General features: G+C 62.4%; 58 protein-coding genes (2 of these 58 cut by a window edge). 14 read left to right on the plus strand and 44 right to left on the minus strand.

From position 1 onward, the window contains the following. The 8 genes from AT959_RS16425 to AT959_RS16460 all read right to left on the minus strand — a co-directional run. On the minus strand, positions 1-36 hold the beginning of the coding sequence (locus AT959_RS16425; RefSeq protein WP_066885345.1) for a hypothetical protein. Its footprint begins 180 nt before the window's first position; the window shows 36 of its 216 coding nt (coding positions 1-36); the start codon lies at positions 34-36; its stop codon lies off the left edge, out of view. After that, complete coding sequence (gene fdh3B, locus AT959_RS16430) at positions 33-668, minus strand: formate dehydrogenase FDH3 subunit beta (RefSeq protein WP_066885348.1); 636 nt, start codon at positions 666-668, stop codon at positions 33-35. Before fdh3B ends, AT959_RS16425 begins: the two co-directional genes overlap by 4 nt. Positions 669-796: 128 nt before the next feature. Then, the gene (locus AT959_RS16435) at positions 797-3,721 is read right to left on the minus strand and encodes a formate dehydrogenase subunit alpha (protein ID WP_066885350.1); all 2,925 of its coding nucleotides are present in this window, start codon (positions 3,719-3,721) and stop codon (positions 797-799) included. Positions 3,722-3,734: 13 nt separating this feature from the next. Continuing rightward, positions 3,735-3,941, minus strand: coding sequence for a hypothetical protein (locus AT959_RS16440; RefSeq protein ID WP_066885353.1), 207 nt, complete (start codon positions 3,939-3,941; stop codon positions 3,735-3,737). A gap of 25 nt (positions 3,942-3,966) precedes the next feature. Beyond that, a complete protein-coding gene (locus AT959_RS16445; protein ID WP_066885356.1) occupies positions 3,967-4,590 on the minus strand; it encodes a TorD/DmsD family molecular chaperone in 624 nt (207 codons plus the stop codon). Beyond that, positions 4,587-6,233, minus strand: a complete 1,647-nt coding sequence (locus AT959_RS16450; protein WP_066885359.1) for a 4Fe-4S binding protein — start codon at positions 6,231-6,233, stop codon at positions 4,587-4,589. Before AT959_RS16450 ends, AT959_RS16445 begins: the two co-directional genes overlap by 4 nt. Before the next feature lie 178 nt (positions 6,234-6,411). After that, a complete protein-coding gene (locus tag AT959_RS16455) occupies positions 6,412-6,837 on the minus strand; it encodes a DUF3306 domain-containing protein (RefSeq protein ID WP_066885362.1) in 426 nt (141 codons plus the stop codon). Beyond that, positions 6,834-7,301, minus strand: coding sequence for a DUF3305 domain-containing protein (locus AT959_RS16460; protein ID WP_066886435.1), 468 nt, complete (start codon positions 7,299-7,301; stop codon positions 6,834-6,836). Before AT959_RS16460 ends, AT959_RS16455 begins: the two co-directional genes overlap by 4 nt. Before the next feature lie 65 nt (positions 7,302-7,366). Here AT959_RS16460 and AT959_RS16465 point away from each other — a divergent pair, with 65 nt between their 5' ends. Next, positions 7,367-8,170: a formate dehydrogenase accessory sulfurtransferase FdhD gene (locus AT959_RS16465; protein ID WP_066885365.1), complete on the plus strand. Its 804-nt coding sequence runs from the start codon at positions 7,367-7,369 to the stop codon at positions 8,168-8,170. Further along, complete coding sequence (mobA, locus tag AT959_RS16470) at positions 8,167-8,769, plus strand: molybdenum cofactor guanylyltransferase MobA (protein WP_066885367.1); 603 nt, start codon at positions 8,167-8,169, stop codon at positions 8,767-8,769. The genes AT959_RS16465 and mobA overlap by 4 nt, the downstream gene beginning before the upstream one ends. Here mobA and mobB read toward each other — a convergent pair. Beyond that, a complete protein-coding gene (mobB, locus tag AT959_RS16475) occupies positions 8,708-9,241 on the minus strand; it encodes a molybdopterin-guanine dinucleotide biosynthesis protein B (RefSeq protein ID WP_066885370.1) in 534 nt (177 codons plus the stop codon). The genes mobA and mobB overlap by 62 nt on opposite strands. Before the next feature lie 169 nt (positions 9,242-9,410). On the opposite strand from mobB, the gene AT959_RS16480 reads away from it, so the two are divergent. After that, complete coding sequence (locus AT959_RS16480) at positions 9,411-9,593, plus strand: hypothetical protein (protein WP_066885372.1); 183 nt, start codon at positions 9,411-9,413, stop codon at positions 9,591-9,593. On the opposite strand, the gene AT959_RS16485 is transcribed toward AT959_RS16480, so the two are convergent. The 5 genes from AT959_RS16485 to AT959_RS16505 form a co-directional block, all read right to left on the minus strand. After that, the gene (locus AT959_RS16485; RefSeq protein ID WP_157651344.1) at positions 9,590-9,895 is read right to left on the minus strand and encodes a hypothetical protein; all 306 of its coding nucleotides are present in this window, start codon (positions 9,893-9,895) and stop codon (positions 9,590-9,592) included. The genes AT959_RS16480 and AT959_RS16485 overlap by 4 nt on opposite strands. Then, entirely contained in the window at positions 9,888-10,139 is a 252-nt protein-coding gene (gene thiS / locus AT959_RS16490) for a sulfur carrier protein ThiS (RefSeq protein WP_066885378.1), read from the minus strand. Before thiS ends, AT959_RS16485 begins: the two co-directional genes overlap by 8 nt. 4 nt (positions 10,140-10,143) lie before the next feature. Beyond that, complete coding sequence (locus AT959_RS16495; protein ID WP_066885381.1) at positions 10,144-11,391, minus strand: NAD(P)/FAD-dependent oxidoreductase; 1,248 nt, start codon at positions 11,389-11,391, stop codon at positions 10,144-10,146. Between the two features lie 68 nt (positions 11,392-11,459). Then, positions 11,460-13,307 (minus strand): aldehyde ferredoxin oxidoreductase family protein, encoded by a 1,848-nt coding sequence (locus AT959_RS16500; protein WP_066885384.1) that lies wholly within the window; start codon positions 13,305-13,307, stop codon positions 11,460-11,462. 12 nt (positions 13,308-13,319) lie between these two features. Then, the gene (locus AT959_RS16505) at positions 13,320-13,796 is read right to left on the minus strand and encodes a 4Fe-4S dicluster domain-containing protein (RefSeq protein WP_066885387.1); all 477 of its coding nucleotides are present in this window, start codon (positions 13,794-13,796) and stop codon (positions 13,320-13,322) included. 315 nt (positions 13,797-14,111) lie between these two features. Between AT959_RS16505 and AT959_RS16510 the strand changes: the two genes are divergently transcribed. Next, the gene (locus tag AT959_RS16510; RefSeq protein WP_066885390.1) at positions 14,112-14,561 is read left to right on the plus strand and encodes a c-type cytochrome; all 450 of its coding nucleotides are present in this window, start codon (positions 14,112-14,114) and stop codon (positions 14,559-14,561) included. A gap of 137 nt (positions 14,562-14,698) precedes the next feature. Here AT959_RS16510 and AT959_RS16515 read toward each other — a convergent pair whose 3' ends face one another. The 6 genes from AT959_RS16515 to AT959_RS16540 form a co-directional block, all read right to left on the minus strand. Continuing rightward, positions 14,699-14,992, minus strand: a complete 294-nt coding sequence (locus tag AT959_RS16515; RefSeq protein ID WP_066885393.1) for a hypothetical protein — start codon at positions 14,990-14,992, stop codon at positions 14,699-14,701. Positions 14,993-15,126: 134 nt separating this feature from the next. Beyond that, positions 15,127-17,118 (minus strand): UvrD-helicase domain-containing protein, encoded by a 1,992-nt coding sequence (locus AT959_RS16520; protein ID WP_066885397.1) that lies wholly within the window; start codon positions 17,116-17,118, stop codon positions 15,127-15,129. 148 nt (positions 17,119-17,266) lie between these two features. Next, on the minus strand, positions 17,267-17,584 hold the full coding sequence (locus AT959_RS16525; RefSeq protein ID WP_066885400.1) for a hypothetical protein: 318 nt from the start codon (positions 17,582-17,584) through the stop codon (positions 17,267-17,269). Between the two features lie 48 nt (positions 17,585-17,632). After that, positions 17,633-18,319 carry a DUF4197 domain-containing protein gene (locus AT959_RS16530; RefSeq protein WP_066885403.1) on the minus strand — a complete coding sequence of 229 codons (687 nt, stop codon included), beginning with the start codon at positions 18,317-18,319 and terminating at the stop codon, positions 17,633-17,635. 16 nt (positions 18,320-18,335) lie between these two features. After that, positions 18,336-19,472, minus strand: coding sequence for a PilT/PilU family type 4a pilus ATPase (locus AT959_RS16535; RefSeq protein ID WP_066885406.1), 1,137 nt, complete (start codon positions 19,470-19,472; stop codon positions 18,336-18,338). A gap of 31 nt (positions 19,473-19,503) precedes the next feature. Continuing rightward, the gene (locus AT959_RS16540; protein ID WP_066885409.1) at positions 19,504-20,547 is read right to left on the minus strand and encodes a type IV pilus twitching motility protein PilT; all 1,044 of its coding nucleotides are present in this window, start codon (positions 20,545-20,547) and stop codon (positions 19,504-19,506) included. A gap of 66 nt (positions 20,548-20,613) precedes the next feature. Between AT959_RS16540 and AT959_RS16545 the strand changes: the two genes are divergently transcribed. From AT959_RS16545 to AT959_RS16560, 4 genes are read left to right on the plus strand one after another with little or no spacing between them, the layout of a single operon-like run. Next, the gene (locus AT959_RS16545; protein WP_066885412.1) at positions 20,614-21,303 is read left to right on the plus strand and encodes a YggS family pyridoxal phosphate-dependent enzyme; all 690 of its coding nucleotides are present in this window, start codon (positions 20,614-20,616) and stop codon (positions 21,301-21,303) included. Then, positions 21,300-22,112 (plus strand): pyrroline-5-carboxylate reductase, encoded by an 813-nt coding sequence (gene proC, locus AT959_RS16550; RefSeq protein WP_066885415.1) that lies wholly within the window; start codon positions 21,300-21,302, stop codon positions 22,110-22,112. The genes AT959_RS16545 and proC overlap by 4 nt, the downstream gene beginning before the upstream one ends. Continuing rightward, entirely contained in the window at positions 22,112-22,645 is a 534-nt protein-coding gene (locus tag AT959_RS16555) for a YggT family protein (RefSeq protein ID WP_066885418.1), read from the plus strand. Before proC ends, AT959_RS16555 begins: the two co-directional genes overlap by 1 nt. After that, complete coding sequence (locus AT959_RS16560) at positions 22,642-22,935, plus strand: DUF167 domain-containing protein (protein ID WP_066885421.1); 294 nt, start codon at positions 22,642-22,644, stop codon at positions 22,933-22,935. The genes AT959_RS16555 and AT959_RS16560 overlap by 4 nt, the downstream gene beginning before the upstream one ends. 42 nt (positions 22,936-22,977) lie before the next feature. On the opposite strand, the gene AT959_RS16565 is transcribed toward AT959_RS16560, so the two are convergent. The 6 genes from AT959_RS16565 to AT959_RS16590 form a co-directional block, all read right to left on the minus strand. Continuing rightward, the gene (locus tag AT959_RS16565) at positions 22,978-23,265 is read right to left on the minus strand and encodes a ComEA family DNA-binding protein (RefSeq protein ID WP_066885424.1); all 288 of its coding nucleotides are present in this window, start codon (positions 23,263-23,265) and stop codon (positions 22,978-22,980) included. Positions 23,266-23,387: 122 nt separating this feature from the next. Next, positions 23,388-24,638, minus strand: a complete 1,251-nt coding sequence (locus AT959_RS16570; protein ID WP_066885427.1) for a dihydroorotase — start codon at positions 24,636-24,638, stop codon at positions 23,388-23,390. 3 nt (positions 24,639-24,641) lie between these two features. Next, positions 24,642-25,601, minus strand: a complete 960-nt coding sequence (locus AT959_RS16575; protein WP_066885430.1) for an aspartate carbamoyltransferase catalytic subunit — start codon at positions 25,599-25,601, stop codon at positions 24,642-24,644. After that, complete coding sequence (pyrR, locus tag AT959_RS16580) at positions 25,594-26,103, minus strand: bifunctional pyr operon transcriptional regulator/uracil phosphoribosyltransferase PyrR (protein WP_066885434.1); 510 nt, start codon at positions 26,101-26,103, stop codon at positions 25,594-25,596. Before pyrR ends, AT959_RS16575 begins: the two co-directional genes overlap by 8 nt. Continuing rightward, positions 26,087-26,521, minus strand: coding sequence for a Holliday junction resolvase RuvX (gene ruvX / locus AT959_RS16585; protein WP_066885437.1), 435 nt, complete (start codon positions 26,519-26,521; stop codon positions 26,087-26,089). The genes pyrR and ruvX overlap by 17 nt, the downstream gene beginning before the upstream one ends. After that, positions 26,514-27,074, minus strand: a complete 561-nt coding sequence (locus AT959_RS16590) for a YqgE/AlgH family protein (RefSeq protein ID WP_066885440.1) — start codon at positions 27,072-27,074, stop codon at positions 26,514-26,516. The genes ruvX and AT959_RS16590 overlap by 8 nt, the downstream gene beginning before the upstream one ends. Positions 27,075-27,112: 38 nt before the next feature. On the opposite strand from AT959_RS16590, the gene AT959_RS16595 reads away from it, so the two are divergent. Continuing rightward, positions 27,113-28,525 (plus strand): cryptochrome/photolyase family protein, encoded by a 1,413-nt coding sequence (locus AT959_RS16595; protein WP_066885443.1) that lies wholly within the window; start codon positions 27,113-27,115, stop codon positions 28,523-28,525. A gap of 83 nt (positions 28,526-28,608) precedes the next feature. Here AT959_RS16595 and AT959_RS16600 read toward each other — a convergent pair whose 3' ends face one another. The 5 genes from AT959_RS16600 to AT959_RS16620 are packed head-to-tail and all read right to left on the minus strand — an operon-like array spanning position 28,609 to position 37,620. Then, positions 28,609-34,122, minus strand: coding sequence for a hybrid sensor histidine kinase/response regulator (locus AT959_RS16600; RefSeq protein ID WP_066885446.1), 5,514 nt, complete (start codon positions 34,120-34,122; stop codon positions 28,609-28,611). A gap of 22 nt (positions 34,123-34,144) precedes the next feature. Then, positions 34,145-36,307, minus strand: a complete 2,163-nt coding sequence (locus AT959_RS16605) for a methyl-accepting chemotaxis protein (protein WP_066885449.1) — start codon at positions 36,305-36,307, stop codon at positions 34,145-34,147. Positions 36,308-36,347: 40 nt separating this feature from the next. Beyond that, positions 36,348-36,860 carry a chemotaxis protein CheW gene (locus AT959_RS16610; RefSeq protein WP_066885452.1) on the minus strand — a complete coding sequence of 171 codons (513 nt, stop codon included), beginning with the start codon at positions 36,858-36,860 and terminating at the stop codon, positions 36,348-36,350. Between the two features lie 5 nt (positions 36,861-36,865). After that, a complete protein-coding gene (locus tag AT959_RS16615; protein WP_066885455.1) occupies positions 36,866-37,231 on the minus strand; it encodes a response regulator transcription factor in 366 nt (121 codons plus the stop codon). A gap of 14 nt (positions 37,232-37,245) precedes the next feature. Continuing rightward, on the minus strand, positions 37,246-37,620 hold the full coding sequence (locus AT959_RS16620) for a response regulator (protein ID WP_066885458.1): 375 nt from the start codon (positions 37,618-37,620) through the stop codon (positions 37,246-37,248). 226 nt (positions 37,621-37,846) lie between these two features. Here AT959_RS16620 and thiD point away from each other — a divergent pair, with 226 nt between their 5' ends. The 4 genes from thiD to sugE are packed head-to-tail and all read left to right on the plus strand — an operon-like array spanning position 37,847 to position 40,953. Next, entirely contained in the window at positions 37,847-38,722 is an 876-nt protein-coding gene (thiD, locus tag AT959_RS16625) for a bifunctional hydroxymethylpyrimidine kinase/phosphomethylpyrimidine kinase (RefSeq protein ID WP_066885461.1), read from the plus strand. After that, complete coding sequence (thiE, locus tag AT959_RS16630; protein WP_066885464.1) at positions 38,712-39,344, plus strand: thiamine phosphate synthase; 633 nt, start codon at positions 38,712-38,714, stop codon at positions 39,342-39,344. Before thiD ends, thiE begins: the two co-directional genes overlap by 11 nt. Beyond that, on the plus strand, positions 39,341-40,624 hold the full coding sequence (gene hemL, locus AT959_RS16635) for a glutamate-1-semialdehyde 2,1-aminomutase (protein WP_066885467.1): 1,284 nt from the start codon (positions 39,341-39,343) through the stop codon (positions 40,622-40,624). The genes thiE and hemL overlap by 4 nt, the downstream gene beginning before the upstream one ends. Next, positions 40,621-40,953: a quaternary ammonium compound efflux SMR transporter SugE gene (gene sugE / locus AT959_RS16640; protein ID WP_066885470.1), complete on the plus strand. Its 333-nt coding sequence runs from the start codon at positions 40,621-40,623 to the stop codon at positions 40,951-40,953. Before hemL ends, sugE begins: the two co-directional genes overlap by 4 nt. A 47-nt stretch (positions 40,954-41,000) precedes the next feature. On the opposite strand, the gene AT959_RS16645 is transcribed toward sugE, so the two are convergent. The 12 genes from AT959_RS16645 to AT959_RS16700 all read right to left on the minus strand — a co-directional run bounded on the left by AT959_RS16645 (position 41,001) and on the right by AT959_RS16700 (position 52,553). Next, positions 41,001-41,780, minus strand: coding sequence for a PEP-CTERM sorting domain-containing protein (locus AT959_RS16645; RefSeq protein ID WP_157651345.1), 780 nt, complete (start codon positions 41,778-41,780; stop codon positions 41,001-41,003). Between the two features lie 177 nt (positions 41,781-41,957). Next, the gene (gene mgtE / locus AT959_RS16650) at positions 41,958-43,400 is read right to left on the minus strand and encodes a magnesium transporter (protein ID WP_066885476.1); all 1,443 of its coding nucleotides are present in this window, start codon (positions 43,398-43,400) and stop codon (positions 41,958-41,960) included. A 92-nt stretch (positions 43,401-43,492) separates the two neighbouring features. Further along, positions 43,493-44,188 (minus strand): monofunctional biosynthetic peptidoglycan transglycosylase, encoded by a 696-nt coding sequence (gene mtgA / locus AT959_RS16655; RefSeq protein WP_066885478.1) that lies wholly within the window; start codon positions 44,186-44,188, stop codon positions 43,493-43,495. Next, positions 44,185-45,009: a shikimate dehydrogenase gene (gene aroE, locus AT959_RS16660; protein WP_066885481.1), complete on the minus strand. Its 825-nt coding sequence runs from the start codon at positions 45,007-45,009 to the stop codon at positions 44,185-44,187. Before aroE ends, mtgA begins: the two co-directional genes overlap by 4 nt. Beyond that, a complete protein-coding gene (locus AT959_RS16665) occupies positions 45,006-45,884 on the minus strand; it encodes an energy transducer TonB (RefSeq protein WP_157651346.1) in 879 nt (292 codons plus the stop codon). Before AT959_RS16665 ends, aroE begins: the two co-directional genes overlap by 4 nt. Then, on the minus strand, positions 45,881-47,782 hold the full coding sequence (locus AT959_RS16670; protein ID WP_066885484.1) for a ribonuclease catalytic domain-containing protein: 1,902 nt from the start codon (positions 47,780-47,782) through the stop codon (positions 45,881-45,883). The genes AT959_RS16665 and AT959_RS16670 overlap by 4 nt, the downstream gene beginning before the upstream one ends. Positions 47,783-47,789: 7 nt before the next feature. Further along, entirely contained in the window at positions 47,790-48,383 is a 594-nt protein-coding gene (locus tag AT959_RS16675; RefSeq protein ID WP_066885487.1) for a YqiA/YcfP family alpha/beta fold hydrolase, read from the minus strand. Then, the gene (locus AT959_RS16680) at positions 48,368-49,192 is read right to left on the minus strand and encodes an undecaprenyl-diphosphate phosphatase (protein ID WP_066885491.1); all 825 of its coding nucleotides are present in this window, start codon (positions 49,190-49,192) and stop codon (positions 48,368-48,370) included. The genes AT959_RS16675 and AT959_RS16680 overlap by 16 nt, the downstream gene beginning before the upstream one ends. A 33-nt stretch (positions 49,193-49,225) precedes the next feature. Beyond that, positions 49,226-49,489 carry a hypothetical protein gene (locus tag AT959_RS16685; protein ID WP_066885494.1) on the minus strand — a complete coding sequence of 88 codons (264 nt, stop codon included), beginning with the start codon at positions 49,487-49,489 and terminating at the stop codon, positions 49,226-49,228. A 57-nt stretch (positions 49,490-49,546) separates the two neighbouring features. Continuing rightward, entirely contained in the window at positions 49,547-49,747 is a 201-nt protein-coding gene (locus AT959_RS16690) for a hypothetical protein (RefSeq protein WP_066885497.1), read from the minus strand. Between the two features lie 272 nt (positions 49,748-50,019). After that, on the minus strand, positions 50,020-50,565 hold the full coding sequence (locus tag AT959_RS16695; protein ID WP_157651347.1) for a hypothetical protein: 546 nt from the start codon (positions 50,563-50,565) through the stop codon (positions 50,020-50,022). 14 nt (positions 50,566-50,579) lie between these two features. Further along, on the minus strand, positions 50,580-52,553 hold the full coding sequence (locus AT959_RS16700) for an alkyl/aryl-sulfatase (RefSeq protein ID WP_066885504.1): 1,974 nt from the start codon (positions 52,551-52,553) through the stop codon (positions 50,580-50,582). A 186-nt stretch (positions 52,554-52,739) separates the two neighbouring features. Between AT959_RS16700 and AT959_RS16705 the strand changes: the two genes are divergently transcribed. Continuing rightward, positions 52,740-53,699 (plus strand): LysR family transcriptional regulator, encoded by a 960-nt coding sequence (locus AT959_RS16705; RefSeq protein ID WP_066885507.1) that lies wholly within the window; start codon positions 52,740-52,742, stop codon positions 53,697-53,699. A 227-nt stretch (positions 53,700-53,926) separates the two neighbouring features. On the opposite strand, the gene AT959_RS16710 is transcribed toward AT959_RS16705, so the two are convergent. Then, positions 53,927-54,473, minus strand: partial view of a trimeric intracellular cation channel family protein gene (locus AT959_RS16710; RefSeq protein WP_066885510.1) — the 3' portion only. Its footprint extends 122 nt past the window's final position; the window shows 547 of its 669 coding nt (coding positions 123-669); the start codon falls outside the window, past its right edge; the stop codon is at positions 53,927-53,929.

A 54,473-nucleotide genomic window follows, 5' to 3' on the forward strand; every position in this document is an offset into this window, starting at 1 on the left:
GCCTGCGGTGAACATCAGAAAAAGTGCCTTTTTCATTTTGCCCCCTCCTTCGCCGCGGGTGCCGGTGCCCCCTGTTCCGGCTTGCCGTAAGCCGTCGTCCAGCCCCAGGCGGCATCGCCGGCCTTGCCACGACGCAGCGCGCGATCGCGGAAGATGTCGGAAATCACCGGCGCATCGCCGGCAAGCAGGGCCTTGGTGGCGCACATTTCGGCACAGGCCGGCAACTTGCCTTCGGAAATGCGGTTGCGACCGTATTTCTCGAACTCTTCCTTGGAACCGTTCTCTTCCGGACCACCCGAGCAGAAGGTGCATTTGTCCATCTTGCCACGGGCGCCGAAGGCGGCCGGGCCGTTCGGGAACTGCGGGGCGCCGAACGGGCAGGCGAAGAAGCAGTAGCCGCAGCCAATGCAGGCGTCCTTGTTATGCAGGACGACGCCTTCTTCGGTCTTGTAGAAGCAGTCGGTCGGGCAGACCGCCATGCACGGCGCGTCCGAACAGTGCATGCAGGAGACCGAGATCGATTTCTCGCCCGGCACCCCGTCGTTGATGGTCACGACGCGGCGGCGGTTAACCCCCCACGGCAGTTCGTGTTCGTTCTTGCAGGCGGTGACGCAGCCGTTGCACTCGATGCAGCGTTCCGCGTCGCACAGGAATTTCATGCGGGCCATTTAGTTTTCTCCAATTCTGATTTTGGCGCGATGCACATTGCCGCCAGGCCGCGAAGACGAGCCGCAGACAGTGCGGCTAGCACGGCAAGGCGCTGTCGACAAAGGCATGGCGGTTATGTGCATCGGGCTTAGGCTTTGACGACGCGGCAAAGCGTAGTTTTGGTTTCCTGCATCATCGTCACCGAGTCGTAACCATAGGTCGTACCCTGGTTGACCGACTCGCCGCGCACGATCGGCGCCGCTCCTTCCGGGTAGTACTCGAGCATGTCCTTGCCCTGCCACCAGCCGGAGAAGTGGAAAGGCAGGAAGACCGTGCCCGGTGCGACCCGCTCGGTGACCTGGGCGCGCAGCTTCATGCGGCCCTTGCTCGGCGTCTCGACCCACATGTAGTCGCCGTTGCGGACGCCGGCATTGTTGGCATCCTTCGGATTCACTTCGGCGAACATTTCCTGCTGCAGTTCGGCCAGCCACGGGTTGGAGCGCGTTTCCTCGCCACCGCCCTCGTACTCGACCAGACGGCCGGAAGTCATGACGATCGGGAAGTCCTTGGAAATATCCTTGACCTTGTCCTGCAGCGACTTGTACAGCGTCGGCAGGCGCCAGAAGGCCTTCTTGTCGGCCGGCTGCGGGTACTTTTCGACCAGGTCCGGACGCGGCGAGTACATCGGCTCGCGGTGCACCGGCACCGGGTCCGGGAAATTCCAGACCACGGCACGGGCCTTGGCGTTGCCGAACGGATGGCAGCCATGCACTTTCATGACGACACGCTGGATGCCGCCAGAACGGTCGGTCTTCCAGTTCTTGCCTTCGGCCAGCTTCTTCTCGTCGTCGGTCAGGTCATCCCACCAGCCGAGCTTCTTCAACAGCACGTGGTCGAATTCCGGGTAACCCATCTGCAGGTCGGCGCCCTTCGAGGCGGAACCGTCCTCGGCGAGCAGCGACACGCCATCCTTCTCGACGCCGAAGTTGGCGCGGAAGTTGCCGCCGCCTTCCATGACGTGTTTCGAGGTGTCGTAGAGGTTGGGCGTGCCCGGGTGCTTCATTTCCGGCGTGCCGTAGCACGGCCAGGGCAGGCCGAAATACTCGCCGTCGCAGGGGCCGCCGTTGGCGCGCAGCGTCTTGACGTCGAAGGTGTGCATGTTCTGCATGTGCAGCTTCAGACGTTCCGGCGACTGGCCGGTATAGCCGATGGTCCAGCAGCCCTTGTTGATTTCGCGCAGGATGTCCTCGATGACCGGCTCATCCCAGCCCTGTTTGTCCTTGGCGATGGCGATGTTCTTGCACAACTCCTTCTCGAAACCGAACTTCTTGGCGAAGGCGTACATGATGGTGTGGTCGGGCTTCGACTCGAACAGCGGCTCGATGACCTTCTCGCCCCATTGCAGCGAACGGTTGGAGGCGGTACGCGAACCGCTGGTCTCGAACTGGGTGCAGGCCGGCAGCAGGTAGACGCCGTCCTTGCGCATCATCGCCGACATCGCGGCAGTGGCCGACGGATAGGGGTCGATGACGACCAGCAGGTCGAGCTTCTTCATCGCCTCGACCATTTCCAGGCCGCGCGTCTGGCTGTTCGGGGCCATGCCCCAGTAAACGACGGCGCGGATGTTGGAATCCTGGTCGATGTTCTCGTTGGCTTCGAGCACGCCGTCGATCCAGCGCGAGACGGTGATGCCGGATTTCTCCATCATCCCTTGCGAGGCGAACTGGCTCTTCACCCACTCGTAGTCGACACCCCAGACCGCACACCAGTGCTTCCAGGAGCCGGCAGCGAGGCCGTAGTAGCCAGGCAGCGAATCCGGATTGGGACCGACGTCAGTCGCCCCCTGCACGTTGTCGTGGCCGCGGAAGATGTTGGTGCCGCCGCCGGAAACGCCGACGTTGCCGAGCACCAGTTGCAGGATGCACATGGCGCGGACGTTGGCATTACCGACCGTGTGCTGGGTCTGCCCCATGCACCAGACGACGGTGGACGGCTTGTTCTTGGCCAGCATCTCGGCGATCTTCAGCACTTCGGCCTCGGGGATGCCGGTGACGTCCTGGACCTTGTCCGGCGTCCACTTCATCACCTCTTCCTTGACCTTGTCGATGCCGTGCACGCGGGCCTTCAGGTAATCCTTGTCTTCCCAGCCGTTCTTGAAGATGTGGTAGAGCATGCCCCAGATGAAGGGAATGTCGGTGCCGGAACGGATGCGCGAGAAGACGTCGGCCTTGGCCGCCGTGCGCGTGAAGCGCGGATCGACGACGGCGATCTTGCAGCCGTTTTCCTTGGCGTGCAGCAGGTGCAGCATCGACACCGGGTGCGCCTCGGCGGCATTCGAACCGATGTACAACGCTGCCTTGGAATTCTGCATGTCGTTGTAGGAATTGGTCATCGCGCCATAGCCCCAGGTATTGGCGACGCCGGCGACCGTGGTCGAGTGGCAGACGCGGGCCTGATGGTCCATGTTGTTGGTGCCGAAGAAGGACACGAACTTGCGCATCAGGTAGGCCTGCTCGTTGCTCTGCTTCGAGGAGCCGACCCAGTAGGTCGCATCCGGGCCGCTTTCCTTGCGGATCGCCAGCAACTTTTCCGAGACCTCGTTGAGCGCCTGTTCCCAGCTGATCTTGCGGTACTTGCCGTCGACCAGCTTCATCGGGTACTTCAGGCGATGCTCGCCGTGACCGTGCTCGCGCACCGAAGCACCCTTGGCGCAATGGGCGCCGAGGTTGATCGGCGAATCGAAGACCGGTTCCTGGCGAACCCAGACGCCGTTCTCGACCACCGCATCGACGGCACAGCCGACCGAGCAATGGGTACAGACGGTGCGTTTGACTTCAACGCCGGTCTTTTCCTTGACCGCGTCGGCCGCTTCGGCCGAACCGATCATGTTGTAGGGCAGCTGGCTGGCGACGACGCCACCCCCGGCAGCGAGGCCGGAACGCTTGAGGAAGGTGCGGCGATCCATGGTCGCGGCAAGCACGCCCTGCCCAGCGGTCAACGCCGGATTGGCGGCCAAAATGACGCCTGCTTCAGGCTTCGCCTGGGCCGGGAATTTTCCTTTTCTGGTCAGCATCGATCTCTCCCGCTCAGATCCGCGCCGTGCGGTAGTAATTGTTGATATGGCGGGTCTCGGCATAGCCGCCCGCCCTCTCTTCGGCACTGACAGTCGTCACTGGCTTGGCCGTTTCCTTGCCGACCCCGACGGCGACTGCCGCCACCGCGCCGGCACTGCCGACGCCGGCGGCGAGCAGGAAGCCGCGCCGCTTGATGTTTTCCGGTTTTTTATCAGTCATGATTTCCCCTCCTCACAAAACTGGTTCAAAGCATGTCGAACGCCAGGCGCTCGATCTCGAAATAGGCACGCACCAGGGCGGCGGTACGCGAATAGAAACGGGAGTCGGCGGCGTTTTCCAGCGCATCGGCCAGTGCATCGACCCACGGTGCCAGATGGCCGGCGAAAAACGCCTTCTGCCGAGCCAGGCCGGCCGCATCGGGGCCGGTGACGATCAGGTGGCGCATGACGTCACTCAGCGCCGCGATGTGATCTTCGGATTCGGTAATGCCCAGCCGGCGGCCGAGGCCGAGCTCGGCGAGGTCGGCGCGCAGCTCGACGACCGGCTCCTCCATCAGGAAGCCGGCGATGTAGAAAGAGCCGAAGAGCATCACTTCCGGCCGGCCGATGGTCAGGAAGAGCCGGGTGTATTCCTCCTCGACCTGTTCGGCATTGATGCCGCGTGCCGCATCGCCCAGCATCAGCCAGGCCTGGCCGAGGGCGCTGTCGGCGTTGCCCCAGGCGGCGGCGAGGGCCGGCAACTTGCTGAGAAAATCGGCATCCGGCGCACTGGCGAACAGCCGCGACAAGACCGCGTAATGCTCGGCCCGGGCCCGGTCTTCATCATTCAATACCGGCGCCGCGGCGATCCGTTCCCTGACTGCGCTCATTCCGACATCTCCCAGGCTTTGGTGCTTTTTTCGTTGTTGATCAGGTCGATCACCCTGCAATCGCCGCACATGCTCAGGCGGGCCTGCGCTTCCGGCGTCGCGAACATGCTGTGACCGGACAGCTTGCTGATCATGCTCAGGATGGTCGGCGCGGCGCCCATCGGCTTGCCGCAGGCGGTACAGCAGAAGACCTCGGCCTCCCTGAGCATGCGTTCCTGGCGGCGGTCCTTGAGCAGCAGGCGCGGGGTCAGCGTGATCGCCTGCTCCGGACAGGTGTTGGCACACAGGCCGCACTGCACGCAGTTGCGCTCGATGAAGGACAGCCGCGGCGCGTCGGCCGCCGCCTTCAGGGCGCTGGCCGGACAGGCGCTGGTGCAGGCCATGCACAGCGTGCAGGCGTCGCTGACGGCGACCATGCCGAACGGTGCACCGGCCGGCAGGGCGATGGCCTCAGCGGCGACCGGCGCGTGCTTGGCCAGATGATCGATGACGAACTCCAGCGTCGTCCGCTTGTCGGCGAGCAGCCGGAATTCGGCCGCCGGCACGGCATCGGCCGGTGCCCAGGCGGCCAGCGCGCCCAACCAGCCGGCCTCTTCGGCATCAATGATGCGCAGGTAGTCGCCGGCATAGCCCAGGCCATTGAGGATGGCCTGACCGAGTTTCGCCTGCCGCTGCAGCGGCGCCAGGTCGTGCGAACCGGCACCGAGCACGGCGACCTGACAGGCGCCGAGCGCCACGGCGCCAAGCAGCAGGTCGAGGCCAACCGCATCGGCACTCCAGGTTTCAAGCGGGATGACATTGGCCGGCAGCATCTGGCCGGCCCGCTTCATGGCCAGCAGTTGCTTGCGCCCGGCTTCGGCGGAATGGAAGAGCAGACAGGGCAGGCTACCCCCAGCGGCGCGGTAGGCCTTGAGTTGTGCCTTGATCGCCAGGCCGAGATCGGCGACGCGCGGGTACTGGTAGCTCAGCGCGCCGGTCGGGCAGACCGTCGTGCAGGTGCCGCAGCCCTGACAGAGATAGGGATCGAGCTTGATGCTGTCGCCGAAACCGATGATCGCCTCGGTGGCACAGACTTCGATACAGTTGCTGCAACCGCTCTTCTGCGAACGGCTGTGGGCGCAGACCCGCTCATTGACGGCAACGTAGCGAGGCTTTTCGAACTCGCCGTCGAAAGCCAGCAGGTCGATCACGGCCAGTGCCTGGTCGAGCGGGTCGCGGCCCGGCGCGACATAGCCCGGCGGCAGTTCGACCCGGTTGAGCAAGGCTTGCAGCGAGAGGTCGAGCACGACGTCGAAGCTGCCGCGCTTGGCCAGACCGGCCGCTTGCCAGCTGACCTCAAAGGCGCCGAGGTGTCCGGCCAGCTTGACTTCGCTGCCTTGCTCCAGCGTGAAATTGGCCTCTTCCGGCAGGTCGACCGCCGGCATATCACCCACGGCCAACACGCAGACCTGACGCTGCCCGGCCAGCCGCTCGGCCCAGCCCAGCGCCACTTCGGCTTCGCCGACAATCAGCAGCCGGCCGTCGGCGTTCATGCTGACTGCCGGCACCGGCTCCGGTGCCGGCAGTTCGTTCAGGGCCGCCAGAGCGGCTGCCAAAGGCGGATGATCGGGAGCAAACAGCGAAGCGACGGCAACTGGATTCAAGGGGCTTACCTCAAAATAAGTTGTGGTTACTTGCAGGCTTTGTGCCAGCTATTGCGCTATTTCACCGCAGTGCGTGAATTGCTTGCCGTCAGGCAGCCGGGCCCAGCCAGCCCGTTGATTTATATCAGCTTATATCCAACAACAAACGACAGTCACTGGCCGCCAAAGCCGGCTTCGCTCATGCATCCTTGGCCGCGGGAACTTCGCCCTGCGGTGCGACTGGGACATTTTGTCCATCGCCAGCCAAAATGTCGCAGTCGACCGTGCTTTCGGCCGCTGCCAGCGGCGCTTCCGGCGCATCGAACAGCAAGCCGCGCGCCTGGTTCAAGGTGGCCAGCATTTCTGCCGGGATCGGCTCGCTCAGGTTGTAGTCCTCGATGTAGATGTCGAGGCCGTCCATCACGTTGAAATGCGGGTCGGCGAACAGGGTTTTCATCGCCTTGCGGCGGATTTCCTCGCTGATCTCCTGGCGCATGAACTGGCCGAAATCGCTGTCCGGCGTCAGGTTGGCGAGCAGGCTCTCGGCATCGGTGATTTCGGCGGTGGACGCCTTGTCGGCGGCCTTTTTCAGCCGCGACCAGCGTTCGAGAAAACGGCCGCTCATGGCCGGCGCTTTCCGGCAAAGGGGTCGTTGCGCTTGATCTTGGTCCGCACCGCCGGCTTGTAGTGGGTATTGACGAAGTCGCCCAGCCAGTCGGCGATTTCCGGCGGCATCGGGACGCCGTCGCACTGCTCGCCGGAATCCAGCCAGCGCGCCGCCTCGCCATAGCTCAGCGAGGCCTCCATCGGCTTGGCGAAACCTTCATCCATCCGCCACATGACGAAGACGCGCGGCTCGGGCGAAGTCAGGTTGAGGTGGTAGTTATCGACCTCGTCGCGGAACAGTTCGAGCGGAAAATGGCCGGCCAGAAACTGCTCGCGCTGCTCGTCGGCGAAAATCTGCCGGGGCGGGGCGTCGACCGGCGCATCGAAGGCCGGCACGACGCCGATGACCTCCCATTTCTCGCTGACCCAGCGATTGTCGAGCTGCTTCTTTTCGATGATGACGGCAACGGGAAACTGTTTCATGGCGCTTTTCTGGAACTCTGTTTTTTCAGCATAGCCCAACTTTCTCCCCGTGTAGAATCCCGCCGATGAATCGCCCACTGCTCACCCAGGCCAGCCGGCCGCTGACTTTCGAGATCGATGCCGTCAATGAACGCGGCGAGATCGTGCCGACCGCCATCGCCGGCGAACACCCGTTGACGCTGTACGTCGACAAGCAGGAAATCGTCACCCTGATGACGCTCGGCGCCGCCCCCGAGGCACTCGCCCTCGGCTACCTGCGCAACCAGCGCCTGCTCGGCAGCCTGGCCGAAATCGCCGCCGTGCAGGTCGACTGGGACGTCGATGCCGTTGCCGTCACCACCACGCACGGCCGCGGCATCGAAGCCTGCCGCATCGAGAAGCGCACGGTGACCACGGGGTGCGGCCAGGGTACGGTGTTCGGTGACCTGATGGCGGAGATCGACGACATCCGCCTGCCCGGCGATGCCGTACTGTCCGAAGCGACCCTGTACGGGCTGCTCGAAGCGGTGCGCCACCACGAATCGATCTACAAGCAGGCCGGCGCCGTGCATGGCTGCGCCCTGGCCCGGGGCAGCGAGATCCTGATGTTCGTCGAGGACGTCGGCCGCCACAACGCGGTCGATGCGATTGCCGGCAAGATGTGGCTGGATGGCCTCGACGGCGGCGACAAGATCTTCTACACAACCGGCCGGCTGACCTCGGAAATGGTCATCAAGACGGCGCAGATGGGCATCCCCTGCCTCGTCTCGCGCTCCGGCCTGACCCAGATGGGCTGGGAAATCGCCCGCAAGCTCGGCATGACGATGATCGGCCGGGCCCAGGGCAAGCACTACCTTCTATTCACCGGCGAGGAGCGTTTTACGCGATGAGCGACAAGATTACGGGCGTCATTCTGGCCGGCGGCCTGGGCCGGCGCATGGGCGGCATCGACAAGGGCCTGCAGGAACTGCGCGGCCAGCCGATGGTGCATTGGGTCGTCGAGCGGCTGACGCCGCAGGTCGATGAACTGCTGATTAACGCCAACCAGAACGCCGAGCGTTACGCCGCTTTCGGCCACCCCGTCGTACCCGACCAGATTCCCGATTTTGCCGGTCCGCTGGCCGGGCTGCATGCTGCGCTGTCGGCGGCGACCCATCCGCTGGTCGCCACCGCCCCCTGCGACTCGCCCTTCCTGCCGGCCGATCTGGTTTCCCGCCTGTTGGCGGCGTTGACCGCAGCCCATGCCGATCTCGCCGTCGCCCGCACCTTCGAGCAGCCGCACCCGGTGTTCTGCCTGTGCAAGCGCGAGGTGCTACCCCATCTGACCGAATTTCTCGCCGGCGGCGGCCGCAAGATCGACCGCTGGTATTCGACGCTGAACATTGTCGAAGTTGCCTTCGACGATGAGGCCGCAGCCTTCGAAAATATCAATACGCGGGAAGAGCTTTCTCGCTTCGACCAGGCGCCGGGCTCAGTCCCATTGCCTTGACGATGAAGTCGGCGACCTGCGCCGGCTGATTCAGGTCGAGTTGCGGCAGACCGGTAGCAACCGCCTGGTCGCTGGCCACCGCGATGATGTGCGGGTCGTTCGGGAAGAGCTGCGGCTTGTCGATCGCCGCCCGCCAGATTTCGATTTTCGGAATCGGCTCGTGCTTGAAGCCTTCGACCAGCACCAGGTCGCACGGCGACAACTGGGCCAGCGCTTCTTCCAGCTTCAGTTCCGGCCGGCCACGCAACTCGTGCATCACCGCCCAGCGATTGGCGGAGGTGACCAGCACCTCGCGACAACCGGCGTGGCGATGTCGCCACGAATCCTTGCCCGGATAGTCGATATCGAATTCATGGTGGGCGTGCTTGACCAGCGAAACCACCAGCCCGCGCGCTTCGAGCAGACCGATGACCTGCTCGACCAGCGTTGTCTTGCCGCTGCCGGACCAGCCGGCGATACCTATGACCTTCATGCCGTGTTGTCTTGAGGGGGGCGAAAAATGGCGGCCATTATCCCCATTTGGCGCGTTTACGGCGCAATTTTTGTATCCCTAACCTGTGGAAAACCCGTATTGCGCCGCATCAATTCCTGCCTAAACTGCGCGTGCACGATTACAAAACAGACATAAAAGGTTAACAGCAATGAACGTCAAAGTTCACTACCGCATCACTCAGGATCGGGCCGGCCTCCCGCAGGACTTTGCCGGCGCCCGGCGCTTCGTCGCAACCGAGGACCAGGCCATCGAAGACTTGGCCAAATCCCAGCTGGCCGCGGATTACCAGATCCCGACCAGCGCCGTCGTGATCTGCAGCATCGAGCACTAACCGCCACCGCGCAGGGTCGCCCGGTCGACCCGCGCCAGCAGTTTTTCCGCCCCGTCCCGGCTGCCGTCGCGGACGCTGATTTCGACGCGCAGCAACGGTAGTTGCAGTGCACCAATGCACACTCCATTTTCGCTGCGCAAGGCGAAATGTAGTTGCGCGCCGTCGGCAGCCAGCAGCAAGCCGCTGTCGTCCACCGTCACCCCCTCGGCAAAGGCCTGCCGCAAGGCCCGTTCAAACTCGGCCGGGGTACTGTTCATCAGGCGGACCGGCTGGCCGCTCCACGGCAAAGCACCATCAGCCACCGGCAATCGGCGGCCAGACGGCGAGCGTGTCGCCGTCCTTGAGGCAAGCAGTCGCCCGCTCCCCGGGCGGCACGAACACCCCATTCAGCAAGACCAGATGGGTCAGCTTGGCGGGCAGCGAAAAGGGCGCCAGCACGGCGTCGACCGCAGCACTCTCCGCCACCTCGACTTCCAGCCGGTTGTTCCGGGTGCCGGCCGGCAGATAGTCGGCGAGCGTCGCGTAGAGTTTGACGGTAACCCGCATCGCCTCAGCTGTTCGGCCGCTGGCAGGCGATATAGGCCTCGGCGAAACGCGTCGGCGTCTGCAGCAGAGTTTGCTTCCAGGCACCCAGACGGGTCTTGCCCTGGATCAGCCCACGCAGCGCGCCGACATGCTCGGTCAGACCGACCGCCGTCGCCCCGACCAGGATGTCGTCATCGAACTGCAGGCTGATATAGCGCCCGTTCGCCTCGTCGGCCCGCTCGACCCCCTCGCCACCGGGCACGCCCTGCCACTCGCCGAAGGATGAGGAAATCATGCCCAGCGAATCGAGCACGTTGATCGCCAGCACCCCTTTCATCCGGGCTGGCTGCCCGGCCATGTTGAGCGCCGCGACCCGGGCCTGGTCGGCCGCATTGGGCTGGATCGCCGCGACCAGATGGCGCCCCGAAAAAAGGTCGGGCGCCTCGGCGACATCGCCCGCCGCATAGATGCCGGGCACCGAGGTCTGCATCGCGTCATCGACCAGGATGCCCTTGGCGACATGCACCGTCGTGCCTTCGAGAAAACTGACATTGGGCGCCACCCCGGCGGCGACGATCAGCAGATCGCAGGCCAGGCTTTCGCCGGTGGTCAGGGTCACGCTGAGCGGAGCCGTCTGGCCGGGCTCGATGCGCTCGACACCGGCCTTGGTGACAACCCGCACGCCCTGCTTCTCGACCCAGCGCCGGATCATGCCGCCGGCCTCCGGCGTCATCATGCGCGGCACCATGCGGTCGCCCATTTCGACGACGCTCAGCTCGACGCCGCGTTTGACCAAGGCTTCCATGATGATGCAGCCGATGAAGCCCGCCCCCAGTTGCACGACGCGCGAGCCGGGTTTGGCCAGCGCGGCGATGGCGCGGGCGTCATCGAGCGTCCAGCAGGTTTGCACTTCCGGCAGGTCGATGCCGGGGATCGGCGGCCGCACCGGGTGCGAACCGGTGGCGATCAGCAGCCGGTCATAGCTTTCGAAATGGCCGTCGGCGAACAAAACACTCTGTTTTTCGGTGTTGACCGCCACTGCCCTGCCCTGCAACTGCCGAATGCCCAGCCCGCTGAAATGATCGGGCGCCTTGCGCAGGTAGGTGCCGCTTTCATCGATATTGTTTTCGAGCAGGTAAGGAATCGCCATCCGCGAATAGGGTGGCGCCGCCTCGTTGCCGACCAGCAGGATGTCGTCGGCCGGTGCCGCCCGGCGCAGGGTTTCGGCGGCGACGACGCCGGCCGGGCCGTTCCCGAGAATGATGTGTTTCATGCCTTGCCTCTCCGAAGGGGAAAGAAAACGGGGCGGCAATCAGCGCCACCCCGTCCGCATCTACCGGGCTAGAGCCCGAGACGTTGCAGCGTCGCCTGTTCGGGCACGCCGGCACTGTCCCAGCCGCGCACCTTGTAGTACTCCGGCTTCATCTTGTCGAGGCCATTGACCAGCCCCTTGGCCGGCCCGGTCTTGGCTGGTTCGGTCTTCAGGCGCGGCGGCAGGTCGTCATCCTTCGCGCTCAGACCGGCCGCCAGGTTGAACTGGCGTTCCATGTTCCAGATTCGTTCGCCGACCAGATTCAGCTTGTCCATCGACCAGTCGCCCTCGCAGGCCGCCTGCAACTGCGGCTGCACGTCGGCCAGGGTCCAGGCAAAGCTGGTGAAGACGCAGATACCGGCCGAATCAAAGATCCCGGTCGCATCCTGGAAGGCCTTGACCAACTCCGGCTTGCCGTCGGTGGTCAGCGGATCGGTCTTGACCGGGATGCCGAGCACTTCGGAAGCCACCGTGTAACCGCGCAAATGGCAGGCGCCGCGGTTCGACGTGGCGTAGGCCAGCCCCATGCCCTGAATGCCGCGCGAGTCGTAGGCCGGAAATTCCTGGCCCTTGACGCTCATCGACAGCTCCGGATGACCGTACTTGGCACACAGCCGGGCGCTGCCCAGACCGAGTTCCTTGCCGAAGCCTTTACCATGGGCCGTCATCTCGACTAGCTGGCAGAGGGCTTCGGCCGAACCGAAGGGTGCGTCAAGGCCAATCTGCTCTTTGGAGAGAATCCCGGTTTCATACATTTCCATCGCCGCGCCAACCGTCGCCCCGAAGGAGATCGGGTCCATGCCGTGCTCGTTGCACAGCAGGTTGGCGTACTGCAGCGCCTCCAGGTCGCCCACCCCATTGGCAGCGCCGAGCGCCCAGGCCGCTTCGTACTCGAGGCCGCCGGAAGCTCCCCAGTATTTCGGGCTGTTCTTGACGCTGAAATGCGTTTCGTCGATTTTCGAGATGCGGCCGCAGGCGATGGTGCAGCCGAAGCAGGCGGCATTGGTCACCAGCTGCGCCTTGCCGTCGCTCGGCCGCTTTTCGTGCATCGCCTCGGCCGAAATCTTGCCGGCTTCCTCGAACTGCACGTCGCGGTGGTTGCGCGTCGGCAACGCACCCATTTCGTTGATGACATTCATCAGCACTTGCGTCCCGTACTTGGGCAGGCCCTGACCGGTTACCGCGTTGTCAGCCAGCACTTTCTTGGCGGCATTGGTCGCGGCGAGGAAGGCCGGGAAATCCTTGATCCCCGACACCCCTTTCGTGCCACGGATCGCCACCGCCTTCAGGTTCTTCGAGCCCATCACGGCACCGACCCCGGAACGGCCGGCGGCCCGGTGCAGGTCATTGACGATGCAGGCGAACATCACCTGGTTTTCACCCGCCCCGCCAATCGACGAGACGCGGATCAGCGGGTCCTGGTGCAGGCGCTTGATCGTTTCCTCGGTTTCCCAGCAGGTCTTGCCCCACAGGTGACCGGCATCGCGCAACTCGGCCTTGTCGTTCTCGACATAGAGGTAAACCGGCTTCGGCGACTTGCCTTCGAAAATGATCATGTCCCAGCCGGCAAATTTCATCTCGGCCCCGAAAAAGCCGCCGGAATTCGAGCAGGCGATGGCGTTGGTCAACGCCCCTTTGGTGACCACCGTGTAGCGGCCGCCGGTCGAGGCCATCGTCCCGGTCAGCGGGCCGGTGGCCATGATCATCTTGTTGTCCGGCGACAGTGGATCGACCTTGGGGTCGATTTCCGAGATCAGGTATTTCGAAGCCAGGCCGCGCGAGCCGAGGTAGTCATTGGCCCAGGCCATGTTCAGCTGCTCGGGGGTGCAGGTGCCGGCGCTCAGGTTCACGCGCAGGACTTTACGGTTCCATCCCATGATCTCTCCTCCTCAAGCCGCAACGGCAGCCGTATTGGCCTTGGCGGCCCAGGCCCGCATGCGGTTCAGACCGGTCCAGTCGGCGTCGACATAGGTAATCGCCGCGGTCGGACAGGCCTCGGCGCATTTCGGACTGCCGCCGCAGAGGTCGCACTTCTGGACCTTGCCGACATCGGCCATGTAATTGACCGTGCCGAAAGGACAGGCGATGGTGCACACCTTGCAGCCGACGCAGATCGCCTCCTTGACGACCTTGGCCCCGGTCGCCGCATCGAGGACGATGGCATCGACCGGACAGGCATTCATGCACCAGGCATCGGCGCACTGGGTACAGGTATAAGGCACCTTGCGGCCTTCGTGCTCGAAATCGAAAACCTTGATGCGGGACTTGGAAGGATTGATGGCACCGGTATGTTCGTAGGAACAGGCCATCTCGCACTGCAGGCATCCGGTACATTTGGCCGGATCGATGTGAAGCGACTTTTGCATGGTGTCTCCTCCATGAATTGTGGGGTGTCGCATACGGATTGCGCTGGCTGGCAGCGCATCGGTTCATAATGGAACAAAGCTGCGCTGAAGTCATGTTGCAGCGCAGCAGCAACAATCCGTTACACAAGGGGACGAAAGGACGACAGACCCGGGAGCAGCGGCAACATACACTTCAGTTGTGCATTGAACCCTCCTCTCGAAATCCCCCCTTTCGAGAATTTACCCCCGCCGCTGGCGGGGTTTTTTTTGCCCGCTCGCCAAGCGCAAGCCGTTATAATTGCGCACTTTTATTTTTTGCGCATTGAGGTATTGAGCATGGCCGAGCAACATTCTTCCAAGAGCATCATGTGGGCAGTGATCATCGTTGCCATCGCCCTGATCGCTATCGTCTTTCCGCTGACCGTCAAGAAATCCACCTCCGCTGCCGATGCAGCCGGCGGTAACGACGAGGCCGATGTCCGCATTCAGCCGGTTGCCAAGTTCGAACTGGCTAAGGCCGCCGCCCCGGCCGCTGGCGGCGCCCCGAAGGATGGCCCGACCGTCTTCAATTCCGTCTGTGGCGCCTGCCACAACAGCGGCGCCGCCGGTGCGCCGAAGGCTGGCGACAAGGCCGCCTGGGCACCGCGCCTCGCCCAGGGCAAGGATGCACTGTACAAGAGCGCGCTCGCTGGCAAGGGCGCCATGCCGCCGAAGGGTGGCGCCGCCGATCTGTCCGACGGCGAAATCAAAGCTGCCGTCGACCACCTGCTCGGCCTGGCCAAGTAAGCGCGTCAGACAAAAGCAAAAACGGGGAGGCTACGGCCTCCCCGTTTTGCTTTTGAGGCAGTAAAAAAGGCGCCTCGTGGGCGCCTTCGGTCAGCCGGGCTTTTGGAGGGCCTGCGCCGACCTGGCGGGGATTCCCCTTATTTCTTGGCCGGCTCGACCGCGGCCGTGGCGTCCGCTTTCGGCACGGCCTTCTCGGCACTCTTCTTCGCCGGCTTGGCCTTCTTCTCGACCGGGGCTGCGGCGGGGGTTGCGGCAGGCTTGGCGGCCTCGGCCTTGACGGCGCCTTCAGCCATCTTCGGAGCTTCCGCCTTGGCGCTGGCGGCAACCGGCGCAGTAGCCGCCTTGACGTCGGTGGTGGCCGGTTTGACATCGGCAGCGTGAGCAATACCGAAAGCGGCGGCGAAAGCGAGAGCGATGAGTTGTTTGGTCATTTTGAATCTCCTGAGTTATTCGGTTTTTGATCCGGCTTTGCGAAATTGCGCTGCCTTGTGTCGAATAACGCAGGCGATGACCGCGCCGATGTCATAAGGACGGTAACCCGCTGTAACGCGGTGTGACCGAGCGGTTAGCGCTTGTTGCCGGCGAGCATGGCCTTCATCGCATCGAGCCGGGCGCTGCCGGTTGCCTTGTCGGGCGGCGCGTCCTGCTTGCCGCCGGAGAAGCGGACATCCTCCTTGCCCATCTCGTCGATGAAGCGCGAAGGTTCGCAGGGGACGAATTCGCGCGCCTGCTTGCGCCGTTCGCAGTAGGAAATGAACAGGGCGCGCTGGGCACGGGTAATGCCGACGTACATCAGGCGGCGCTCTTCCTCGATCTTGCCGGGATCGGTCGATTCGCGATGGGGCAGGATGCCCTCTTCGACGCCGACCAGGAATACGTACTTGTACTCCAGCCCCTTCGAGGCGTGCAGCGTCGATAGCTGGACGGCATCGACTTCCTCGTCGTTCTGCTTGTCCAGCATGTTGATCAGCGCGATGCTCTGGGTCAGGTCGATCAGCGTCTTGCCGTCCAATTCGCCCTTCTTGTTCAGCCAGTTGGCGAATTCGCAGACATTGCCCCAGCGCGTTTGGGCCGTGCGCTCCTCTTCGTGATCGTAGAGGAAGGCCTCGTAATCGATGGCTTTCAGCAGATCGGGCAGCACCTGGTGTGCCGGCTCGCGTACCGCGCGTTCCTGCGTACGGTTGATGAACTGACAGAATTCGAGCAGCGGATCGAGTTGGCGGGGCTGCACGCGCTGCGCGAAACCTTCCTCGAAAGCCGCCTGGAACAGCGAGATATGGCGTTCGCCGGCATAGGTGCCGAGCACCTGCAGCGTCGCCGCGCCGATGCCGCGCTTGGGCGTGGTGGCGGCACGGATGAAGGCCGGATCGTCGTCCTCGTTGGTCAGCAGGCGCAGGTAGGCAATGATGTCCTTGATTTCTGCCTTATCGAAGAAGGACTTGCCACCCGACAGCAGGTAGGGAATGCGGTGGTCGCGCAGGTACTCCTCGAAGCCGCGCGCCTGGTGGTTTGAGCGGTAGAGAATGGCGTAGTCCTTGAAGTGGGCGCGATGCTCGAAGCGGTGCGCCTGCAGCTTCATGACCACGCCCTCGGCCTCAGCATCGTTGTCGCGACAGGCGGTGACGTGAATCGGCTCGCCGAGGCCGAGATCGGACCACAGCTTCTTGTCGAACAGCTTCTCGTTGTTGGCGATGACGTTGTTGGCTGCCTTCAGGATGGTGACCGTCGACCGGTAATTCTGTTCGAGCTTGATGACCTTGAGGGCCGGGAATTCGGCCGGCAGCTTCTTCAGGTTGTCGATGTCGGCACCGCGCCAGCCGTAGATCGCCTGGTCGTCGTCGCCGACTGCGGTGAACTGGGCGCGGACGCCGGTCAGCAGCTTGAGTAGCTGGTACTGGCAGGCATTGGTGTCCTGGTATTCATCGACCAGCAGGTAACGCAGCCGGTTCTGCCATTTGTCGGCAATCTCCGGATGCTCGCTGAATAGCTTCACCGGCAAGCCGATCAAGTCGTCGAAATCGACCGCCTGGTAGGCCTTCAGCGTCGCCTCGTAGGACAGATAGGCGTGGGCGGCGAGGTTTTCGTGCTCATCGCGGACCAGGTGGCGGGCTGCTTCGGGCGTCACCAGCGCGTTCTTCCAGTTCGAGATGATCGACTGCAGGATGCGTAGCGTCGCCTTATCCACCGTTTGCGCCACCTCGCTGATGATGCCGCCGCAATCGGCCGAATCGAAGATCGAGAAGCGCGGCTTGTAGCCGAGCGCCTTGGCTTCCTCGCGCAGGATGCGGACGCCGAGCGAATGGAAGGTGGAAATCTGCAGATCGTCGGCGTGCTGCTTGGGCAGGATCTTGCCGATCCGCTCCTTCATTTCCTTCGCCGCCTTGTTGGTGAAGGTGATGGCCGCAACGTTGCGCGCCTTGAAACCGCAATCCTCGACCAGATAGGCGATCTTTTGCGTGATCACCCGGGTCTTGCCCGAACCGGCCCCGGCCAGCACCAGCAGGGGGCCGTCGAGGTAATGGATCGCTTCGCGTTGCTGGGGATTGAGGCCGGACATAGCTTCCTGAAAATAGCAGCGCCCCGGCCAAGCGGGGCGCCCAAATGCGTGGGGATGGATTTTAACCCAGCGCTAAAGGGATGAAAATCATGGGTTTTTCGCCGTCGACCGCAGCGCTCGGCAAGTCCCGGGGCCAGTGGCAATCGCTTCAGGCCTGGTCATCGATATGGCCGGTGGCAGCGTCCAGCGCGTCGCCCTTGATCAATTCGTCGGCCGCCGTTCCGAGCGCGGCCAGTTCGGCCGCCATCTCGCGGGCATCCTGAAAGACCCGCTGAGCACCGGAAAATTCGCCGATCGCTCCGGCCTCGATCTCGGCCATTTCCTGTTGCAGGCTGCGCTGGCGGTCGCCTTCGATACCCTCCAGCGACTCGACCCGCCGTACCTGTTGGCCGGCGACATGACGAGCCCGCTCCCGGGACTCCTGGGAGAGGCGCTGCGTGGTCGATTCGAGGCGGTTCAGTTTCATTGACGGGCTCCTCAACCCGTCAACGGCACTTTGCCGCCCCGGCTTTAATTACAGCGCGCCGAACACTTTCTTCAGCAGATCGCTGCCAGCCCCGACCGGGTTGGCGCGCAGTTTTTTCTCTTCCTCGGCGATCATCAGAAATAGTCCATCCATCGCCTTTTGCGTGACATAGCCGTCGAGGTCGGCGTCCTTCTGGTCGATCAGGCCACTGCTCGCCGCCTTGCCGGCAAAGCTGTTGTACTGCTCGGCCAGTTGCAGCTTCTTGGTCGAGGCTTTGACGATGGGCATGAACTTGGCGGTCAGCTGCTCGGTCGAGGTGCGCTTGAAGTATTGCGTCACGCTGTCCTCACCACCGGTCAAGATGCCCTTGGCGTCCTGCACGCTCATCTTCTTGATCGAGTCGGTGAGAATCGGCTTGGCTTCGGCCACCGCCTGCTCGGCGGCGTGGTTCATCGTTTCGATCAACTGGTCGGCCTGCTTGCCAAGACCGAACATGCGCAGGCCGCTCTCGGCTTTTTGCAGATACCCGGGCAGCGGAATCTTCACCTTGCTGTTGCCGAGGAAGCCGCCCTCCTTGCCCAGCGAGGCGACCGCGTAATCCGCCCCCTTGGCCAGCGCTTCCTTGACGCCGGCGCTGGCATCACCGGTCGAAATGGCGTCCAGCCCGGCGGCGTGGACGAGTCCGGCGGTCAACAGCAGAAAAAGGGCAAAAAGCGGAGCGAGCAGGCGGCGCATGGTGTTCTCCTGAAAATCAGACGATATCGAGGTGACCGATGCCGGTGGTCAGGTCGCGGTCCTTGGACTCCTTGCCGTGCAGCTTGATCTGCAGGCGCAAATCGTTCAGCGAGTCGGCATTGCGCAGCGCATCTTCGTAGGTAATCCGGCCGCCCTCATAGTGATCGAACAGCGCCTGGTCGAAAGTCTGCATGCCGAGTTCGCGCGACTTCTTCATGATTTCCTTGATCTCATGCACCTCGCCCTTGAAGATCAGGTCGGAGATCAGCGGCGAATTGAGCATCACTTCGATGGCGGCAACCCGTCCCTTGCCGTCCTTCTTCGGAATCAGGCGCTGCGAGACCATACCGCGCAGGTTCAGCGAGAGGTCCATCAGCAATTGCTGGCGGCGCTCTTCCGGGAAGAAGTTGATGATGCGGTCGATCGCCTGGTTGGCGCTGTTGGCGTGCAGCGTCGCCAGACAGAGGTGGCCGGTTTCGGCGAAGGCGATGGCGTAGTCCATCGTGTCGCGGTCGCGGATTTCGCCCATCAGGATGACGTCCGGCGCCTGGCGCAGCGTGTTGCGCAGCGCCGGGCCCCAGTCGTCTGTATCGACCCCGACTTCGCGCTGCGTGATGATGCAGTTCTTGTGTTCGTGCACATATTCGATCGGGTCTTCGATCGTGATGATGTGGCCGTAGGAGTTCTCGTTGCGGTAATCGACCACCGAAGCCAGCGACGTCGTCTTGCCGGTGCCGGTGCCGCCGACGAAGATGACCAGGCCACGCTTGGTCATCGCGATATCCTTGATCACCGGCGGCAGGCCGAGTTCATCGATCTTCGGGATGCTCATGTTGATCGTCCGGCAGACGACGCCCATGCGGCCCTGCTGGACGAAGGCATTGACGCGGAAGCGGCCGATGCTGGCCGGCGAGATGGCAAAGTTGCACTCCTTGGTCGCCTCGAACTCGGCGGCCTGGCGGTCGTTCATGATCGAACGGGCCAGTTCGGCGGTGTGCTGTGAAGTCAGCACCTGGTTGGAGACTGGCGTGATCTTGCCGTCAATCTTGATCGCCGGCGGAAAACCGGCGGTGATGAACAGGTCCGACCCTTTTTTCTGCGCCATCAGGCGCAGCAGGTCGTGCATGAATTTCATTGCCTGGTCGCGTTCCATATCTTCCCCTCGCTTATATTTGACCGGCGAATCAGGCCGGGAAGGCATCCTTGTTGGCGGCCTTGTTGCGCGCTTCGGCGCTCGACACCAGATTGCGGCGGACCATGTCGAGCAGGTTCTGGTCGAGCGTCTGCATGCCGACATTCTGGCCGGTCTGGATCGCCGAATACATCTGTGCGATCTTGTTTTCGCGGATCAGATTGCGGATGGCCGGCGTGCCGATCATGATTTCATGCGCTGCGCAGCGCCCCTGGCCATCCTTGGTCTTCAGCAGGGTCTGCGAGATAACGGCGCGCAGCGATTCGGACAGCATCGAACGGACCATTTCCTTTTCCGCCGCCGGGAAGACGTCGACGATCCGGTCCACGGTCTTCGCCGCCGACGAGGTGTGCAGCGTGCCAAACACCAGGTGGCCGGTTTCGGCCGCGGTGAGCGCCAGGCGGATGGTTTCGAGGTCGCGCATTTCGCCGACGAGGATGACGTCCGGGTCTTCGCGCAGGGCCGAGCGCAGCGCGTTGGAGAAGGACAGCGTGTGCGGCCCGACTTCGCGCTGGTTGATCAGGCACTTCTTGGCTTCATGGACGAATTCGATCGGGTCTTCGACGGTCAGGATGTGGCCGTAATCGTTTTCGTTGATGTGATTGACCATCGCCGCCAGCGTCGTCGACTTGCCGGAACCGGTCGGCCCGGTGACCAGCACTATGCCGCGCGGGTATTCGGAAATGTCCTTGAAGATTTTCGGGCAGTTCAGTTCTTCCAGCGTCAGCACCTTCGACGGAATGGTCCGGAATACGGCACCGGCGCCACGCTGCTGGTTGAAGGCATTGACCCGGAAACGCGCCAGGTTGGGAATTTCAAACGAAAAGTCGCATTCCAGCGTTTCTTCATAAACCTTGCGCTGGCCGTCGTTCATGATGTCGTACACCATGCCATGCACATCCTTGTGCTCCATCGCCGGCAGGTTGATGCGGCGCACGTCGCCATGGACGCGGATCATCGGCGGCAGGCCGGATGAAAGATGGAGGTCGGAGGCCTTGTTCTTGACGCTAAAGGCCAGCAGTTCGGTGATGTCCATGCGGGGATCGTCCTTGAAGCGCGTTTGGCGCGTGTATACTGGAAACAGACGTGATTCCAATGGATTATGAGCGCAATCGCCACCAACCTGCAAGCTGTCCGGACGCGCATCAGCACTGCCGCCAAGGCCGCCGGACGCCCCCCGGAAAGCATCGCCCTGCTCGCGGTCAGCAAGACCTGGCCGCTGTCATCCGTTATTGACGCAGCCACCGCCGGGCAGCGCGCTTTTGGCGAGAATTACGTGCAGGAAGGCGTGGACAAGGCGAGTGCCACGGTCGACCGCGATCTGGACTGGCATTTCATCGGCCCGCTGCAAAGCAACAAGACGCGGCCGGTCGCCGAGCATTTCGCCTGGGTGCATTCGATCGACCGCCTGAAAATCGCCGAACGCCTGTCGGCCCAACGGCCGGCCGACCTACCGCCACTCCAGGTCTGCGTCCAGGTCAATGTCTCCGGCGAAACGAGCAAGAGCGGCTGCCAGCCCGCTGAAGCGCTCGCCCTGTGCCAGGCAGTCGCCGCCCTGCCCAGGCTGACCCTGCGCGGCCTGATGGCGATTCCCGAACCGGTCGATGATGAAGCCGGCCAACGAGCGCCTTTCCGCCAATTGCGGGAAATATTCGAAACGATCCGGGCGGCCGGTTTGCCGCTCGATACTTTATCGATGGGCATGTCCCACGATCTTGAAGCTGCCATTGCCGAAGGCGCGACCATCGTCCGCATCGGCACGGCCATTTTTGGTGAAAGAAACTACGCATGAAAATTACCTTCCTCGGCGGCGGCAACATGGCCAACGCGCTGATCGGCGGCATGTTGAAACAGGGCTTTGCGGCGACCGACATCACCGTCATCGATCCCGGCAGCGAGGCGCGGGACAAGCTCAGCCAGAGTTATGCGGTGAACTGCCTGGAATCGGCCGAAATGCTGGTCAGCGTCGGCGACCTGCTGGTCCTCGCGGTCAAGCCGCAGCAAATGAAGGAGGCCGTCGCCCCGCTCGCCGCCAAGCTCGGCCGTGCCGTCGTCGTCAGCATCGCGGCCGGCCTTGATCTGGAAACCCTGTCCCGATTCCTCGGCGGCCATCGCAAGATCGTCCGCTGCATGCCGAACACGCCAGCCCTGATCGGCGCCGGCATCACCGGCCTCTGCCCCTTGCCGGAAGTCAGCGACAGCGAACGCGCCGCCGCCGACCGCGTGCTGCGCGCCGTCGGCACCACGGTGTGGATCGCCGACGAAGGCAAGATGGACGGCGTCACCGCCCTTTCCGGCAGCGGCCCGGCCTATGTCTTCCTGTTCATCGAAGCGCTGCAGCAGGCCGCCGCCGACCTCGGCTTCACCGCTGAGCAAGGGCGCCTACTGGCCATCGAAACGGTACAGGGCGCCGCCGCCCTCGCCGCGCAATCAAGCGAGCCGGCCGCGGTGCTGCGCGAGCGCGTCACCTCCAAGGGCGGCACCACCGAAGCGGCACTGCGTACGATGGCCGAACAGGGCGTCAAGGAAGGCATCGTCGCCGGCGTCAAAGCCGCCGAAGCGCGCGGCCGCGAACTCGGCAAACTGCTGGGCGCCGCCTGATGCAAGCCCTCGTTTTCCTGGTCGATGCCGTCGTCAGCTTTTTCTGCACGCTGTTCCTGCTCCGTTTCATGATGCAGGCGATGCGCGTTTCCTTTGCCGGGCAGATTGGCGACTTTGTCGTCAAACTGACCAACTGGGCGGTCAAGCCGCTGCGCCAGGTCATTCCCGGCCTCGGCGGCTTCGACTGGGCCAGCCTGCTCGCTGCCCTTGCCCTGCAACTGCTGCTCTCGGCGCTGCTGGTCGGCATTTCCGGCCAGGTGATCAGCGCCGATGCCGGCACCATTGCGCTGATGGCGGGCTGGTTCGCCATTCGCACCCTGCTCCGGCTGGCGGTCTATATCCTGATCGGCGCGCTGATCCTGCAGGCGGTGCTGTCCTGGATCAATCCCTACTCGCCATTGTCGGCGCCGGCCCACCAACTGACCCGGCCGCTGCTCGACCCGATTCGGCGCATCGTGCCGGCGATTTCCGGCATCGACCTGTCGCCGCTGGTCGCCATCCTGCTGCTGCAGGCCGTGCTGATGTTCCTGTGAGCATTTGGTGGCGACTGGCGGCCGACGGCCGCATCACGCTGACCCTGCACATCCAGCCCGGCGCCAAGAAGACGGAAATCGCCGGGCTGCATGGCGAGGCGCTAAAAATCCGGCTGGCGGCGCCGCCGGTCGATGGCAAGGCCAACGAGGCCCTGCTCAAATTCGTCGCCGAAACGCTGCATCTGCCGAAATCGGCGGTCAGCCTGAAGAGCGGCCAAAGCTCGCGACACAAAGTGCTGGAGATCGTCGGCACGACGCCGGTCGCGGTGGCCGAGCTGGCGCCCAAATGAAAACGGCGGGCAAGCCCGCCGTCAGCCAGCCGTTGGTAGCGCTTACTTTTTTGCCGTCTTGGCCGGTGCACCGCCGGCCTCACCGACCGTCAGTTCCGGCCGAAGTTTGGCGACGCTCTTCTCGCCGAAGCCCTTGACCCCCTTCAAGTCATCGACCGACTTGAACGGTCCGTTTTTCGTCCGGTAATCGACGATCGCCTTGGCCTTGCTCGGGCCGATGCCCTTGACGGCATCCAGCTCGTCGACGCTGGCGGTATTCAGATTGACGGCGGCAAACGCCATGCTGATGCAGGACAGCAGGGCAACAATCAGTGCCAGGAAACTTTTCATCGGGACTTCCTCCTGTTTAGGAAAATCATCAATCGCTCGGAACAAAAACGCCAGGGCACGAACCCTGGCGCAAAATATTCTAAACGAATATGACGATTACGTTAATCAGGAAGCATCCCGGCTCAGCGGCTGAACACGACGCGGCCGCCGACCAGCGTTGAACGGACCTGACCAGTCATCATGTAGCCTTGCCAGGGCGAATTCTTGCCCCGGCTCTTCAAGGCTTCCGGCGTCAGTTGCCAGGTCGCCTGCGGGTCGAAAATGCAGACATCGGCCGTCGCTCCGAGCGCCAGATGGCCACTTTCCAGACCGAGAATTTCGGCCGGCCCGCAAGTGATACGGGCAATGGCGTCGAGCAGCGATACCTTGGCCGTCTCGGCCCATTTCAGGGTCAGCGGCAGCAACACTTCGAGGCCGGTGGCGCCCGGCTTGGCTTCGCCGAAGGGCAGTAGCTTGTCGTCGGCCCCAACCGGCGTGTGGTCGGAGCAAATGGCGGCCAGGCCACTGACGGCTGCGGTCGACAGCGCCAGACGGTCATTTTGCGCGCGCAAGGGCGGGCAGAAACGGGCATGCGGATTGAAGAAACCGATGTCGTTTTCGGTGAGCAGCAGGTGATGGACGCCAACGTCGCAAGTGACCGGCAGGCCATCGTGCTGGGCGCGCTGGATCAGGGCCATGCCGGCCGCCGAGGAAATCCGGGTCAGATGGACGCGGCAGCCGGTATCGCGCACCAATTGGACAATGGTGGCAATGGCGATGGTTTCGGCGGCGACCGGAATGCCGGCCAGCCCAAGCCGGCTGGCGACTTCGCCCTCATGCGCGATGCCGTTGCGCGACAGCCAGTAATCCTGTGGCTGCAGCCAGACGGCAAAGTCGAAGGTGGCGGCGTATTCCATGGCGCGCAGCAGCGCTTCGGTATCGATTACCGGCTTGTTGGCTTGCGAGAAGGCGACGCAACCGGCTTTCTTCAATCCAGCCAGTTCGGCCAGACGCTCGCCCTTCAGGCCCAGGGTCAGCGCACCGAGCGGCAGCACGCGCGCCTTGCCGATTTCCTCACCGCGATGGACCAGACGGTCGGCCAGTTCCGGCTCGTCGAGCGGCGGATCGGCATCCGGCGGCACGACAACCGAAGTGACGCCGCCGGCGACGGCAGCCGCCAGTTCGGCTTCGATCGAGTTCAGGCGGGCGCCGAGGTCGATCAGGCCGGGGCAGACGACGCAGCCGGCGGCATCGATGACTTTGTCGGCAACGAAGCCGGCCGGCGCTTGGCCGAGGCCGGCGATCTTGCCAGCGGCGATGTAGAGCGAGGCATTGCTGCGGTCGACGCCGTTTTTCGGGTCAATTACGCGGCCATTTTCAATAACGATATTCATCAATCAGTTCCCCGCAACGATGCTCATGACCGCCATCCGGACAGCGATCCCGAAGGTGACCTGGGGCAGGATCACGGCCTGCGAGCCATCGGCCACCGCCGAGTGGATCTCGACGCCGCGGTTCATTGGCCCCGGGTGCATGACGATGGCGTCCGGCTTGGCCAGTGCCAGCTTCTGCGGCGTCAGGCCGTAGTGGCGGAAGTACTCGCCGGCCGAGGGCAGCAGGGCGCCGGTCATCCGTTCGTTCTGCAGGCGCAGCATGATGATCACGTCGACATCCTTGAGGCCTTCGTTCATGTCGTGGAAGACATGCACGCCGAGCTTGTCGAGATGCTTGGGCAACAACGTTTCCGGCCCGATGGCGCGGACTTCCGGGACGCCGAGCGTGGTCAGGGCGTGGATGTCGGAACGGGCGACGCGCGAATGCAGGATGTCGCCGACGATGGCGACGCGCAGTTGCGTGAAGTCCTTCTTGTAATGGCGGATGGTGTACATGTCGAGCAGGCCCTGCGTCGGGTGGGCATGGCGCCCGTCGCCGGCATTGACGACATGCACGTCGTCGCGGCCGATGCGCTGCAGATGCTCGGCAATCAGGTAAGGCGCGCCGCTCGAAGCGTGGCGCACAACAAACAGGTTGGCGTGCATGGCGCACAGGTTGTCGATGGTATCAAGCAGGGTTTCGCCCTTGCTGGCCGACGACTTGTTGATGTCGAGATTGATCACGTCGGCACTCAAACGCTTGGCGGCGATCTCGAAGGTGGTGCGGGTCCGCGTCGAATTCTCGAAGAACAGGTTGAAGACACTCTTGCCGCGCAGCAGCGGCACTTTCTTGACTTCGCGGGCCGAGACTTCCATGAAGGAGGCGGCGGTGTCGAGAATCTGCGTCAGGATGCGCTGCGGCAAGCCTTCAACGGAGAGCAGGTGGATCAGCTCACCATCCTTATTCAACTGCGGGTTATGCATTTTCCAGCCTCCAGGCAAGTTGACCGTCATCCTGCTTGCCGAGCACCAGGCTCTGGCCTGCGCCCAGATCGACATCCCAGACACCGTAGGTGGCGCCGATCGGCAACTCGCGGCCGCCACGGTCGGCGAGCACGGCGAGATCGACCGCGGCCGGCCGACCATAGTCGAACAACTCGTTGATCGCCGCCCGGGTAGTGCGCCCGGTATAAAGCACGTCATCGACCAGGATGATGTGGCGGCCTTCGACATCGAACGGGATGACAGTCGGCTTGACCTGCGGATGCAGGCCTTTTTCAGCGAAATCGTCGCGGTAGAAAGAAACGTCGATCAGGCCGATCTCCTCGGACAGACCAAGCAGTTCCTGCAGGCGTTCGGCGATCCAGGCGCCGCCGCTATAGATGCCGACCAGCGCCGGCTTGCGGTGCAGTTGCGGGCGAATGAGATCGGCCAGTTGCCGGCATTGCGCTTCGGCATCGGGCAGAGGATTAGTCAGGGGTGACATGGTGCGGGCTTTCGAACCAGGTTTGAAGAATGAGCTGGGCCGCCACGGCATCGAGCAGCGGCTTGGCGCTCCTGCTGTTGCGACCGGTTTCGCGGAGCCGGGCCTCGGCGTCGAGCGAGGTCATCCGCTCGTCGGCAAAGCCGACCGGCAGATTGAAGCGGCGTTTCAGGCGTTCAGCGAACTTGGTCGCCAGCCGGGTCATCTCGTGCGGCGTGCCGTCGGCATGGGTCGGCAGGCCGACGACCAGTTGCACCGGTTGCCATTCGGCAACCAGCCTGCCGATGGCGGCGAAGCGGTCGTCGTTCGATTCGGCGCGAATCACCGTCAGCGGATGGGCAGTGCCGAGCAGGGTTTCGCCGGTCGCCACGCCAATCCGCTTCTCGCCGAAATCAAAGGCCAGCACGGTGCCGTCAGGCATGCCCGGCCACGTCGGAAAGCTGGGTGAAGCTGATGCCGAGCTTCTGCATCGCCGCCGGCAAACGCTCTTCGGGCGGCAGATCGAAGAGGATTTCGGCCTTGGCCGGCACGGTCAGCCATGAATTCTGGGCCAGTTCGTTTTCCAGCTGGCCGGCCTCCCAGCCGGCATAGCCGAGGGTGACCAGGATTTCGGCCGGCAAACCGGCACTGCCGACCGAGGTCAGCACATCGCGCGAACTGGTCAGGCCGACCTCGCTATTGACGGCCAGCGTCGATTGCCATTGGCCGAGCGGTCGATGCAGTACGAAGCCGCGATCAAGCTGGACCGGACCACCAAAATAGACCGGCAATCGGGCCATTTGCTCGGCTTCCAGCTTGATATCGATCTTTTCGAACAGGCCGGCCAGATTCATGTCGATCGGGCGATTGACGATAACGCCCAAGGCGCCGTTCTCGTTGTGTTCACAGATATAAACGAGCGCGTTGGAAAAATACGGATCCTCAAGCGCCGGCATGGCGATGAGGAAGTTATCGGTCAGATTGACGTTGTCCATAACTGGAATTTTAATCGCCGCCGGGGTACAAACCAACCATGAATGCAGAAAAAGCCCTCGTCTGGTTTCGCCGCGACCTGCGCGACCATGACCATGCCGCGCTCAGCGCCGCCCTGTTGGAAGCCAACGCCGTCTATTGTGCCTTTGTCTTCGATACCGACATTCTCGATGCCCTGCCCAACAAACAGGATCGCCGCGTCCATTTCATCCACGCCTCGCTGCTCGAACTAGATGCCGCGCTACGCGCCAGGGGCGGCGGCCTGATCGTTCGCCACGGCCGGGCCCAAACCGAGATTCCGCTATTGGCCAGGCAGCTGGGGGTCGCAGCGGTGATCACCAACCGCGACTACGAACCGGCCGCCAAGCAGCGCGACATGGAAGTGGCCGAAGCCCTGCGTGCCTCGGGCATCGCTTTTCACAGCCTGAAGGACCAGGCCATTTTCGACCGCGATGAAGTCCTGACCCAGGCCGGCAAACCCTTCTCGGTGTTCACGCCGTACAAAAATGCCTGGCTGAAGCGGTTGACCGCCGGCGACTATGCCGCCTATCCATGCCAAGGACAACTGGCCGGCAGTGAATTGGCCGGCGTGCCGAGCCTCGCCGCTCTCGGCTTTGCCAAAACCGATCTCGCCGCCCTCGGCATCCAGCCCGGCATGAGCGGCGCCCGTACGCTGTGGGACGAATTCCGCAGCGGCCGGATCAAGCGCTACGCGGCGCTGCGCGACTTTCCGGCGGTCAAGGGCGTCTCCTACCTGTCGGTGCATTTGCGCTTTGGCACCATTTCCATCCGCGAACTGGTCCGTACCGCCTGGAGCGACGAAGCAGAGACCTGGCTCAGCGAACTGATCTGGCGGGATTTTTACTTCATGATTCTCGACCGTTTCCCGCACGTGGTCGGCCATGCCTTCAAGCCGGAATACGATGCGATCCAGTGGGAAGACTGGCCGGAAGGCTTTGCCGCCTGGTGTGCCGGGCGCACCGGCTACCCGCTGGTCGACGCCGCGATGCGCCAACTCAGGCACAGCGGCTGGATGCACAACCGGCTACGCATGGTCGTCGCCTCCTTCCTGTGCAAGGATCTCGGCATTGACTGGCGACTCGGCGAGCAATACTTCGCCGAGCAACTAAACGACTTCGACCTGTCCGCCAACAACGGTGGCTGGCAATGGGCATCCTCCAGCGGCTGCGATGCGCAGCCTTATTTCCGGATCTTCAACCCGGTGACGCAATCGGAAAAATTCGACCCGGAAGGCAAGTTCATTCGCCGCTACGTACCGGAGCTGGCCAGAGTCGCCAACAAGTACATCCACGCCCCCTGGCTGATGGGTCGGGTCGAGCAGGAGGGGCTGGGCGTCGTCATCGGCCGCGACTATCCGGGACCTATTGTCGATCACGCCCAGGCTCGGGAAAAAACTCTGGCGCGCTACGTGGTGGTCAAAAAAGGCGGATAAAAAAAGGGGCTGCTACGCCCCCTTGTTCTCATATATCGATGTCGCCACGGCTGACCGCCAATGCCTGCGGTCGACCGTGCTTATCAAGCCTTTTTGCAATAGCCGGCGACCAGGCCGAGCAACTCCTCTTCGTCGTACGGCTTGCCAAGGTAGTGGTTGGCGCCGATTTCCAGCGCGTAATTGCGATGCTTGTCGGCCGTCCGCGAGGTGATCATGATCACCGGCAGCTGGCGCAGGCGTTCATCGGCCCGGATGTTGCGCAGCAGATCGAAACCATCCATGCGCGGCATTTCGATGTCGGACAGGATGACATCAGGCATCACATCGATCAGTTGCTCCAGGGCATCGACCCCATCCTTGGCCAACACCACCTGATAGCCTTCGCGATTGAGCAAACGGCTGGTGATCTTGCGCACGGTCAGCGAATCGTCGACCACCAGCACCGTCGGCACGTGCGGTACCTGCGCCGCCTCGGGCGCGGCCGCAACCGGCACCGCCATCTGCACACTGACCGCCGGCAAACGGCTGGCCAGCGCAACCGGATTGAGGATCAGCACGACGCGGCCATCACCTAGCACCGTGGCGCCGGCAATGCCGACCACCCGCGCCAACTGGGCGCCGATGTTCTTGACGACGACTTCCTGATTGCCCTTCAATTCATCGACCTGAACGGCGACGCGCTGCGTCCCCGAGCGCAACAGCAGCACCCAGTACTGGCGATGCAGCTCCGGCACGGCAGCGGGGTCGCCGAGCAGATTCGGCAGGAAATGGAAGGGGTAGCGGTTGCCCTGCCACTCGGCCTCGCCCTTTTCGCGCAGCGCAGCGAGCGGCTTTTCCTTCATTTCCTTGACCTGCTCGATCATCGTCGACGGCACGGCGTAAAGCTGAGTGCCCGCCCGAACCAGCAGAGTCTGCGTCACCGCCAGTGTCAGCGGCAGGTAGAGACGGAAGGTCGTGCCCTGCCCTGGCTGCGAGAGTATTTCAATGCGTCCGCCCAGTGCGGCGACTTCGGTCTTGACGACGTCCATGCCGACACCCCGGCCGGCCACTTGGGACAATTCGGCAGCGGTCGAGAAACCAGGCTGGAAAATGAAGTCGTACAGCGTTGCCGCATCGGCCGGCTGTCCGGCCGGCAACAGCCCCATCGCCTCGGCCCGGGCGCGGATACGCTGGGCGTCCAACCCCTTGCCGTCGTCCGACATCGACAGGATGATTTCGTTGCCTTCCTGAGCCAGTGCCATGGTGATTTCACCGGCTTCCGGCTTGCCGGCGGCGAGACGCTCCTCCCGACTTTCGATACCGTGCGTCACGGCATTGCGCAGCATGTGTTCGAGCGGCGCCATCATCTTGTCGAGCACCGAACGGTCGATTTCCACCTGGCCGCCGACGATGTCCAGGCTAGCCCGCTTGCCGACGTCCTTGGCGGTCTGCCGCACGATGCGGTAGAGACGTTCGGACTGGCTGGCGAACGGAATCATCCGGACGCCCATCAGCTCCTGCTGCAGACTGTGGTTCAGCCGCGACTGGGCAAGGATGGCCGCATTGGCATCATCAAGATTCTTCAGCAAGTTCTGCTGCACCGTCGCCACGTCGTTGACCGACTCGGCCATGAACCGGGTCAGTTCCTGGAAGCGGGTGAAACGGTCGAGTTCGAGCGGGTCGAACTGTGCCTCGCCCTCCGGCGCATGAGCGACGCGGGCTTGAATCTGGCCTTCGGCCTGAATTTCGATTTCGCGCAACTGGCGGCGCAGGCGGATGACGTTTTCGGTCAGGTCGAGCAGCGAACCTTTCAGGCTGCGCATTTCGCCTTCGATCCGGGTCCGCGCAATCGACAATTCACCGGCTTCATTGACTAGGCGATCGATCAGGTCGGCCCGCACGCGCAGCGTTGCCCGCTGGCCACCGGCTTCGCTTTCGCTTTCGCTGTCGGCGGCGGTTGCCGCCGGCGCAGCAAGCGGTGCTTCCGTTTCCAGCGCTGCCTCTGCGGCGGCCGGCACTTCCTGCGGGCCGGCGCGCAGGCGCTCGACAGCCAGGGCCAGGGTATCGCAACCGTTCTCGATTTCGTCGATGAAACTCGGCGTCACCTGACCGGCATGCATCGCCTCCTCGACCCGCGTTTCCAGCAGATGAGTCAGTTCGCCGAGGTTCATCGCCCCGGCCATCCGGGCATTGCCCTTGAAGGTGTGGAGCAGCCGGGCGATGGCGTGCGGCGGCACATCGCTGCCGAGATCGGCCCGCCAGGCACGCGACTGCGTGGTCAGGTCGCGCAACTGGTCTGCTGCTTCCTCAAGGAAGATCGGCAGCAGTTGCTCATCGAGTTCGTCGGTCAACTGCGGCAGAACCGGCAGTGGGGCAGCGGCGGCAATCTCCGGCATAGCGGCCAGACCGGGCAGTGGAATGATTTCGGCCGTGGTCAATTCAATGACGGGCGCAGCTTCCGCTGCCTCAATCGCCGGTGGCGGATAAATATCGCCCAGAGCGCCGATCAATTGCCCCTGCTCTTCCGGCGCCTGCTGTTCAGCCAGCGCGGCAAACATGCCTTCCAGCGTAATGATCGTCTGGCGAACGGTTTCCAGCCCTTCGATGCTCTCCGGCTGGGCCGAGCCATCACGCCGCAACAGAGCATGCTCCAGCGCGATGGCCAGGTGATGCAAGGGCATCAGGCCGACCGTGGCCGCGATGCCGCCGAGGGTATGTGCGGCGCGCGTCATCTCGAACGTCGTCGGCGCCCCCGGGCTGGCTTCCAGCTCGGCGTAGCTATCCAGCAAGGTCTGCAAATGACCACGCGCTTCTTCGCGGAAAATATCGTAGAGCGTCGGCGAGGCGCTGACGGAGGGCAGAATTTGTTCGTTTTCGACCGTCGACCGCAGCACTGCCTCATCCGGCGCCAGCAAGTCTTCCAGCGCCTCGGCCGTCGCCAGCAGGTGCAGATCCTCGATAACAGGTTCAGCTGCAGCCGGTAGCGGTGTCGCTTCACTGTCCGGCAACAGGTCATCGATGGCTGGCAATTCAAGAACGATGGCAGGCGCTTCGTCGGCCAGATCCGGCACCGGTAACTCGACAAACTGGCTGACGGCGGAAACCTCGGGCACCGTTTCGATCGGCGATTCGGAGACAGCTTCAGCCACCGGCACGACGGGCGGGACAACCACCGGTGCCAGCACTGCCGCCGGCTCTTCCACCCCGCGCAGACGAGCAGCCAGCGCGACCAGCGCCGAGGTTTCGGGAACCAGGCCATCGCCACTTTCCAGATGCGCCACCCAAGCGGAGAACAGCCGGTGTCCGTCGCCAATCATCCGCATCAGGTCTGGCGTCACCAACTGGTCCTGACGCAGCCACTGATTGAGTGTCTGTTCCAGCTCCCAGGCCGTTTCACCGAGATCCTTGAGGCCGACCATGCGGCCGCTGCCCTTCAGGGTATGCGTCGAGCGGCGGATATTGGTCAAGGCATCGACATTGTGCGGATCGACCGCGAGCAAGGCCGACTGCTCCTCAATCGAGGCCAGTACTTCATTCGCTTCTTCGAGGAAGATGGCGAGCAATTCGGCATCAATTTCCTCGTGGCTGGATTGCGCCAGTTGCAAGGTCTCGGCAGAGGGAAGCGGAGCATCCGCCTGGGCCGGCTTCAGGCCGGACAGGGCGGCATCGACATCGACACTGGCGACATCGCCGGCTTGCAGGGCCTCGAGGGCCGCCTTGGCCGTTTCACCCAGGGCGTGGTTGGCCACCAGATCGGCATCCTTCTGGATGGCTTGCAGATTCTGCTTCAGCTCCTGCTGCAACCTTGCATCGGCCGGTGCTTCCTTGAGCGCCTCGACCAGGGCATGCGTCTCCAGCGCCTGCTGGGCCAACTGGCTTTCGACACTCGGTGCCGCCGCTGGCTCGAAGTCGACAGCTTCATCGTCTTCGCTGAGCGTCTCGCCCTTCATGCGCCGGACAAAGGACTCGAAATCACTTTCGCCGGCGGGCAAGGCATCGACAAAGAAGCCAAGCAACGAAAGCTGCTGGGCAACCGCCTCGAAATCTTCCGGTGCCGCCTGATAGCCGGCCGCACCAAATTGCTGGATGCGCGCGCTGCAATCCTTCAGGCTGGCGACAGCCGCCATGTGGCCGAGCATGGCGAGCGCCCCACCGATCTGCTTGAGCGGCCCATCGAGTAGCGAAAGATCGTGCCCCTTGCCCGGATCGCGGAAGTAGGCGTCCAGGGCCTGTTCGACCTGAGCCAGGTTATTCTGAATCTCGCGTGCCACTTGGCCGATCAGCAGTTTTTCCTGCGCCCGGCGCGTCATTTCATCGAGCAGCGGCATGCCTTCATCGGCCGCCGGCTTGCCGGCGATGCAGGCATAAAGGCGGGCCACCATCAGATCGACCTGCTGGGCGAAATCGGTGCCCAGCCGCTTGAAACTCTCCTGCGCATTCTGCAACAGCAGGATTGCCGTCGCCACTTCCATGGCGACCGTATCGGAATAACGATGGGCATCCTCGGCCAGCCAGCTGGCGATCGCACCCAAACCCTGCCCCAGACGCTTGAGATCGGTGTGACCGATCTCCTCGGTCAAGCCAGCCGTTGTCTTGGCATGTTCGGCGAAACCGTTCAACCCGCCCGGACTGCCCGAGCAGACCTTGTTCCAGAACTCCTCGGTGCTGGCCAGCACTTCGCGCAAACGACGCAAGACCGCATCCTGCGGCTGAATGAGAGCCACTTGCGCCGCGGCGGGCACCATCGCCGGCAGGCCAAAAGTTTCCTGCACCTGCGACAGCAACGGACTCCGCCCTTCGGGGACCTGGGCAACGTGATAGAGCGCCTCGCGCATCAGGCGTTCGGCCAGACTGCTGGAACCTTCCAGCAAGCGGCGAATCTGCAGGTCGATCCGGGCACTTACCTGACGCACCGCGCCATCGTTACTGACCGCCGGATCGCCCAGCGCCTCGACAAAAGCTTGCGCCGTCCACCAGAACGACCGGGCAGCCGGGGTTTCCTGAGTGGCCTCGATCGCGGCCAGCGCCTCCAGCATCAACAGGCGCCCGGCCTCCGCTTCTTCCGGCTTTTTCAGCCAGCTGAGCAGGCCTTTCTGGTAGCGCGCCCGTTCCTTCTTCAAGACCTGGCGCAAGGCTTCGGGGTTCATCGCCACGGCAACGGCCGGGCGCTTCGGCGGGCGCAGCGAAAGGTCGGGGAAAAACAGATCGCTGGCCTGGGCGGTGGCAATGCCACGCACCGCAGCCAACTCCTGATAGACCGGCAGCAGGCGCAAAGGCTGGTTGGCCTCGCCGGCCATCAGTTCATCGAGATAGAGATGAATGCCGGCAAGGGCCTGGCGCAATGCCGCCATCGCCCGCTCATCGGCTGCCAGACGAGCCTCTTCAAGCGCGGCGAGCAGTGCCTCCAGCGACTCGGTGACCAGAGTGACACCATCCAGCCCGACAATCGACAGGGCTCCGTGTACCTGGTGCACATGCGTGCGGCAGAACTTGAGCTGTGTGACATCGGCGCTCGCGGCATAGAGACTCAGTGCCTCTTCAGCCCGTTCGAGCGCCAGATCGATCTCGCCTTTGACCCAGGTCAGTGGGCCCAAATCAAATTCAGTTGCCGCGTTCATAGTCTCTCGCGATCGAAGTCGGTCAGTCCACCTTGAAGCCGGCGACCGAACCCTTCAGTTCGGAAGCCAGCGCGGTCAGTTCGTCTACCGCCTCGGCCGTACGCTGCGTCCCGGCCGTGGTCTGCTCGGTCACCCGCAGAATGTCCTGCATCAGCGTCGCAACCTGCGTCGCCGAGTTGGCCTGGGTTTGCGTCGAGGTCGAAATATCCTGAATCAGCTCGGCCAGATCGCGCGACACCTGACCGATTTCAGTCAATGCCTGACCCGCCGCATCGGACAGCTTGGCCCCTTCAACCACCCCCTGCGTCGACTGTTCCATGGCCGAAACAGCATCCTGGGTATCGGTCTGAATGGTCTTCACAATCGCCGCAATCTGCTTCGTCGCCTCGGCCGAACGTTCGGCTAGACGCTGCACTTCTTCAGCAACCACGGTAAAGCCGCGCCCGGCATCACCGGCCGAAGCGGCCTGAATCGCCGCGTTCAAGGCCAGCACGTTGGTCTGTTCGGTAATGTCGGAAATTAGTTCGACGATTTCACCGATCTCCTGCGAGCTTTCGCCGAGGCGCTTGATGCGCTTCGAGGTTTCCTGAATCTGGTTGCGAATTTCGTTCATGCCCTTGATCGAGTCATGCACGGCCTGCGTCCCCTTTTCGGCGGCCATCAGCGACTGCCGGGCAACCTGGGCCGACTGCGTGGCATTGCCGGAAACCTGGCTCATCGAACGGGCCATTTCCAGCGCCGACTGACCGACTTCCTGAATTTCGGCCGACTGACGTCCAGCCGCATCGAGCAGTTCAGCCGAGGTCAGGCGGGCGATTTCGGTCGCCGCCGTCACCCGGTTGGCCGCGTCGTTGATCCGGCCGACCAGCACGCGCAGTTCTTCAATCGTGTAATTGATCGAGTCGGCGATGGCGCCGGTGATGTTTTCGCTCACCGTCGCCGTGACCGTCAGGTCGCCGTCGGCGAGGTCACCGAGTTCGTTCATCAGGCGCAAAATAGCGTCCTGGTTTTCGCGGTTGGTCTGTTCGGAAGCCTGACGCTGATGTTCGGCGTCGAGGGCGCGGCGACCGGTATCGTCAAGATAGATCTTGGCCAGCATGGCCAGCGTCGCCAGCGCCAGGATGGTCAGCACGATCAGCAAAATGATGTACAGGCCACGCTCGCTGAGGGTTTCCTGATAACCGGCGGCCAGGTCGTCGGTTGCCTTCAGCAACTCCTCGCTTTCGCGGAAAATCCGCGAACCGGCCTGTTTGGATAGGACCAGCGGCTGCATGTTGCCGAGAATGCTGCCAATTGCTGCCTGATACTGCCGGAAGGCGGCATCGAGTTCATTCAGTTTTTCACGGGTTTCGGCGTCATTATTGCCCGAAAGGCGCAGCGTGTCGCTGCCCTTGGTCAGGCCGCCCAGAATGTCACGGAAAGCGTTGGTGTCCTTGCCGAGCAGGAAAGCCACCTCCGGATTGATTTCGTCACCGACCAGCAGGGCGGAAGCGTTCTTGGCAATCCGCTGGGTCAACATCACCAACTGGTTGGCCGATGCGATTTCCCGGGCCGCGCTACCGGCCTGCAGCTTCAGCGCAGCAACCTGCTCGGTCAGTTCGAGCATCACGGCATTCTTGTTGTCGATCGTCGCGACGCTCTTGCCGAGTTCGACCAGGCTCTTCTCCTGGCCGATCACAGTCGCCGCATCCTTTTCGGTGGCCATCCAGCGCTCGGTCAAGGCCGTCAATTGCGGCCGGACATCATCGGGCGAAGACGGCACATTGACGCCGCTGATTTCACCGCCAACCGAAAGGCGCTCGAGCAATTGCGCAAAGGTATCGCGCGACTCCTTCAATTGGCTAAATGCGACCGGATTCCCCTGCAGCGCCAGCGAAGAGGCTTTGGCCAGGCGCTGCGACAGCATGCGCATTTCACCGGAAGCCGCGATATAGGCGGTACCGTGGGTCGACTCGCGGTTATCGTGGAAAACCAGGCCGGCGATCAACAGCAGCAAGAAAACAAAAATACCGCCCAGCACCTTCATCTGCTGGATGACCGGCTGCTTGGCCAGAAACTCCGGCAACAGGGATTTCATCGCCGCCCCCGCCCCCTCGGTCGACATAGCAGTCGACACGGTCATCTGGTCGGATGCCTCGTCTTTTGCACCGGCACCCAACTTGGGCAGTTTGAAACTGAAAGCCATGGAATTCCTCCGCTCTGGGGTGGGGTACAGTGCCCCGGAATCAAACCCCGATATTCATGAAATCTTGATCGGCCAGCAGATCGCGAACCGAGAGTTTGTGCCAGATCTTGCCCTGATGATCGGCGTAGCGCATTGCCGCCCACTCGGGGGCCGCCGGGTCGGGCGTTTCAGCCGTGAAATCTTCCGGGTTCTTCAACCCAAGCATCCGCGAAACCAGTAACGCTGCGTTCGAGCCATGCTTGACGCCGACCAGCAGCAGGCGGGCGTTTGCATTGTGCGGCGTCGGCACGCCACCACGGAAAACCGAAAAATCGGTCACCGCAAACAAATTGCCACGAATATTGGCAATCCCGGCGAACCATGGCCGGGTCAGCGGCACACCGGCCACCGTCGGCGCCTGAACGATCTCGCCGCTATCGGAGAGATCAACCAGCCAGGCTTCGTCGCCAGCCTGAATGCCCAGCCAAGATGCGCCACCTTTGCCTTGCGCCGCGGTGGTCAGACGGTCTGCCAGATAGGCCTGAAAATCGCGGAGACTGGTTTTCTTAGCCATTTAGCTCAGGGCAGCGCGGCAACTCGTTGCAGAAGTTCCTCAGGGTTGAGCGGCTTGACCAGATAATCGACCGCCCCTTGGCGCAAACCCCAGATCTTGTCGGTCTCCTGCCCCTTCGAGGTACAGACGATCACCGGGATATTCTTGGTTTCCTCGTCGCGGGTCAGCGTCCGCGTTGCCTGATAGCCGTTCAGGCCGGGCATCACGACATCCATCAGGATCAGGTCGGGCTTGCTGGCCTTGGCCTTGGCAATCCCCTCTTCACCGTTTTCGGCGGTAATCACCTGATAGCCGGCCTTGGTCAGCAAATCAACGGTGAAGAAGCGCTCGGTGGGGGAATCGTCGACGACGAGGATATTCTTGACGGGCATTTTTGCTCCCTGAACTACGTATTGGTTTCTGTTTCCGCCGGCAACGCAAAGGTAGCGACCGTTTGCAGCAGGCTGTCTTTGGTGAAGGGCTTAGTCAGGTACTGATCGGAACCGACCATGCGGCCACGGGCGCGGTCGAACAGGCCATCCTTCGAAGAGAGCATGATCACCGGCGTGGCTTTGAAACGGGGATTTTTCTTGATCAGCGAACAGGTTTGATAGCCGTCGAGTCGTGGCATCATGATGTCGCAGAAGATCACGTTGGGCTGGTGATCGGCGATTTTGGCAAGCGCATCGAATCCGTCCTCGGCGAGCACAACCTGACACCCGGCCTGGACGAGAAAAATCTCGGCACTACGCCGTATCGTGTTGCTGTCGTCAATGACCATAACCCTGACGCCACGCAGTCTGGATAAATCAGCCAATTCCTTGTCCCCTGGCCCCTTGCAGGGCGCTTTCGATATCGCTGCATCATACTACGGATGTAGTAATTCGACATCATTCTGAAAACAGTGTTACAGCCTTCAGATGGCGACGTCGGCAACCACCGGATTCGGATAAAATCGCGGCCATCTTACCCAATCCCCTTCGCACCTGCCAAGGGCGCGAGCTTTCATGACCCAAACCCCGACGACGCCCCCCAGCCCACCGCTGGTTCTTGTTTTTGCCGCCAGCGACCCCTCCTGCGGCGCCGGCGTTCAGGCCGACATTCTGACCCTGGCCAGCCTGGGCTGCCATCCGCTGACCGCGCTGACTGCCCTGACCGTGCAGGACACCGTCGGTGTGCAAAGCGTACAGCCGGTCGCCGCTGAATTTCTTGAACAGCAGGCGCGCACCGTCCTCGAAGACATGCCGGTCGCCGCCTTCAAGATTGGCGTGCTGGGCAGCGTCGAAAACGTGGTAACCGTGGCCGAGATTCTTTCCGACTACCCGGAAATCCCGCTGATTTTCGACCCAGTGCTGGCCTCCGGCCGGGGCGACGAGTTCTCGGGCGAGGAAATCATTTCGGCGATGCGTGAATTGCTACTGCCGCAAACGACGCTGCTCACCCCCAACGCACCGGAAGCGCGGCGCCTGGCCGAGAGCGACGATGATGAAAACGAGCCGAGCATCGACGTCTGCGCCCAGCGCCTGATCGAGATGGGTGCCCAGTACGTGCTGATTACCGGCACCCACGAAAGCACGCCGCAAGTCGTCAATACGCTGTACGGCCCGGAAGGCGTCATCCGCCGCGACAGCTGGGAACGCCTGCCGGGCAGTTATCACGGCTCCGGTTGCACGCTGGCTTCGGCGATTGCCGGCTGCATTGCCGGCGGTGCCAGTGTCGAAGACGCCGTGCGCGACGCTCAGGACTACACTTGGCAGACCCTGAAAAACGGCTTTCACGCCGGCATGGGCCAACTGATTCCGGATCGTTTCTTCTGGGCGCGCGGCGAGGACGAGGCAGAAGCGCCGGAAGAACAGAGCAGCAAGGATACGGATGGCAAATAAGCTGCGCGGCCTCTACGCCATCACGCCGGAATGCGCTGACGGCCAGCAACTGCTTGCCCAGGTCGAAGCGGCATTGACCGGTGGTTGCCGCCTGCTGCAACACCGCGACAAACTGAGCGAGATGCCCGAGCGCGTCGCCCGCGCCCGCGCCCTGCGCCAGCTGACCGGACACTTCGGCGCCCGCCTGCTGATCAATGACGACCTTGCGCTGGCCATGCTGATCGATGCCGACGGCGTGCATCTGGGCCAGGAAGATGGCAACCTGGTCGCCGCCCGCGCCATTCTCGGCCCGAGCCGGCTGCTCGGCGCCTCCTGCTATGCCGATTTCACGCGCGCCCGGCAAGCGGCGGCGGCCGGCGCCGATTACGTCGCCTTTGGTGCCGTCTATCCGTCGCCCACCAAGCCGCACGCCCCGCTTGCTGCGGTCAACCTGTTCAAACAGGCAAAAACCACCCTGAACGCCAGTAGCTGCGGCATTGGCGGCATCACACTCGCCAATGCCGCACCGCTGGTCGCCGCCGGCGCCGACCTGCTGGCAGTCATCACCGACTTGTTCAACGCGCCGGACATCGCCGTCCGTGCCGCCGCCTACCAACATCTCTTCGAGGAAGCCCAGTCATGACCTCACGCAACCAGCAACTGTTCGAACGCGCCCAGCGCCACATTCCCGGCGGCGTCAATTCGCCGGTCCGCGCCTTCCGCTCGGTTGGCGGCACGCCACTCTTTTTCCAGAAAGGCGTCGGCGCCAAGGTGCAGGATGCCGACGGCAAGTGGTACACCGATTACGTCGGCTCCTGGGGCCCGATGATCCTCGGCCACGCCCACCCCGACGTTATCGCTGCCGTCCAGGCTGCCGTCGTTGACGGCCTCTCCTTCGGTGCGCCGACCGAGAAGGAAGTCGAGATCGCCGACCTGCTCTGCGCACTGGTGCCGTCGATGGAGATGGTCCGCCTCGTTTCCTCCGGCACCGAGGCGACGATGAGCGCCATCCGCCTGGCCCGCGGCTACACCGGGCGCGACGTACTGATCAAGTTCGAAGGCTGCTACCACGGCCATTCCGACAGCCTGCTGGTAAAAGCCGGCTCGGGCGCGCTGACCTTCGGCAATCCGTCGTCGGGCGGCGTGCCGGCCGACCTGGCGCAGCACACCATGGTCCTCGCCTACAACGATCCGCAGCAACTGGCTGACGCCTTTGCCGAGCATGGCGACAAGATCGCCGCCGTCATCGTCGAACCGGTGGTCGGCAACATGAACCTGATCGCGCCGACGCCGGAATTCCTCAAAGCGATGCGCGAATTGACCGCCAAGCATGGCGCCGTCCTGATTTTTGACGAAGTGATGACCGGCTTCCGGGTCGGCCTGAAGAGCGCCCAGGGCCTCTACGGCATCACCCCTGACCTGTCGACTTTCGGCAAGGTGGTCGGCGGCGGCATGCCGCTCGGCGCCTTCGGCGGCAAGCGCGAGATCATGGAACAGATCGCCCCGCTCGGCCCGGTCTATCAGGCCGGCACGCTGTCCGGCAACCCGATCGCCACCGCCGCCGGCCTCGCCACCCTAAAACTGATTCAGGAAAAAGGCTTCTACGAAGCGTTGACCGCCAAGACCAAGGCGCTGTGCGATGGCCTGGTCGCCGCCGCACAAAAACACGGCGCCGCCTTCGCCGCCCAGAACGTCGGCGGCATGTTCGGCCTCTATTTCGCTGAAAAATGCCCGGGTACCTACGACGAGGTACTGGCTTGCGACAAGGAAGCCTTCAACCGCTTCTTCCACGCCATGCTCGACGCCGGCCACTACTTCGCCCCCTCGGCCTTCGAAGCCGGCTTCGTCTCGGCCGCCCACAGCGAGGCCGACATCGCCGCCACCATTGCGGCGGCGGACGCCTGGTTCGCCAGTCAGAAATGAGTGCCGCCTCAGCCTGGCTGATCCTCTTCATCGCCGGTCTCTGCGAGATTGGCTGGGCGGTCGGCCTGAAATATACCGAAGGCTTCAGCCGGCTGTGGCCTTCGGCGGCAACGCTGCTGGCCATGGTCGCCAGTGTGCTGCTGCTTGGCTGGTCGCTGAAAGTGCTGCCGCTCGGCACCGCCTACGCGGTATGGACCGGCATCGGCGCCGTCGGCACAGCCATTCTCGGCATGCTGCTCTTTGGTGAGTCGCGCGAAGTGGCACGCCTGATCAGCATCGGACTGATTGTTGCCGGTATCGTCGGCCTGAAATTGCTGGGCAAAGAATAAAAAAGGCGACTCGAAAGTCGCCTTTTTAACCGGCCAAGCTAACTAACTCAGGCAGATTTACGGCGGCGGGAAACGGCCAGACCGGCCAGGGCCAGACCAGCCAGCGCCAGCGTACCAGGCTCCGGCACGGCGCTGGTCACGGAACCCTGCGCAACGGTGGCATAGCGCAGCGTGCCGCCGGCCACCAGATATTCGCCAAAGCCATCACCGTAGAAGGTCACGCTGTTAAACGTGCTGGTGTCGTCAATCGCGGCAACGAAATTGGTATAGACGTAGTCAATAACGCCATCGCCGTTGTAATCCTTGTTGCCCGGGTTGGTCAGCGCACTGGTGGCATTGGCCACCAGACGGGTGGCACCACCGTCAAAGGAAATGAAAAGATTGGAGCCATTCGGCGCGCCGGTATCGGCATGTGTCACACTGGTGCAGCAGGTTGCCCAATCGCCGATTTGCAAGCCAAAGGCATTCACCGGATTGGCGAAGGTGAAGGTCAAACCTGAACCAGCGGCGGGGCTGGTCGGATTGATCCCGATGGCCTGGCCACCCAGCGCATAGCTGCGACCAGCAGCACGGTAGCTGTTGTAATCGCTGTCGATCGAGCGAAATGCCCCGTTAGTCGACGAAATCGTCAAACCGGGCAGCGACCAGCTACTGCCGCTCGACAGGCCGGACAGCGACAGTGTCGTCACCGTACCGCCAACGCCGGCAATCGTGGCATCGAAGGAAGCCTGGCCACTGACGATGTCGTTGTTATAAATAACCGGTGCCGCATTTGCCCCCAGCGAGAACAAGACCCCGAGCGCGGCAATCAACATTTTTTGTTTCATTTGAACCCCCTTGATGAACGGTTCTGATGAAGAGCAAATTCGATGCCAGTAAAAATTTACCTAAACAAACAATACGTTAAAAAAAGTAAAGATACCTGAAATTGGGTAGTGTAAATTTTTCCGACAGTCCGCTTGGCCGCTGCCCCTGCATTGCCATCTGCGGCCGGAAAACTGCAGTTACATCAGGAAGAGCGTCGCCAGCCCTAAAAAGATGAAGAACCCACCGGAATCGGTCAGCGCGGTAATCATTACCGAGCCGCCGATCGCCGGGTCGGCACCGAATTTCTGGCGGAGCAGCGGGATGCCGACCCCGGCCGAGGCGGCCAGCAGCAGGTTGAGGGTCATCGCCGAGGTCATCACGATGCCCAGCTTGAAGCTGCCGTAGAGCCACCAGGCGGCAAGGCCGAGCAGGCCGCCCCAGATCAGGCCGTTGATCGTCGCCACGCCCAGTTCCTTGCGCAACAAGCGGCGCATGGCGTCGGGCTGGACCTGCCCCATGGCGATGGCACGGACGATCATGGTGATCGTCTGGTTGCCGGAATTGCCACCGATGCCAGCGACGATCGGCATCAGCGCGGCCAGCGCGACCAGCTTCTCGATCGAATCCTCGAAGGCGCCGATCACCCGCGAGGCGACGAAGGCGGTGACCAGATTGATCGCCAGCCAGGACCAGCGGTTCTTCACCGAGTCCCAGACTGAAGCGAAGATATCTTCCTCTTCTCGCAGACCGGCCTGGGCCAGTTGTTCGCTTTCGGCCTCTTCGCGAATGAAGTCGACCACCGCATTAACCGTCACCCGCCCGACCAGTCGGCCCTCCGGATCGACCACCGGTGCCGAAACGAGATCATAGCGCTCGAAGGCCTTGGCCGCTTCGTCGGCCAGATCGTCCGGCTCCAGTTCGACGAAATCGGTCTGCATCAGGATACCGACTTCGACATCCACTTCGTTGACCAGCAGAATGTTCAACGGCAGCACGCCCTTCAGGCGTTCATTGCGGTCAACGACAAAAAGCTGGTCAGTATGGTCGGGAAGTTCGTCGAACCGGCGCAGATAACGCAAGACGACTTCGAGTGAGATGTCTTCGCGAACGGTGACCATGTCGAAATCCATGATCGAGCCGACCGAATCTTCCGGATAGGACATCGCGGCGCGTAACTGTTCGCGCTCTTCGACCGACAAACCGCGGAAAACGTCGTCGATAACACCTTGCGGCAAGTCCGGCGCCAGGTCGGCCAGTTCGTCGGCATCGAGCGTCTCGGCGGCAGCGACCAGCTCGGTCCGCTCCATCGAGTCGATCAGCGTTTCGCGGACGGCATCCGAGACTTCGAGCAGGATTTCGCCTTCGCGCTCGGCCTTGACCAGATCCCAGGCGATCAGACGCTCGTCGAGCGGCAGTGCTTCCAGGATATAGGCGATGTCGGCCGGGTGCATCGGCTCCAGCCGGGCCTGCAGCTCGTTGAGATGCTGCTTGTGCACCATGTCTTCGACCAGGTCGTGACGCGGCCCTTCCTGCCGGTGCACCAGCTCCTCGACCAGCTTGTGCCGGGCGAGCAGGGTCTGCACCTCGGCGAGGCGCTCCTGCAAGTCTTCGGTATCGGTTAGCTGGGTTTCTTCGCTCATGGTGCAGCGCCGCAAAAGGTCCGCTATTTTAGCACCGGGCGAATGTCCGGGCTTTGACAAAATCGCTGCGGAAAACCCTTAACTGCAGCCGATCATGGCACTTCCGCGCTCGCCATCCGGCCAAGAATGATCGACGTTTTTCGCCCGAGGCCGGGCGCTCCACGATTGCGGTCGTAAAAGCGCGGATTCGGCACCATGCCGGCCAAACGCGCCGCCTGTTCCGGCCCGAGTTGGGCGGCGCTGGCGTTGTAGTAATGACGGGCCGCGGCTTCGGCGCCAAATACGCCATTGCCCCACTCGATTACGTTCAGATAAACCTCGAAGATGCGCCGTTTGCTCCACAGGTTTTCGAGCATCACGGTAATGATCGCTTCTTCAACTTTGCGGAAATAGGATTTGCTCGGCGTCAGGAAGAGATTTTTCGCCAATTGCTGGCTGATGGTCGAACCGCCGGCCACGAAGCGGCCTTTTTTCCGGTTCTTTTCCAGCGCTTTCTGCATGCCTTCCCAATCGAAGCCTTCATGATCGACGAACTTGGCGTCTTCGGCGGCAATGATGGCGCGCTTCAGATGAATGGAAATCCGCTCGTAAGGCACCCATTGCTGCTTGAGCTGAGCCTCCGGATTCTTCTGGCGCAATTCGCCGAGCCGGATCTCCATGAAACGCGTCGTTCCCGGATTGAACCAGCCCCAGAGCAACACCCAGCAAAACAACCAGAGCTGCCAGAGCAGGAACACACCGAACAGGCCGAGGACGGCCCACTTGAGCCAGCGGCCCAGCGTTTTCATCCGGCCAGGCCGGTGCGCAATTCAGCCAGCAGTGCGCCGGTTATCGGCCGCACGCCGCGCCAGAGGAAGAAGGCTTCTGCCGCCTGCTCGACCAGCATGCCCAGGCCATCGGCACAACGTGCCGCGCCCTGCTCGCGGGCCAACTGCAGGAACGGCGTTTCGCCCTTGCCGTACATCATGTCGTAAGCCAGCGCCCCGGGCGCGAAGATGCCCGGCGGCAAGGGCAAGGCCTCGCCGGACAGGCTGGCGGAGGTCGCGTTGATCACCACATCGAAACAATTGCCAGCAGTTTTAGCGAAATTTCCGGCGTCGACCGGCGCCATGTCGGCAAAGGCTTCGGCCAAGAGCTGCGCCTTTTCCGCCGTGCGGTTGGCGATGAACAAGGCGGCCGACTGGCCGGTCAGCAAGGGCGCAATCACCCCACGGGAGGCGCCGCCGGCGCCGAGCAACAGGATGCGCTTGCCGGCCAGGGCGCAGCCGAGGTTGACGGTAATGTCGCGAACCAAGCCGGCGCCGTCGGTGTTGTCGCCGAAGATCTCGTCACCCTCGAAAGCCAGCGTATTGACCGCACCGGCCCGGGCGGCGCGCTCGCTGAGCCGCGTGCTCAGACAAAAGGCCTCTTCCTTGAACGGCACGGTGACATTCGCCCCTTTACCGCCGGCAGCAACAAAATCGGAAATCGCCTGTTTGAAGCCGTCGACCGCAGCAAGACGGGCTTCGTAGCGCATGGCCTGGGCGGTGGTGGCGGCGAAGGCGGCATGGATGAGCGGCGACTTGGAGTGGGCAATCGGGTTGCCAAAAACGGCGTAGAGATCGGTCATTTGGCGGAAAGCTGATCGCCCTGGGTGAAATACCAGGTGCGGGTTATTTCGAGAACGTCGGTATCGCGCCGGATATCGGGCGGGAACGGCGAATAGGGGCCGGCCATCTGGACAATGCGGCGCGCCGAATCGTCGAGCAACTTGTGCCCCGAGGAACGATTGATATCGATCCGTCCGATCGAGCCATCGGCATTGATCGCCACCGTCAGCACCAGCGAACCGTACAGCTTGCCGCGCGCCGCATCGGGATAGTTCAGCGTCCCGATGCGCTCGATTTTCTGGCGCCAGTCCTCGATGTACTGGGCAAAGCGGTATTCCTCGGCGCGCGCCCCGACAAACTTCTTGCGCGGCCGCTTGGTGTATTCGTCGGTGGTTTTGCTGATTTCCCCCTCCAGACGCGCCATCGCCCGCGCCGATTCGGCCAGGTCGAGACCGCTGATGCTCGGCGCCGGATTCGGCTGTTCGTTCGCCGTCTGACTGGACGCCACATTACGCAGGCTGCGCGCCTGGGTCAGCATCTTCTGCTGGGCGACTTCCAGCTCCTGCACCCGGCGGCGCATCTGCTGCAGGTCGTTGCCGGTCGTTTGCTGCAGCGTCGGCGGCAAAGGGGTTTTGGCCCGACGGTTTTCATCGGTGTTGCCGCCGCCATCCAGGTTCGACTGGGCCAGCGCCTGCGCATCATGCGGCTTTCGCGCCGACTTGGCATTGACCAGAATTATGTCGAGCGCCTTTTCGCGCATCGCATTGCTGGCATCGGGGAATTTGAAATGCAGCGTCAGCAGCAGGGCGTGGAACAGCAGCGATGAGCCGATCGCAATCCAGAGTCGGCGGTTATCCGGCAGCCGGGGCTGCCAGCGAAGCGCCAGCGCACTCACTGCTCTTCCTCCTCCGCCGCTTCGGCCGCATTGCTGTCGCCGAGCAGGTTGAGGAAACGGCAGGTCAATTCCGGGGCCAGCAGATCGAGCGTTTCGACCTGCAAATGAACGCGCGTCCCGGGCAGCAGATCCGCCGGCAACGAAGGCACACGCAGCATCAGCGGCAGATGATCGAGCTTGACCAGTTGCTCGCGGCGGACGGTGGCGTCGATTTCCGTGACCTCATGTTGCTGCAGCCAGCGCAAGCACCAGTAACGCTCCATCAGCCGCTGGAAATCGGCGTAGGCGGCGTAAGTCATCTCGAAATCGCGCATCGCAGCGAACAATTCAGCCGATTTCTGGGCAAAGGCCGGCGTTTCGCCTTTCAGGCAGGCGATCAGCTGCCATTGATTGACCATGTCGCAATAGCGGCGCAGCGGCGAGGTCATCCAGGCGTATTGCGGTACGCCGAGGCCTTCGTGCGGCAGCGGCGAGGTCGTCATCCTCACCTTGCCCTGGGTCTGGGCGCGGTACAGGCAAGCGATGTTCTTTTCGGCGAGCAGGCCGCCCCAGGTCGAATTGGCAACGATCATCAGTTCGGCGACCAGTTTGTCGAGCGGACTGCCGCGCTTGCGCTCGGAAATGCCGACGGTACACGCGTCCGGCTCGGCCAGATCGCCGACAATCTCGAAGTTGTAGTCGTTGATGCCCTGCATCGCCGACGGCTTGCCGCGGCGGCCTTCGCAGGCATTGGCGAAGTGCCAGAGGTGCACCAGTTCGTCCTTGAACGGCTGGTCGGGCAAAGCGCCGCCGATGGTCTCGGCGTTGAACCAGGGTTCGATCTCGTGGTGACGCAGGTTGGCGGCGATATGGACCATTTCCAGCCGCGACTCGTGGCTGAGAATTTCCAGCGACTCATTGACCGTCAGGTACAAGGACACCGCCGGGCAATCGACGCCGCCGGCCAGCGTGTAGTTCTGGACCACGGCATCGGGCAGCATGGTGATCTTGTTGCCCGGCATATAGACCGTGGACAGCCTGGCACGGGCGACGCCATCGAGCGGCGAACCATGTTCGATGGCCAGCCCCGGCGCGGCGATGTGGATACCAATGCGCGAACCGATGCCGGGCAGCTTGACGACCGACAGCGCATCGTCGATTTCGGTCGTGTTGGCGTCGTCGATCGAGAAAGCGCGGACATCGGCACGCGGCAGGTCACTCGGCAGCTTCGGCGCCTCGAGGGCCGGAAAGGCGACGCCCTTCGGGAACTGTTCGTGCAGGAAGCGCTTGTAGTGCAGGTAGTAGGCCGACTTGATGGCGCCGCACTTGAACAGCATTTGTGCTGCCGTCAGCCCGGTTTCGGCACAGGCTGTCTCGAAGGCCTTGGTTTCCGGCTTGTTGCGATCCGGCGCGTAGAGCAGCGCGTCGGTCAGGGCGCCGATTTCCGGCGGCAGGCTGAATTCCTTCAGCGCATTGATCCAGCCTTCAATCGCGACAGCTTGCTGACGCTTTTTTTCAAGGCTGGCCAGAGCAGCTGCGAGAATGTCGGGCGGCGCCTTGCGGAAGCGGCCCTTGCCTTTGCGGTGGAAATAGACGGGCGCGGCATGGAGGGCGAGCAGCACCGCCGTCGCTTCGACCGGCGCAGGCTCGTGTCCGTAGTAATCACGGGCAAAATCCAGAAACGAAAATTCGCCATCGTTCACGCACTCCCACAGGAAATCCGGTTCGATCTCTTCGGCCAGCGGCGTCGCCTGATCCAGCAAGGCCGCCGCCGACGGTTTTTCAAAACGCAGCAACACGGTTGCCGCCTTGATCTTGCTGCGCTTGCCGGTCGGCAACTCGACCTGCAACGAGCTGTCGTTGTCGGCCATCACATTGCCGGCCTTGAAGCCGCCATCTTCTTCAAACAATACGTTCATCGGCGGATTATAACCCGGCGCGAATTTCCGCGAATTCAAGGATTTGCGGGATGAACTCCGGGAAGCGGGTGAAGCTGTGATCGCCGCCGTTCAGCACCGTTTGCCGACAAGCGGCGTAAAAGTCCTGCGCCTGCCGGTAATCGAGTACCTCGTCGCCGGTTTCGAGCAACAGCCAGTAACGCGCCGGCGTCGGCCGGGCGACCTGCGCCCGCAATTGGGCGGCGTGGGCTTCACTGAAGAAAAACTGTTCGCCAGTATGGAAATTGACGTGATCGCCGACAAATTTTGCCAAATCCAGGCGGTCGACCGCAGCAGGATTGATCAGCACCGCCTGCAAGCCATGCTTTTCCGCCAGATGATTGGCGTAATGCCCGCCAAGCGACGAGCCGACCAGCGTTACCGGCCCCGGCGCCTGCTCGATCAAGCGGCCGACCTCGGCCATCGCCGCCTCCGGCACCGGCGACAGTTGCGGGCAAACGAACTGCCTGGCCAAGCCGCGCCGGGCCATTTCCTCGGCCAGCAAGCGCGATTTCCACGATGCCGGCGAGGAACAGAAGCCGTGCAGATAGACGATCTGCGGCTGGCCTAGTTTGCCGTCCATTGCACCCAGCCGAATTGCGCGGTGGCCAGCACGACAAGGCCGAAGGCAATGCGATACCAGGCGAAGGGTACGAAATCGTGGCTGGAGATGAAGCGCAACAGCCAGCGCACGCACAGGAAGGCCGAAATGAAGGCCGAGATGAAACCGACCACCCACATGCCGATATCGTCGGCATTGAGCAGGGCGCGCTCCTTGTACAGCTGATAGAAGGTCGCCACGCCGAGCGTCGGAATCGCCAGGAAGAAGGAAAACTCGGTCGCCGCCTTGCGCGACAGGCCGAAAAGCAGGCCGCCGATAATCGTCGCACCGGAACGCGAAGTCCCGGGAATCAGCGCGAAGGCCTGGGCGATGCCGAGCTTCAGCGCGTCGGCCAGGCTCATTTCCTCGACCGTCTGGATGCGGATCTTGTGCTCGCGCCGCTCGGCCCACAGGATGACCAGGGCGCCAACAATGAAGGTGGTCGCCACCGCGATCGGGTTGAACAGATTGGCCTTGATCGCCTTGCCGAAAGCCAGTCCGAGGATGGCCAGCGGCAGGAAAGCGACGAACAGGTTGAGCAGAAATTTCTGCGCCGCCGGGTCGGAGGTCGCGCCACGCGCCACCTTGAGCAGGCGCTCACGGTACTCCCAGACGACGGCCAGGATGGCGCCGAACTGGATGACAATTTCAAACAATTTGCCGCGATCGTCGTTGAAATTTAGGAGATCGCCAGCCAGAATCAAATGCCCGGTTGACGAGATCGGCAGAAACTCGGTCAGCCCTTCGACGATGCCGAGGATCAGGGCCTTGAGAAGAAGAATGGGGTCCATGTGGTGCAGCCTAGGTTGGGAGGCCGCATTCTACTATCCCGGATGAGTCAAAGTTTCGAGTTCGCCGAGCCATTTAAGCGCATGCCCACGGGATAGACCGCACATTTCCAACGACGGCTGCAGGCCGCCGCAGCAGGCCGGACGCTCCGGCTGGCCGAAGATGCGGCAACGCAGGTCGGTATCAAGATGCCGGCAGGGCACACCGGCCGGCTTGTTCAGCGAGGAAATCGACGGCGCGATGCAGCAGGCGCCGCAACCGGGGCGGCAGGCGAGCGAAGTTGCGCAGCTTTCAGCCATCCACGACCAGCCCCAGGCCGACCAATTGATGCCGGCTTGCCGCCGCAGGACGCAAGATCAAGCCTGCGATTTTTCGAGAACGGCCAGCAATTGCAGGGCACGGGCCCGGTTTTTGGCAATGGCCGCCTCGCGTTCGGCCACCTTGGCATCTTCTTCCCGGGAAAACTGCATCAACAGTTCATGCAGCTTTTGCGCCTCGGCAGCCTCGTCGGAGGCAGCATCGGCCGGGGATAAAGAAGGGTCTTTCGATGATGACATGAAGCTTTCCAGTGGAGATCGAGCGGTAGCGGATTCTAATGGATTGGGCGCAGGAAAACCGAAAGCCTTGGTCTTCCGCTTCGTACCCAATGCCGCCGGATGACATTTCCAAGGCTTAGGACAGGTTTCTGATCTTGATCCGGTCATACATCAAGTCGACTAGCAGCCTTGCGGTCCTTCACTATTACTTCATAAATAGGAAAATAAGCTCCAGGTGCCCACCAACTCCTTGATGCTCAGCAACCAAGGCCTCTCTACACAGGTAGTCGATCTCAGCGCTGTGCCGTTATTGCACTTCGATCCGGATAAACCTGCCGTAGCGTGGAGATTAGACGATCCCGCTCCGCAGGGTCGCCGCGCACCGTCAACACCCCGTTCGACAAGGCCTGGTCGGCCGACAGTTGCCCATCGACCATCTTGCGTAACGCCGGTTCGGAGGTGAGCACTGCGGTTTCGCTGCTGCCGGGTTTCTCGATGTGTGTAGCCAAAGACCAGCGCCCGGCCTTAGGGCTGACGCGGGTCCAGACACCGGACTCCACGAGGAGCACGGCAAATGGCCTGGCACCGTGCCGGGCAAACGGCAGCCCGGCGGCGAACATCTGCAAGCGCTCATCGGCACGGTCGTGGGCGGCTTCCGTTTCCAGTACAGGATCGGGAATAAGCCAGCCACTCGCTATGGCATCGCGGGTGGCGAAGGCGACATCCAACGAGCCCTCATGCGCCGCTGAAAAGGCGTCGCCAAGACCGCCCTCCAGGCCGCAGGCCGACGCTGACTGGGTAATGGACCCCGTTGCCAGGGCCATCACCAGCGCACTCAAGATGGCGCTCTGCCTCATGGCGTGACGATGTTGAACCAGAACGGGAAGGTGTCGAGCAGGCCCATGAACTCGCTGAAGGCTTCACGCTTGCCCTCGATCTTCAGGTCGCCCTTGGCAATCGCCTGTTCCAGCGTGATCTCCTTGAGCTGAATCGAATCGAGCGTGGCCTTGGTCAGGGTGAGCTTGGCATCAACCTTGGCGAGCGGCTTGCCGTAGTTGAGCACGGCATTTTCGACGGCCAGCCCGTATTGCTTCTTCAGGTCCGGCAGCTCGATGTTGAGGAAAATCTTCTTGCCGGCTGCTTTCGGACCATTCAGGCGAACCGCCAGGTAGTCGAACAGCATTTCCGGCGGCATGGCCTTGATGGTGTCCGGGGTTGCCGTGTTGATACCACCGGCTGCCGGCACACCGTTACGCAGTTCGTAGGCACCCATCAGATACACACCGCGCCACGGGCCGCTTTCAGCCTGGTAGCCAAGCTGTTCCAGCGAGTCAGCCAGCAATTCCTTGCCTGCCTTGCTCTGCGGGTTGGCGAAGACGACATGCTTGAGTGCTTCGGCTGTCCAGCGGTATTCGCCCTTGTCGAAATCAACCTTGGCGCGCTTCATGACGGCCGCCTCGCCGCCCATGTACTCGACATACTTCTTGGCAGCCGCTTCCGGCGGCAGGTTGTTCAGGTTCGACGGGTTGCCGTTATACCAGCCCATGTAGCGCTGATAGACCGCCCGCGAGTTATGCCGCACTGTGCCGTAGTAACCGCGATTGGGCCAGAATTGATCAAGTTCGGGCGGCAGCTTGACCATCTCGGAGATTTCTTCGCCGGTATAGCCCTTGTTCATCAGATTGACCGACTGGTCGTGGACGTACTTGTACAAGTCACGCTGTTTCTTGAAGTATTCGGTGATTTTCTCCGTACCCCATTGCGGCCAGTGGTGGCTCTGGAATTTGACCACTGTATCGGTGCCGTAAAGCGAAATGGTTTCGTTAAGGTAGGCCGACCACTTGAGCGCGTCACGCACCTGGGCGCCGCGCAGCGTCAGGAGGTTGTGCATCGTGTTGGTCGAGTTCTCGGCCATCCACATCGCCTTGAACTGCGGGAAGAAGGTGTTCATCTCGGCCGGCGCTTCGGTGCCAGGCGTCATCTGGAAGACCATCTTCACGCCATCGATAACATGCTCTTCACCGGTTTTCTTGACCTCGACATCCGGAATCACCAGCGTGCCGGTGCCGGTCGAGGTGGTCTGGCCCAGACCACCGTTGACACCGCCAAACTCGTTGCGCTGCAGCAGTGCGCCATACATGTAGATGGCGCGGCGGCTCATCACGTTGCCGGCGATCACGTTTTCGCTGACGGCATGTTCCGTGAAGTGTTCAGGGGCATAGACGCGGACCTTGCCGCTCTTGAAGTCTTCGTCATTGGCCAGGCCGCGCACGCCACCGTAATGGTCCACATGCGAATGGCTGTACACAACCGCCACGACCGGACGCTTGCCCAGTTTTTCGTTGGCAAAATCGAGGGCCGCCCTGGCAGTTTCGGCCGAGATCAGCGGGTCGAAGACGATCCAGCCCGTGTCGCCCTGAATGAAGGTGATGTTCGACAGATCGTAGCCACGAATCTGGAAGATGCGATCGGTTACCTTGAACAAGCCGTAGATCATGTTCAACTGCGCGTTGCGGTAGAGGCTGGGGTTGATGCTGTCCGGCGCCGCCTTATCCTCGCTGATGTACTTCTTGTAGGACTCCAGGTCCCACACCACGTTGCCCTTCGCGTCCTTGATGGTCAAGGTGGCAGGAGCGGCGATGAAACCCCGGTGGGCATCTTCAAAATCGGCCTTGTCGTTGAAGGGCAGGTCTTTCAGTACGGCGGCGTTGGCAGCCTTGGTGGCCGCCGTTGCCGGTTTGCCTTCCACCAGCTTGGCCGGTTGTGCCGACACGGGCATTGCAATGCCCATGACCAGAGCTGCGGATAGCGACAAAATTAACTTCATTCTACGTCTCCATTATTTAAGCGAAGTCTTGAAAACCTCGGACACCATAGTTGCCGGCTTTCGACTCGTTGCTGCACAAGCTGGTGTGAGCCCCCCCATTAATAGCCCTGCAGTTGTCATGTATTTGAACAAACCCTGACCATTACGTCCAATGACGAAATGACATTCAAGTGATACTGTTTCGTAATGAGTATCGACCTTAATCTGCTGCCTCACGTTCTGGCATTGGCCAAGCATCGGAATTTCGCCCGTGCAGCAGATTCATTGAGCATTTCTCAGCCGGCCCTTTCGCGCATTATTGGACGTCTTGAAACGAAGCTGGGTGTGATGCTTTTCGATCGCACCCGGGAAGGCGTTGTGCCAACCGAATACGGTCGCCTGATGATTGAACGGGGCAGCGAAATCGTCGAGTGGAGCAGCGAGCTTCGAAGAGAAATCAGCCTAATGCAGGGGCTGGAGATCGGCCAACTGATTGTCGCAGCTGGACCTTATCCCCATGTGATTTCAGCTGGTCCTGCACTAACAAGGCTAATGACATCCTGTCCAAATGTGCAAATCCGGCTGGAGCAACTCAGCCCACTGGCCACCGTCGCCAAGGTACTTGAAGGCTCGGTCGACCTAGGCATCGCCGACGTGATGGATTGGCTAGACGATCCACGCTTGGAAATTGTCCCTCTGCCACCTCATACGGGCATATGGACAAGCCGAGCTGGGCATCCTCTGGCTGGCAAGCAAAACCTACTGCTGGAGGACGTGCTTCGCTATCCAATGATTTCCTGCGCTATGCCGCACCGTTTTGCCGAGCTGTTAGGTGCATTCCCGAAAGCGGGGCACTTGGGTAGCGACAGCGGCCAGTTTTTCCCTGCCATCACGATTGACTCGCTGATGCTCGGCCCCGGGATAGCCTTGGCATCAGATGCAATCATGCTGACGCCGCCAAGTATTGCAGCAAATGAACTGAGGTGCGGTGAACTGGTCATCCTTGATCTGCACCTTCCTTGGCAACGCACGAACTACGGATTCATTAGCAAGCGAGATCGCAGCCTCTCTTCAGTTACAAAGGAGTACATGGCCTGCGTACGTGCAGTGGAAACAGAAACACTAAACGTAGAAAAAAACCTACTGGATTCGTATGTATTTCGTTGAGGTAAAGGCCTGCCTGCTACAGCGTCATGTGGCCGGTATCTGGTAAGTTTCCAGCCGTTTGTACTACTCAACTGTTTTTAGTCACTAAGGCCGGTTGCAGTCTTACACCGCTGACGAAAGTACTGGCCCAAAGCCGCATGGCCGAACGGGAGTCTTTTCTGACCGTGACGAATGGCCGCCGCCCCCAAACGGCATTTGCGAATGGAACTGGCAAATACCCGTTCCCACTAGTCCCATCGCTGCTGATAGGAAAAGGTCGGAAGCTTCCAACTGAAACGAAGCGCCAGCATGCGAAAGCCGAAGCCGAGGATAAAACAGAGCAGCGTATTGAGGTCGGCATCGATTCCGAATGACCTCAGTCCGATAAAGAGGGCACAGACAAAAAGGGAGACGCTGGCGTAAAGCTCCCGACAGAACACCACGGGAACTTGATTGCACAGCACATCGCGCAGAATTCCGCCGCATATGCCGGTCAGCATGCCGGCCATGATGACCACAACCACCGGGTAATCGAGTTGCAGGGCGATATTGCTGCCGATCAGCGAGAAGGCGACCAGGCCCATCGCATCCAGCATCAGGAAGGCACTTTTCATGTGGTGCATGAAGCGGGCGAGCAAGGTCGTCGCCAAGCCGGCCAGAATGACCAGGTAGACGTATTCGGGATGTTGCGTCCAGCCGATCGGGAAGTTGCCAAGCACGACATCCCGGATGGTTCCGCCGCCGAGAGCGGTGACAAAGGCAATGACGGCGACGCCGAAGATATCCATATTGCGT

Source organism: Dechloromonas denitrificans (assembly GCF_001551835.1).
Lineage (GTDB): Bacteria > Pseudomonadota > Gammaproteobacteria > Burkholderiales > Rhodocyclaceae > Azonexus > Azonexus denitrificans.

What these genes read in the sequence shown, in the direction of transcription:
- fdh3B (WP_066885348.1), bottom strand. Translation starts at nt 668, where the DNA reads ATGGCCCGCATGAAATTCCTGTGCGACGCGGAACGCTGCATCGAGTGC.
- AT959_RS16435 (WP_066885350.1), bottom strand. Translation starts at nt 3,721, where the DNA reads ATGCTGACCAGAAAAGGAAAATTCCCGGCCCAGGCGAAGCCTGAAGCA.
- AT959_RS16440 (WP_066885353.1), bottom strand. Translation starts at nt 3,941, where the DNA reads ATGACTGATAAAAAACCGGAAAACATCAAGCGGCGCGGCTTCCTGCTC.
- AT959_RS16445 (WP_066885356.1), bottom strand. Translation starts at nt 4,590, where the DNA reads ATGAGCGCAGTCAGGGAACGGATCGCCGCGGCGCCGGTATTGAATGAT.
- AT959_RS16455 (WP_066885362.1), bottom strand. Translation starts at nt 6,837, where the DNA reads ATGAGCGGCCGTTTTCTCGAACGCTGGTCGCGGCTGAAAAAGGCCGCC.
- AT959_RS16460 (WP_066886435.1), bottom strand. Translation starts at nt 7,301, where the DNA reads ATGAAACAGTTTCCCGTTGCCGTCATCATCGAAAAGAAGCAGCTCGAC.
- AT959_RS16465 (WP_066885365.1), top strand. Translation starts at nt 7,367, where the DNA reads ATGAATCGCCCACTGCTCACCCAGGCCAGCCGGCCGCTGACTTTCGAG.
- mobA (WP_066885367.1), top strand. Translation starts at nt 8,167, where the DNA reads ATGAGCGACAAGATTACGGGCGTCATTCTGGCCGGCGGCCTGGGCCGG.
- mobB (WP_066885370.1), bottom strand. Translation starts at nt 9,241, where the DNA reads ATGAAGGTCATAGGTATCGCCGGCTGGTCCGGCAGCGGCAAGACAACG.
- AT959_RS16480 (WP_066885372.1), top strand. Translation starts at nt 9,411, where the DNA reads ATGAACGTCAAAGTTCACTACCGCATCACTCAGGATCGGGCCGGCCTC.
- thiS (WP_066885378.1), bottom strand. Translation starts at nt 10,139, where the DNA reads ATGCGGGTTACCGTCAAACTCTACGCGACGCTCGCCGACTATCTGCCG.
- AT959_RS16495 (WP_066885381.1), bottom strand. Translation starts at nt 11,391, where the DNA reads ATGAAACACATCATTCTCGGGAACGGCCCGGCCGGCGTCGTCGCCGCC.
- AT959_RS16500 (WP_066885384.1), bottom strand. Translation starts at nt 13,307, where the DNA reads ATGGGATGGAACCGTAAAGTCCTGCGCGTGAACCTGAGCGCCGGCACC.
- AT959_RS16505 (WP_066885387.1), bottom strand. Translation starts at nt 13,796, where the DNA reads ATGCAAAAGTCGCTTCACATCGATCCGGCCAAATGTACCGGATGCCTG.
- AT959_RS16510 (WP_066885390.1), top strand. Translation starts at nt 14,112, where the DNA reads ATGGCCGAGCAACATTCTTCCAAGAGCATCATGTGGGCAGTGATCATC.
- AT959_RS16515 (WP_066885393.1), bottom strand. Translation starts at nt 14,992, where the DNA reads ATGACCAAACAACTCATCGCTCTCGCTTTCGCCGCCGCTTTCGGTATT.
- AT959_RS16520 (WP_066885397.1), bottom strand. Translation starts at nt 17,118, where the DNA reads ATGTCCGGCCTCAATCCCCAGCAACGCGAAGCGATCCATTACCTCGAC.
- AT959_RS16525 (WP_066885400.1), bottom strand. Translation starts at nt 17,584, where the DNA reads ATGAAACTGAACCGCCTCGAATCGACCACGCAGCGCCTCTCCCAGGAG.
- AT959_RS16530 (WP_066885403.1), bottom strand. Translation starts at nt 18,319, where the DNA reads ATGCGCCGCCTGCTCGCTCCGCTTTTTGCCCTTTTTCTGCTGTTGACC.
- AT959_RS16535 (WP_066885406.1), bottom strand. Translation starts at nt 19,472, where the DNA reads ATGGAACGCGACCAGGCAATGAAATTCATGCACGACCTGCTGCGCCTG.
- AT959_RS16540 (WP_066885409.1), bottom strand. Translation starts at nt 20,547, where the DNA reads ATGGACATCACCGAACTGCTGGCCTTTAGCGTCAAGAACAAGGCCTCC.
- AT959_RS16545 (WP_066885412.1), top strand. Translation starts at nt 20,614, where the DNA reads ATGAGCGCAATCGCCACCAACCTGCAAGCTGTCCGGACGCGCATCAGC.
- proC (WP_066885415.1), top strand. Translation starts at nt 21,300, where the DNA reads ATGAAAATTACCTTCCTCGGCGGCGGCAACATGGCCAACGCGCTGATC.
- AT959_RS16555 (WP_066885418.1), top strand. Translation starts at nt 22,112, where the DNA reads ATGCAAGCCCTCGTTTTCCTGGTCGATGCCGTCGTCAGCTTTTTCTGC.
- AT959_RS16565 (WP_066885424.1), bottom strand. Translation starts at nt 23,265, where the DNA reads ATGAAAAGTTTCCTGGCACTGATTGTTGCCCTGCTGTCCTGCATCAGC.
- AT959_RS16570 (WP_066885427.1), bottom strand. Translation starts at nt 24,638, where the DNA reads ATGAATATCGTTATTGAAAATGGCCGCGTAATTGACCCGAAAAACGGC.
- AT959_RS16575 (WP_066885430.1), bottom strand. Translation starts at nt 25,601, where the DNA reads ATGCATAACCCGCAGTTGAATAAGGATGGTGAGCTGATCCACCTGCTC.
- pyrR (WP_066885434.1), bottom strand. Translation starts at nt 26,103, where the DNA reads ATGTCACCCCTGACTAATCCTCTGCCCGATGCCGAAGCGCAATGCCGG.
- ruvX (WP_066885437.1), bottom strand. Translation starts at nt 26,521, where the DNA reads ATGCCTGACGGCACCGTGCTGGCCTTTGATTTCGGCGAGAAGCGGATT.
- AT959_RS16590 (WP_066885440.1), bottom strand. Translation starts at nt 27,074, where the DNA reads ATGGACAACGTCAATCTGACCGATAACTTCCTCATCGCCATGCCGGCG.
- AT959_RS16595 (WP_066885443.1), top strand. Translation starts at nt 27,113, where the DNA reads ATGAATGCAGAAAAAGCCCTCGTCTGGTTTCGCCGCGACCTGCGCGAC.
- AT959_RS16600 (WP_066885446.1), bottom strand. Translation starts at nt 34,122, where the DNA reads ATGAACGCGGCAACTGAATTTGATTTGGGCCCACTGACCTGGGTCAAA.
- AT959_RS16605 (WP_066885449.1), bottom strand. Translation starts at nt 36,307, where the DNA reads ATGGCTTTCAGTTTCAAACTGCCCAAGTTGGGTGCCGGTGCAAAAGAC.
- AT959_RS16610 (WP_066885452.1), bottom strand. Translation starts at nt 36,860, where the DNA reads ATGGCTAAGAAAACCAGTCTCCGCGATTTTCAGGCCTATCTGGCAGAC.
- AT959_RS16615 (WP_066885455.1), bottom strand. Translation starts at nt 37,231, where the DNA reads ATGCCCGTCAAGAATATCCTCGTCGTCGACGATTCCCCCACCGAGCGC.
- AT959_RS16620 (WP_066885458.1), bottom strand. Translation starts at nt 37,620, where the DNA reads ATGGTCATTGACGACAGCAACACGATACGGCGTAGTGCCGAGATTTTT.
- thiD (WP_066885461.1), top strand. Translation starts at nt 37,847, where the DNA reads ATGACCCAAACCCCGACGACGCCCCCCAGCCCACCGCTGGTTCTTGTT.
- thiE (WP_066885464.1), top strand. Translation starts at nt 38,712, where the DNA reads ATGGCAAATAAGCTGCGCGGCCTCTACGCCATCACGCCGGAATGCGCT.
- hemL (WP_066885467.1), top strand. Translation starts at nt 39,341, where the DNA reads ATGACCTCACGCAACCAGCAACTGTTCGAACGCGCCCAGCGCCACATT.
- sugE (WP_066885470.1), top strand. Translation starts at nt 40,621, where the DNA reads ATGAGTGCCGCCTCAGCCTGGCTGATCCTCTTCATCGCCGGTCTCTGC.
- AT959_RS16645 (WP_157651345.1), bottom strand. Translation starts at nt 41,780, where the DNA reads ATGAAACAAAAAATGTTGATTGCCGCGCTCGGGGTCTTGTTCTCGCTG.
- mgtE (WP_066885476.1), bottom strand. Translation starts at nt 43,400, where the DNA reads ATGAGCGAAGAAACCCAGCTAACCGATACCGAAGACTTGCAGGAGCGC.
- mtgA (WP_066885478.1), bottom strand. Translation starts at nt 44,188, where the DNA reads ATGAAAACGCTGGGCCGCTGGCTCAAGTGGGCCGTCCTCGGCCTGTTC.
- aroE (WP_066885481.1), bottom strand. Translation starts at nt 45,009, where the DNA reads ATGACCGATCTCTACGCCGTTTTTGGCAACCCGATTGCCCACTCCAAG.
- AT959_RS16670 (WP_066885484.1), bottom strand. Translation starts at nt 47,782, where the DNA reads ATGAACGTATTGTTTGAAGAAGATGGCGGCTTCAAGGCCGGCAATGTG.
- AT959_RS16675 (WP_066885487.1), bottom strand. Translation starts at nt 48,383, where the DNA reads ATGGACGGCAAACTAGGCCAGCCGCAGATCGTCTATCTGCACGGCTTC.
- AT959_RS16680 (WP_066885491.1), bottom strand. Translation starts at nt 49,192, where the DNA reads ATGGACCCCATTCTTCTTCTCAAGGCCCTGATCCTCGGCATCGTCGAA.
- AT959_RS16685 (WP_066885494.1), bottom strand. Translation starts at nt 49,489, where the DNA reads ATGGCTGAAAGCTGCGCAACTTCGCTCGCCTGCCGCCCCGGTTGCGGC.
- AT959_RS16690 (WP_066885497.1), bottom strand. Translation starts at nt 49,747, where the DNA reads ATGTCATCATCGAAAGACCCTTCTTTATCCCCGGCCGATGCTGCCTCC.
- AT959_RS16700 (WP_066885504.1), bottom strand. Translation starts at nt 52,553, where the DNA reads ATGAAGTTAATTTTGTCGCTATCCGCAGCTCTGGTCATGGGCATTGCA.
- AT959_RS16705 (WP_066885507.1), top strand. Translation starts at nt 52,740, where the DNA reads ATGAGTATCGACCTTAATCTGCTGCCTCACGTTCTGGCATTGGCCAAG.